The sequence below is a fragment of the Polaromonas sp. P4_F9 genome (assembly GCF_056401235.1).
In genome coordinates this window covers 1-54261 of the sequence record NZ_JBFUJT010000013.1, presented here as the reverse complement: position 1 = coordinate 54261, position 54261 = coordinate 1, and the positions used below count along the sequence as shown (strand labels likewise).

Sequence of the window (54261 nt, the reverse complement as noted above, 5' to 3'; positions counted from 1 at the left end):
CTTGCAAAACGGTGACCGCATCGACGTGATCACGCCGATAGCTGGAGGCTAGCTGTGGAACACCCCCGCCGTATGCTCACTTCGTGTAGCCTCCTACCCCCCTTGCAGGGGGCGACGCTTGCGGCCTGGCGGAGCCAGTTCCGCTGCGTCTGCTGGCATGGCGCCGCCTCTGTGGAACCACTGCTATGACCACATCCGCTGTATCTTCAATCGCGCACGGCCAACCTTGGGCTGTGGCTGGCACCACCCTGTCCAGCCGGTTCTTCCTCGGCACCTCGCATTACCCGTCGCCGCAGGTTCTGAGCGAGGCTGTGGCGGCCTCCGGCACCGAGGTGTTGACGGTCGGGCTGCGCCGGTTGCAACCCGAGAGCGGTGGCGGCAACAGCTTTTGGCAGCGTATCCAGGCGTTGGGCTGCCACATGCTGCCCAACACGGCAGGCTGCCACACGGCCGAGGAAGCCATCACGCTGGCGCAGATGGCGCGCGAGATTTTCGGCACCCCGTGGATCAAGCTGGAAGTCATAGGCGACGACTACACGCTGCAGCCCGACACGCAGGCCACCCTGCATGCGGCCAGCGTGCTGGCGCGCGAAGGCTTTGCGGTGTTTGCCTACACCACCGATGACCTGGTGATCGCCCAGCGCCTGCGCGACGCCGGCTGCGCGGCGGTGATGCCCTGGGCCGCACCGATTGGCACCGGCCGCGGGCCGCTGAACCCCTATGCGCTGGAAACGATGCGCCGCCGCCTGCCCGATGCGGTGCTGGTGGTGGACGCTGGGCTGGGCCGGCCTTCGCATGCCGCGCAGGTGATGGAACTGGGCTTTGACGCGGTGCTGCTCAACACCGCCGTGGCGCAGGCCGGTGACCCGGTGCGCATGGCGCGCGCCTTTGCCGATGGCGTGGCCGCCGGCCGCGCCGCGTATGAGTCAACGCCCATGCCCGAGCGCGCTGCGGCGCAGGCGTCCACCTCGACCGTAGGCGTGCCCTTTTGGCACGCGCCTTGATGCCGGTCGGTCTTGCTCCTTCCCCTGCTGGGGGAAGGTAGGGATGGGGGCTCTGTGCACCTGCCTCTTTTTCAAACAAAGCGGACCCGTCGGCTTTGTTTCTCAGGGAGCGTCCGTTTTCCATCTGGTGGGGAAAATCTTGCTGCGCAAGCCCCCATCCCAACCTTCCCCCAAAGGGTGAAGGAGAAAAACCATCAGACCGCTGATTGTGGGTAATACCAAACGATGACTACTTCTACCACTGCCTTTGCTCCCCTCACCGGCCCCATCGGCTTTTACCCCGTGGTACCCGATGCCGCCTGGGTGCAGCGACTGCTGGGCTGGGGTGTGCGCACCATCCAGCTGCGCATCAAGGCGGCGGACCACACACCAGCCGAGATCGAGCGCGAGGTTCGCGCGGCCATCGAAGCGGGCCGCGCCGTGTCGGGCGCGCAGGTCTTCATCAACGACCACTGGCAGCTGGCGCTCGCCGCCGGCGCCTATGGCGTGCACCTGGGCCAGGAAGACCTGAGCATGGCGGAGGCGGACCTCAATGCTTTGCGTAACGCGGGTGTACGCCTGGGCCTGAGCACGCACACGCCGGCCGAGCTGGCGCGTGCCCATGCGGTGCAGCCCTCCTACCTGGCGATTGGCCCGGTCTACCCGACCCTGCTCAAGGTCATGCCCTATGAACCGGTGGGCCTGGAGCGCCTGAAAGACTGGGCGCTGCGGGCCGCACCGTACCCCGTGGTGGCGATTGGCGGCATTTCGCTGGCACGCTTGCCCGGTGTGCTGGCCTGCGGGGTGGATGGCGTGGCGGTGGTCAGCGCCGTCACGCAGGCGGCTGACCCACAGCAGGCCACCCGGCAGGCACTCGCTTTTTTTGACGCGCCTGCTTGATGTGAATCAAGGTGCGCCCGCCTGAGCGGTGGGATGCTGGGCTTCACTGAGTTTGTCCTGGGAAAGACGATCATGGCCTACGCAACCCTGCGCATCATTCGCGACGAGCACGCTGCCTTGTCCGCCGTACTCAAATCCCTGTTGATGATGCTGGATCGCGGGCCCGGCGATGCGCCGGAAACGTTTTTCGACGTGCTGCGCGCCATGCTGTTTTACATCGATGAGTTCCCGGAGCGGCAGCACCATCCCAAGGAATCGGATTTGCTGTTTCCCAAGGTCGTGCGGGGTGCACCGGAGACGATGGAGGTGGTGGCGCGCCTGGAGCACGACCATATGAACGGTGAGCTGGCGGTGCGTGCGCTGCAGCACCAGTTGATCGCGTGGGAGCTGCTGGGCGAGGCGCGCAAGCCGGCGTTCGAGACAGCCGCGCGCGCGTATGTGGCGTTTTACCTGGAGCACATGAAGCTCGAAGAAACCGTGATCCTGCCTGCAGCCGAGAGAACGCTGAATGCCGCCGACTGGCACGAGCTGGACGCCGCCTTCGGCACCAACCGGGACCCGCTTGCCGGGTCCTGTCCGCATGACACGGCCTATGACCGCCTGTTCACCCGTATCGTCATGAAAGCCCCCGCACCCATCGGGTTGGGGCCTTCTTCCGTCAATGCCTGAAAACGCACGTCAGGCCGCCTCGCAAGGCTTGAAACTGGCTGCGGCTTAAGGTTTTAGCGCCAGTTCGGCGACTGCGCAGAACCAGCGCACGCCCAGGCCCAGCGCCGCATCGTTAAAGTCATAACGCGGGTGGTGCAGCGACACACTGCTTTCATCACCGCTGCCCTGGCCCAGCCAGAGGTAGGCGCCGGGGCGCTGCTGCAGCATGAAGCTGAAGTCTTCCGAGGTGAAGGCCGGGTGCGCCGCCACACTGGCTTGCAGGCCGGCGTCCGTGGCGGCCTGCAGCGCCAGACCGGCCTCAGGCGCGCTGTTGATCGTGGCCGGGTAATAACGGGTGTACGTGACCTCAATCTCGGTGCCGGTGGCCATCGCAACGCCCGCTGCGGTCTGCCGCAGCGCGGCCTCGATGCGGTCTTGCGTGGCGGCGTCGAAACTGCGCACCGTGCCGGTCAGGCCCACGCTGGGCGGCAGCACATTGTGCGACTGGCCGCCTTCAATGCGTGTGACCGACAGCACCGCCGACTGGCCCGGGTCTATACGCCGCGAGACGATGGTGTGCAGCTGCGTGACGAGCGAGCTTGCCGCAAGTATCGCGTCGGGTGTGTGCTGCGGCTGTGCCGCGTGGCCGCCTCGCCCGCACACCGTGATGTCAAACCGGTCGGCTGCCGCCATGATGGCGCCGGGCCGGGTCTGCGCGCTGCCCAGCGGCAGGTCCGGCCAGTTATGCAGCGCATAGACCGCATCACACGGGAAACGCTCAAACAGCCCGTCATTGATCATGGCGCGCGCGCCGCCATGGCCTTCTTCCGCGGGCTGGAAAATAAAATTCACCGTGCCCTCAAAACCGCGTGTGCGCACCAGCTGGCGCGCCGCGCCCAGCAGCATCGCGGTATGGCCGTCATGGCCGCAGCCGTGGTGAATACCGGGCCGCGTGCTGGTGTGCGCCACGCCGCTTTGTTCCGTGATAGGCAAGGCATCCATGTCGGCGCGTAAACCCACGCTGCGCCGTCCGCTGCCGGCGCGGAGCACGCCGACAACACCCGTGCCGCCGATGCCTTCGTACACCTCCAGCCCCAGGTCGCGCAGGGCCGAGGCGACGATGCCGGCTGTCCGATGTTCCTTGAACGCAAGCTCCGGATGCGCGTGCAAGTCATGCCGCAGCGCGACCAGATCGGGCACCAGGTCCGCAATCTCCTCTGTCATTGGAGGGCCTGGCATGCCGTCCGCGGCTGGCCGGCGGCCATGAAGTACTGCCCGGGCGTCATGCCGAACACGGTCTTGAAGTGCCGCGAGAGATGGCTTTGGTCATAGAAGCCCGCCTCGCTGGCCGCGCTGGCGACCGGCATCCCCTGCCGGATCAGGGCTTGTGCGCGTGCCAGGCGGAGCCGGCAAATGTAGCGATGCGGGGCAACACCCACCTGCTGGCGAAATACGGTGGCGAAGCGCCATATGCTGAGCCCGGCGAGATCGGCCAGCTCCGATAGCGTCAGCGCCTGGCTGAGGTTCTCGTTGATGTGCCGCTGCACACGCTGGATCGCTGCGGCCGAGCGGGCAGGCGCCGGGATGCGGGGAGGAGGGTTCATGCTGCAAGCGTAGGCCAGCCCCACCGGAGATGGCACCGGAAACGGGCGCCGGCGCAGCAGCAAATGTCGAATCGGGTCGGGCTGCGGCAAAAGCTGCGGCCCTAAGAACGTGTTCACGGTCTATTTGGGGCCGCGTTGGGGAGCAATCGGGATGAGTTGGCTGTCAACGCCCGCAGCATGGGCTTGTGCCCATGCAAGGGTGATGGCAGGCAAATCGCCCGATTTCTCCCCAACCCGAAGGGCAGCTGTCTTTTCGGGCAGTCTGGGGTGTTGCGACTCTTGCCAATAGCCAGCTATTGGCGGCGAGCCGCGCCTACCAGCCCCTCCCGAAAAGGCAGCTGCGCGGCCCCAAATAGACCGTGAACACGTTCTAAGCCCCGCTCAAACGTGCGGCTGCATCAGCTGCTCGATCGGGTAGTAGTTCTTGACGAACGGTGTTTTGATCACGATGTAGCTGAAGTATTTTTCGATGCCGATGTTGGCCTCCAGCAAGCCTTCGATGATCTCCTGGTAGTGGTTCACACCGCGTGTGACGAACTTCAGCAGGTAATCGTAGCCGCCGCTGACCAGGTGGCACTCCACGATCTCGTCGATCGGGCGGATGCTCATCTCGAACTTGACGAAGTCCTCGCGCCTGTGGTCCTGAAGCGTGACCTCGGTGAACACCAGCAGCGTGTCGCCCAGCTTCTCCAGCCGGATCTGCGCGCCATAGCCGGCGATATAGCCGGCTTGCTCCAGCCGCTTCACGCGCACCAGGCAGGGGCTGGGGGACAGGCCGACGGCATCGGCGATCTCGACGTTCGAGGCGCGCCCGTTTTTTTGCAGGTGGCACAGGATTCGCAGGTCGAGGCGGTCAAGCTTGGGGTTGCCAGTGGAGGTATTCATCGTTAACCCCTTTTAAGCAAGTTCCACGCCCAAGTCAATCAGGTTAAGCCAGGGCGCGCCGCACTTCGGGCTGGTCGAGCACGGTGTCCAGCGTGCGGTTCAGCCGCTCGAACATCTGCTCGAACTCCGAGGGCGTGAAGCACAAGGCCGGCGCGAAACCCAGGATGCTGTCGCCGAAAGCGCGGAAGATCAAGCCGTTCTCGTAAGCCGCTTTGGCAATGCGGTCGGGCAGTTGCAGCGCGGGGTCGAAGCTGGCCTTGGTGTATTTGTCGCTCACCAGCTCCAGCGCGCCCAGCAGCCCGCGCGAGCGCGCGTCGCCCACCAGCGGATGGCGCAGCATGGACCGCAACCCGGCCTCGAAGTGGGACGCGACGCGCTGGCCGTTGGCGAGAATGCCGCCCTCTTCGTAGAGCCGGATGACTTCCAGCGCCACGGCGGCGCTCACCGGGTGCGCGGAGTAGGTGGCGCCGTGGCCCACCAGGGCACCGGCCGGCGTGCCGTCGGCAATGCCGGCGTACACGCGCTCGGACATGAGGAGCGCGCCCATGGGCGCATAGCCGGAGGTCAGTCCCTTGGCGACCGTCATCAAGTCCGGCGACACGCCCTCGGCGTCGCAGGCGAACATCGGGCCGGTGCGGCCGAAGCCGGTGATCACCTCGTCGGCCACGAACAGGATGTCCAGCTCGCGGCAGGCTTCGTGCATGGCCTTGAGCCACCCCGCGGGCGGCACGATCACGCCGCCCGAGCCCTGGATCGGTTCGCAGAAGAAGGCCGCGACATTCTCCGCGCCAAGCGTGTTCACCTTCTCGCGCAACGCGGCTACCGAAGCCGCGATCACCGCTTGCGGATCACCACCCACGGGACTGCGGTAGGGGTAAGGCGAGGGAATGTAGTGTTGCTCGGGACGAGGCAGGTCGAATCCGCGATGGAAGGCGGGCAAGGCCGTCAGGCCGGCGCCGGTGGAGGATGAGCCGTGATAGCCGCGTTCCAGCGCGATGAAGTGTTTCTTGCGCGGCCGGCCCGTGGCGTTGTAGTACTGCACGATGAGGCGCACGGCTGCATCAATCGCCTCGGAGCCGCCCAGCGTCAGGTACACATGCCCCAGTCCGGGCGGCGCGATCTCCACGAGCTTGGCGGCCAGGCGGATGGCCGGTTCGCTGGCGTAGCTGAAATAACCCGTCGCGTAGGGCAGCTCGCGCATTTGGCGCGCGGCGGCTTCCACGACGCTTTCGTGGCCGTAGCCAATATTGACGCACCACAGGCCCGCGAAGGCATCGAGCAGTTCGCGGCCGTCGGCGTCGCGCAGCCAGGCGCCCTTGCCGGAGCGCAGCACCGTGGCGCCGCGCTGCTCATGGCCGCGCCAGTTGGCCACAGGGTGGATCAAATGCGCGCGGTCAAGCGCCACAAGCGAAGAATTAAGTGAAAGGGTTTTGGTGGACATCATGGGGACAAGCTTAGGCGCGAGTGCGCAGCGGGTGCTGCGGCTTGTCCCCCTTGCGCGCGCACGACCATGCTGTTGTTCGCGCGCGTACGGTAGAAGATTCTGCGGTTCCTGATGCCGGTGCGGGGGTGATGCAATCCGCGCCCCCCCCGGCCAAGCCCGGGATGGCGGGCTCAGTACCCGCGCGAGCGGTCCACCACGCCTTCGAGCGGCAGGCCGACCTCGTATCGCCGCAGGTTGTCCAGCAGCGCTTCGGCCGCGGTCCCGGCCTGGGTTGCGCTCGCAATGTGGGGCGTGAGCCAGATGCGCGGATGGTCCCAGAACGGGTGGCCCTGCGCAGGCGGCTCCGGCTCGCAGACATCCAGGACCGCGGCCGAGAGCCGATTGCTTTCCAGTGCGGCGAGCAGGTCCGCTTCCACCAGGTGGCCGCCGCGCGCGGCGTTGACCAGGCAGGCGCCTTCCGGCAGCGCGTCGAACACGCGCCGGCCGAGAATGCCGCGCGTTTCGGGCGTGAGCGGCAGCAGGCATACCAGGATGTCGGTGCGGGCCAGGAACTCGTCCAGCTCCGCCTCGCCGCTGTAGCAGCGCACGCCCGGCTCGTTGCGACGCGAGCGATTCCAGCCCGCGCAGTCAAAGCCGAGCAGCCGCAACTGCGCGAGCGCCGCGCGCCCCAGCATGCCCATGCCCATCACGCCCACGCGCCGCGTGGAGGCCGGCCGCACGGGGTGCTGCTGCCATTGGCTGAGGCCTTGCTGCCGCAGGTACAGCGGCATCTCCCGGTGCAGCGACAGCACGGCCCAGCTGACGTATTCGCACATGCAGGCGGTCAGGCCCGGCTCCACCATCCTGACCACGGTGAGCCCGGCCGGCAGCGCCGCGAAATCGAACTGGTCCACCCCGGCCCCCACCGAAAACAGGACCTCCAGGTTGGGAAAGGCCTCGGCGATGCGCGGCGGAGGCTCCCAGGCCGCGAGGAAGCGCACTTGCGCCGGATCCCCGATCTCGGGCCAGGTCCGGAACGGCAGCTGCGGCATCCTGCGCGCGAACTCCCCGGCCCACACGGCCCCGCGCTGCGCGGGGCCCTTGTACAAAAAAGTCATGTTAGTTTTCCATGCAATTCGGAATTACCGCGATCCGCGAATCGCGGCTGGCCGAAGCGAGGGCACGCGCGGAACCGGCCTTGCCGGGCCGCAGAGTGCGCCCCCTGAGGGGGGAGCAGGCTACACGAAGTGAGCCTGAACGGGGGTGGGCCATTCCTACCCCATGGCCTGGTTGACCAGCGCCCAGCCGCCGACGGCCGGGCCTCGCTCCAGCGGGCCGTTGCGCACCATGGTCGTGACCGTGTCCACCCGGGGCAGGCCCTGCGCTTCGAGCCATTCGGGCAAGCCGCTGGCGGCGTCCACATCGATGCGCAGGAACTTGCCGGCAAAGCGGCTGCACCAGTGCCCGACGAGCGCCTGCGCGCTCGCGAGATCCGGCGCCACCACGGGGCCGACGGCATAGCCGCGCCCAAAGCGCCGCACGATGGAGAAACCCACGGCTTCCCCGCCGCGTGCCAGCACAACCGTCTCGCCTTCGGCCAGCAACTGGTGCAACATGGCTTCGCGCGGCATGCCGGCAGAACGGGCATCCAAGGCGACGAGTGTCTTTGCGTCATTGCGACCCAGTGGGCGCAGCCGCTCGCCCGGCGCCAGTGCCACCAGTTGCGCCGGCGCGGCCAGGCCCTGGTGCTGCCGGATCTCGCCCGTGATCTCGAAGCCCATCCGTTCATACAGGCCGCGACCTTCGACCGTGGCGTGCAGCAACACGGTGCGGTCTTCCAGCCCCGCCATCACCGCGTGCATCAGGTGCTGGCCCACGCGCTGCCCCTGCATCCGCGGCGACACCATCACATGGCCCACCGTCGCGTGCTGCTTGCCCCAGGGCCAATGCAGCGCGGTGCCTACCAGTTGGCCGTCGCGCAGCGCCGCCACGCCCTGGCCATGTGCCAGGCTGAACCGCCAGTCCTCAATGCGGTGAGGCCATTGGAACTCGCGCGACAGCGCCTGCGCTGCCTCCAGGTCATCCGCTTTCAGCCGACGAAGCGTCACGCCGTCGGGCAGCGGGCGGCCCACCGCGGCCAGCGCGGCCTGTGGAGTAAAAACGTGGTCGGACATAGGGCTTCCCTTCAAAACGTCAATGGCGGTTTGGGGACGATGATGCCCGGCGCAACGGCCCCACGGCTTGTACGATCTTGGCGCCGGCCACGGCCGCGCGAAGAACGGCACAAAGCCCCTGGAGCCCGCGGTACTCCGGATGAATGCTGCGTTCGCGCCGCGCAGAACCGCAACAACTGCGGCGGATGCTGCCTAGGATTGCTCCTATTGAACCACCGCGACAACAGGAAGCTTACCGATGTCCGTCGACTGCCACCCACTATCCCTGCCTGCCGGCCGTTTCCCCTCCGCCGCCTGGCGGTGGAGGCCGGGCTGCGCCGCAGGCGTGCGCTGAGGGACTTCCCGGTCGCCTGAACCCTTTCTCCACTCCCCTACCAACGAGGCAAATCATGATCTTCAAACCCAAGTACATCACCTTCGACTGCTACGGCACCCTCATCTACTTCCGCATGCACGAGGTGGCGTACGCCATTGTGGGAGAGCAGCTGTCGCCCGAGCGCATGCAGCAGTTCATCAAGGATTTCAGCGCCTTGCGGCTGGATGAGGCGATGGGCGACTGGAAGCCCTACGACCAGGTGCTCAAGTCCGCGTGGGCGCGCGTCTGCAAGCGCCACGGGGTCACTTACCGCGAGGAGGACGGGCAGAAGTTTTACGACGCCGTGCCCACCTGGGGCCCGCACACCGACGTGCCGCATGCGCTCACGCGCGTGGGCAACAAGATCCCGCTGGTGATCCTGTCCAATGCCATGAACGAGCAGATCGACTCCAACGTCCGCAAGCTGGAAGCGCCCTTCCACAAGGTGTACACGGCGCAGGACGCCGGCGCCTACAAGCCGCGCCTGCAGGCCTTCGAGTACATGTTCGACCAGCTGGGCTGCTCACCGGACGACATCCTGCACGTGTCTTCCAGCCCGCGCTACGACCTGATGTCGGCCCATGACATGGGCATCAAGAACAAGGTGTTCGTCAACCGTGGCCACGAGCCCAAGCCCAACGAGTTCTATACCCACGTGGAGATTCGCGACATCAACGGGCTGCCGGCACTGGTCGGCCTGTAATCCGGCGCGCGCCTGACTTCCCGCTTTCATTCAATTGCAAAAGGACCCGATACAAATGAGCGAGCTCACTTTCTTCAAACTCGACGACCTCGGCCCTGGCCGTGAGAGCGGCCCCTTGCCCGAGCGCCTGATCGCCGGCGATCCGCGCTTCATGAACTGGGACGTGGAGCAATCGCCCGACGGCAAGGTGCGCACCGGCGTGTGGGAAATCACGCCCGGCACCATCCGATCGATCAAGGGCGGCGTCTGGGAGTTCTGCCACATCCTCTCCGGCGTGTCGGAGTTGATCGAAGACGGCAAGGAACCCATCCGCGTGCAGGCCGGCGACGCCTTCGTCATGAAGCCGGACTACGTCGGCAAGTGGCGCTGCATCGAGACCACGCGCAAGATCTGGATCATCTACGGCAGCGCATGAGCGCGGCCTCGCATCCCCCAGGCATCATGAAGCTCGAATCGTTCTGGACTGATAGCACGGCTGCGTTCGAAGGCCAGACCGATGCCTTGCCCGCCAAGGCCGACGTGGTGGTCGTCGGCGGCGGCTTCACTGGCCTGTCGGCGGCCCGTACGCTGGCCATGCGCGGTGCCCGCGTGGTGGTGCTGGAGGCTTCGGCCGTTGCGGCCGAAGCGTCCGGGCGCAACGGCGGCCATGTGAACAACGGCCTTGCTGTGGACTACGCTACCGTCGCGGCCCGCGTGGGCGTCGAGCGCGCGGCCGCCTGGTACCGCGCCTACGACAACGCGGTGGATACGGTCGAACGCATCGTGCGCGAGGAGGCGATCCCTTGCGACTTCCACCGCCGAGGCAAGCTCAAGCTGGCCTCGAAGCCCGCGCACTATGAGCAGCTGGCGCGCAGTTTTGAACGGCTGCGCCGCGAGGCCGACCCGCAGGTCGAGCTGGTGCCGCCGCAGCGCATCCACGAGGAGATCGGCTGCGACCGTTTCGCGGGCGGCCTGCTGTTCAAGAAGAGTGCCCAGATGCACATGGGCCAATTCGGCCGCGGATTGGCCGAGGCCGCGGCGCGGCGCGGCGCGCAGATCTACGACCACACGCAGGTGGAGCGGCTGCAGCGGCTGAACGGTCATGCGCACCGCGTGCACACCCAACGCGGCGCCATCGATGCGGACCAGGTGCTGCTGGCCACCGGCGCGACGCGCGTGGGTGCTTACTCCAGCTTCTCCTTCTGGCGGCGCCGCATCGTGCCGATCGGCAGCTTTATCATTGTGACCGAGCCGCTCGACCCCAGCGTCCTGCAAGCCCTGCTGCCGCAGCGCCGCACCTACACCACGACCGACACGCTGCACAACTACTTTCGCATCACGCCCGACCACCGGCTGGTGTTCGGCGGGCGTGCGCGCTTTGCGCTGTCCAGTCCACGCTCGGACGCCAAGAGCGGCCAGGTGCTGCGCGAGCAATTGGTGGCGATGTTCCCGCAGCTGCGCGATGTGCGCATAGCCTACTGCTGGGGCGGCACCGTCGACATGACGCAGGACCGCCTGCCGCATGCCGGCGAAACCGACGGCTTGTACTACTCCATGGGCTACAGCGGCCACGGCACCCAGATGTCGGTGCACATGGGCGAGTGCATGGCCCGGGTGATGGCCGGCGATGTGGCGGCCAACCCGTGGCGCGACAACCCCTGGCCCGCCATCCCGGGGCATTTCGGAACCCCCTGGTTCCTCCCCGCCGTGGGCCTGTACTACCAGATCAAGAACAAGTTCGCCTGACTTTTTTTTCCACCGAGGAGACACAAAAATGACAAAACAAGAGCAGATAAGCAGCCTGATAGGCCCCGAAGAGAGCCATCGCATCATGGGCGAACTGCAGCGCGGCGCCAGCCGGCGCGACGTGCTGGCCATGCTGGCGGCCGGCGGCATGCAGGCCGCGCTGGCGGGCAGCCTGGCCTCGACGGCGGCCGCGGCGCAGGCGGCGGCCCCGCGCAAGGGCGGGCGCATCAAGGTAGCCGGGGCGACCGCCGCGCTCAGCGACACGCTGGATCCGGCCAAGTGCTCCAACCACACCGACTACATCCGCAGCTGCATGTTCTACAACGGGCTGACCTCCCTAGACGGCAGCCTGACGCCCCGGCCTGCGCTGGCCGAGGAGTTCAGCACCAAGGACGCCAGAACCTGGGTGTTCAAGCTGCGTCAGGGCGTGACCTTTCACGACGGCAAGCCGTTCACCTCTGCCGACGTGGTGTTCTCCATCCTGCGTCACAAGGATCCGTCGACCGGCTCCAAGGCCAAGGTGCTGGCCGAGCAGATCGAAGAGGTGAAGGCCACCGGCCCGCACGAAGTGACCATCCGCCTGGTGGCACCCAACGCCGACCTGCCGGCCATTCTGGGTACCTGGCACTTCCATATCGTGCGCGACGGCGTCACCGACGTGAACGCGCACATGGCGGGCATCGGCACCGGCCCCTACAAGCTCAAGGATTTCAAGCCGGGTGTGCGCTCGGTGGCCGTGCGCAACGACAACTACTGGAAGCCCAACCGCCCCTACCTGGACGAGATTGAGTATGTGGGCATCGGCGACGAGGCGGCGCGCGTCAACGCGCTCCTGACCGGCGAGATCGACCTGACCATGGCCATCAACCCGCGCTCGGTGGACCGCATCAAGGGCAGCGCCAAGCACGCGATCTTTGAGACCAAGGCCGGCCTCTACACCGACCTGATCATGCGCCGAGACAGCGCACCCGGCAGCAACCCGGACTTCGTGCTGGCGATGAAGCACCTGTTCAACCGCGAGCAGATGGTCAAGTCCATCCTGCTGGGCTACGGCGAGATGGCCAACGACCAGCCCATCCACCCCAGCGACCGCTTCTACTTCAAGGGGCTCAAGCAGCGGCCCTACGACCCCGAAAAGGCCAAGTGGCACGTGCAGAAGGCCAACCTCGGCAGCGCAGCCATCCCGGTGGTGGTGTCGCCCGCCGCCACCAACTCCGCGGAGATGGCCCTGGTTATGCAGCACGCCGCACGCCAGATCGGGCTGAACCTGGATGTGCGCCGCATGCCGGCCGATGGCTACTGGTCGCAGCATTGGATGAAGCATCCGGTGGGCTTCGGCAACATCAATCCGCGGCCGTCGGCCGACGTGCTGCTCACGCAGTTCTTCAAGTCCGACGCGCCATGGAACGAAGCGGGCTGGAAGAACCCGAAATTCGACCAGCTGCTGCTGGCCGCGCGGGCGCAACCCGACACGGCCAAGCGCGCGAAGATGTACGCCGACATGCAGGTCATGATCCACGAGGACGGGGGCATCGGTGTTCCGTTCTTCATGTCCAGCATCGACGGCCATACGAAAAAGCTCAAAGGCCTGTCGCCCATTCCGCTGGGCGGGTTGATGGGCTACAACTTCGCCGAGAACGTCTGGCTCGACGCATGAATACCAGCTGCCGCAGCTGAGCTCGCCACGTTTCTTTTTGTCCCAAGGACCCCAATTCCATGCCCAACAATCTTCTCGTCACATTCAAGCTCGACCAACTTGGCGAGCCGCGCGAATACCGGCCGCCCGCCGATCGCGTCATCGAAGGCGACATCGTGTGCCGCAGCTGGGACGTCGACAGCGCCAAGGACGGCAAGGTCCGCGCCGGCGTGTTCGAGTCGACCCCGGGGGTCAACCGCTCCATCAAGGGCGACACGTGGGAGTTCTGCCTGATCCTGTCCGGGGTGGCCGAGATCACCGAGGACGGGCAGCCCCCGGTGACCTACAGGGCGGGCGATTGCTTCATCATGAAGCCCGGTTACACAGGCACCTGGCGCACGCTCGAAACCGTGCGCAAGGTCTGGGTCACGGCCTGAGGGTGCCAGCCCCCACGCTCACTGCGTTCGCTGCCCCCCGAGGGGGCGCAGCCCTCCTTGGGAGCGGCCCAGCGAAGGGCTGAGTCAGCGACCCGCCTTTCGCCGCCACGGCGGCGGCGAAAGGGCTTGGCGCAGCATGGCCAGAAAGGCCGTTGTGCGCGCGCTCCGTCCGAAGCGTGTCCCAAGCATGGCGATGACATCCGCGGCAGGAATTTCCCAGCCCGGAAGTACCCGCTTGAGCCGACGGGCCGCCAGGTCGCCGGCAATATTCCACTCCGACCGGATCGCGACACCTTGCCCTGCGAGCGCCCAGTCGCGCACCACCGCTCCGTCATTGCTGCACATGGTGGGGTGGATGCGGATTGTCTCCGGCTCCCGGGAAGGGTGCAGGAAGCGCCAGAGGGTGACGTCCTCATCGTTCTCCCTGACCACGAGGCAGCGATGCCGCATCAGGTCTGAAGGCGATTGAATCGGTGCGGCCTTGGCCAGATAGTCCGGGCTGGCGCAGAGGATGCGCCGGTTCGGCGCCAGCGTCGTCACGATCTGGTTGAGGGACCCCGGCGGACCGATGTGAATGATGACGTCGCTGGTCTCGACCGATTGCGCGCCCGGATGGTCGGAGAGGTCGAGGGTGACCGTCACGCCGGGATGGGTCCGTGCAAAAGCGTCGGCCACCGGTGCCACATGAACCCGGCCAAAGCCGTGAGGGGCGGCAATGCGCAGGTGCCCGCCGACTGCCTTCTTCCGATCGGCCAAGGCCTCGGAGAGGGCCTCCAGCGCATCGGCCACGATCATCCCGTGCGACGCAACGAGGGCGCCTTCATCGGTCAGGCTCATCTTGCGGCCGGACCGGTCGATCAGGCGGATTCCGATACGTGCTTCCAGCGCCTGCAAGCGCTGGGTGACGGCGGGCGGCGTGACGTCCAGCTTCCTGGCGCTTTCGGCAAGCGTCGCAGACTTGGCCAGCACGTTGAAAAAGTGAAGATCGTCCGAGCTGATCATAAAGGGCAGCCTTAACTGTGAGTGCAGACTTGATTAATTGTAATCTGCATCAAACCGGCGCAATATGCTTGCAACGTGATCTGAAGCACAACTGGAGACAACACATTGGGAACAGCAATATCCATGGAACAGGCGCAAGAGCAAGAGCAAGCGCAAAAGACGGCAAGCACGCTGGATGAACTGGCGACCCCTTGCCTCATCCTCGACGCTGACCGCATGGAGCGGAACATCGCACGCTTGAGAGCCCGGCTCGACGGCCTTGGCGTGTCCCTGCGTCCGCATCTCAAGACAGCCAAGTCGGTGGAGGTCGCAAGGCGCGTCATGAGCTCGCCGGCCGGTCCCGCCACTGTTTCGACGCTCAGGGAAGCTGAGCAGTTCGTGGCGGCCGGCGTGCGGGACATCATCTACGCCGTCGGCATCACGCCAGCTAAGCTGCCGCAGGTGCTTGGGTTGCGCGCCCAGGGCGCCGATGTTGCCGTGGTGCTGGATACCGTGGAGCAGGCACAGGCTGTTGCGCAGGCCTCACGCGAGGCGGGAACGCGCATTCCGGCCCTCATCGAGATCGACTGTGATGGCCACCGCTCGGGCGTGCTGCCTGGCGACAGGCAGCGCCTTGTCGATATCGGCCGTGCCCTGGCGGACGGTGCGGAACTGCGCGGCGTGATGACCCATGCCGGCGGGAGCTACGCCGCGCGCGGGGCCGAGGCTTTGCGACAGTGTGCGGAGGCCGAGCGGCGCAGCGTTGTCGACGCCGCCGCGATCCTGCGGGAAGCAGGGCTTGCTTGCCCCGTGCTCAGTGTGGGCTCCACCCCCACAGCGCATAGCGCAACAGACCTTACCGGCGTGACCGAAGTGCGGGCGGGCGTGTTCGTGTTCTTCGATCTCGTGATGGCCGGCGTGGGCGTCTGCCAGGTCGAGGACATCGCTGTCTCGGTGCTCGCAACGGTGATCGGGCACCAGCGCGAGAAGGGATGGATCCTCGTCGACGCGGGCTGGATGGCCATGTCGCAGGACCGAGGCACCTCCAGGCAGGCGGTCAACCAAGGCTACGGGCTGGTGTGCAATATCGCCGGCGCCCCTTATGCCGACTTGATTGTTGGCGATGCGAACCAGGAACACGGGATCATCACGGTGCGGCCAGGCTCGAACGGGATGTTGCCGGACCTCGCCATCGGCGATCGGGTGCGCATCCTGCCGAACCACGCTTGCGCCACGGGCGCCCAGCACCGGGGCTATCACGTCGTCCGCGGCACCTCCGGCAAGGTCGAGGCCGAGTGGCCGCGTTTCGGGGGTTGGCTGTGATTGATGACGTGGTCCTGGTGCCGTTCGCCAAAGCACACCTGGAAGGCGCCCTGAAGTTGTCGCAGGAGATGGCCTGGCCCTATCGGATCGAGGACTGGGATGTCGCGCTCCAGCTGGGCCAAGGGTTCGTGCTGCAGGACGCCGCCGGCGAGGTGATCGGGACCGCAGTCTGGTGGCCGTACGGCGAGGCCCATGCTTGCGCAGGGATGATCATCGTCGCGAAAGCCGCCCAAGGCCGCGGTTACGGTGCCCGGCTGATGGATGCGCTGCTGGCGGCGGCGCACCCGCGCACCATCACCTTGAACTCGACGGCCGAAGGCCTGGCGCTTTATGAGCGCCGTGGGTTTGTGCCCATCGGTGTCATCCAGCAGCATCAGGGGGTTCCCAAGGAGCGCCATGAGGCGCCGCCGCCCAGCCTCGTCAGGGCGATGGCTGCGCCGGATTTCGAGGCGGTCGCGCGTCTTGATGAGCAAGCTACGGGCTGGGCGAGACAAGCGATGCTGCGCCGGCTCGTCGAGCTCGGCGACGCTGATGTGCTTCTGCGTGACGGCGTGCCCCGCGGCTACGCCATTTGCCGCCTGTTCGGCCGCGGTAATGTCATCGGTCCTGTGGTCGCCGAAAGCCCGTCCGATGCGCGCGCCTTGATCGAGGCCGCGCTCGCGCGGCTCGGGAGCGCGTTCGTGCGGGTCGATACCTCCGCCGCCTTGCAACTCGGGGAGTGGCTCGAGCGCATCGGCCTGCGGCAGGTCGATAACGCCACCACCATGGTCCTCGGGACACAGCTTGCCTCCACCGGCCCGGCGTGCATGTTCGGGCTCGCCAGCCAGTCGTTCAATTAGACAACAATCATTCCAGAGGCGATATGAAGCTGACATCCTATTGGTTGGACACATCGGAGCCATTCAAGAGCGCCGACCCGGGGCCGGTGCAGGGCAGCTGCGACGTTGCGGTGATCGGTGGCGGCCTCACCGGTTCTGCCGTCGCCGTGCGGCGCGGGGGAGAAGCATCATGAAGCTCGCCTCGTACTGGCACGACACAGCTCCGCGCTTCGACGGGGCGGTGCAAGCTCCTCCGGGCGGTCGCGCGGACGTCGTCGTCGTGGGCGGCGGGTTCACCGGCCTTTCCGCCGCCCTGGCGTTGGCAAAGAAGGGCGCGCAAGTCGTGCTGCTGGAAGCCGACCGTGTCGGAAGCGCCGCCTCGGGCCGCAACGGCGGCATGTGCAACAACGGCTTCGCCCAGGACTATGCCGCCATGTGTGCGCGGCTCGGCACTGAACGGGCGAATTTGCTCTACCGCGCGTTCGATGCCGGCGTGGACACGGTCGAGCGGATCATCGGCGAGGAGGGAATCGATTGCGACTTCCGCCGTACCGGCAAGCTGAAACTCGCGGCGAAGCCCGAGCACTACGACAAGCTGGCGCGTTCGCAGGAACTGCTGGCGCGCGAGGTCGACCCGGACACCCACATGGTGTCGAAAGCCGCGCTGTCCGAGGAATTAGGGTCGGACGCCTATTACGGCGGGCTGGTGTTCAGCAAGAGCGCGGGCATGCACATGGGCAAGTTCGTCCAGGGGCTGGCGAGCGCGGCCGCGCGGAAAGGCGTGCACATCCATGAGAACGCGCCCCTCATGGCAATGCGCCGCACCCCGAATGGTCACGAGATCGAGACACCCGGCGCGCGCGTGCAGACACGCCAGGTCCTGCTTGCCACTGGCACATCGGCGGTGGGGCCTCTCGCCTGGTTCCGGCGGCGCATCGTTCCGGTGGGTGCCTACATCATCGTCACGGAGCAGCTGCCGCAGGACCTGCTCGATCGGATCCTGCCCCGGCGCCGGATGGCGACGAACACCCGCAATCTCGTGAACTTCTTCCGTGTCACGCCGGACAACAGGCTCCTCTTCGGCGGCCGCGCGCGGTTTGCCGCCCCCGGCCCGGAATCGGACCCAAAGAGCGGAGAGATCCTGCGCCGCGACATGGTCGCTACGTTCCCGTATTTGTCGAACGTGCGCATCGACTACTGCTGGGGCGGCCTGGTCGACATGACGCGCGATCGACTGCCGCGCGCCGGCGAGCGCAACGGTATCTATTACTCCATGGGCTACAGCGGGCACGGAACGCAGATGTCCACCTACATGGGCACCGTGATGGCGGACATCATCGACGGCGGCCAGGACCGCAATCCGTGGAAGGACTTCGACTGGCCCGCCATCCCTGGGCATTTCGGCAAGCCCTGGTTTCTTCCTGCCGTGGGTGCGTATTACCGGCTGATGGACGTTTTGCGATGAGCTTCAACGCGAACTACGCGTAGCCCGCCACTTTCGCAAGCTGGAGCGCGGGGTACATCCGGTCGATCGCGATCACGTCCGACCTCATCTCCTCCACAATCCACTCGCGTACTTCAACGACCGAAGACCGCCGCGGCCGGTTGGCGGCGTGCAGCAAGCGGCATGCGCGCTCCGTGACGACGGCCTCGAGCCTTCCCGGAACGAGCGCTCCGTTTGACAGCCAGTGCGCGGTGGAGTTGAGCCAGCCGAGCGCAATGCCTTGGCCGAGAAGCGCCGCCTGTATGACGATCGCATAGTCGGAGAAGTCGACGATTCGTTCCACCGGACGGCTCTTCTTCCCCTGGAAGCCCGCGAAGCGGCGATGCCAGTCGCGTTCGCCATCGGTCAGATTCATCAACGTGTCCCCACCCTTCGGTTCGGCGCGCGCTTGTTCCGCATAGCCCGGACTGCACACCGGGAGCAGGATCTCCGGCATCAAGAGCACACCATCTTCGTGGGCCTCATCGCGATGCGGAAAGCGAAGGCCGAGGTCCACATCTTTCACCGGTCCCCTGAGCGGACCTGAGGTGAGCTGGAAGCGCAGGTCGATCGAGGGGAAGGCCTTGCGCAGCTTGTGCATGCGGGGCATCAGCCAATGCGTGGTGAACGCGGTGGAGACGGACAGCGTGACGGTGTCCGTGCCACTCTTGCGGACCTCGATCTCATCGAGTGCCGCTTCGATCCCGTGGAAGCCCTCCGCGATCCGCTTGTAAAGGATGTCCCCGTTTTCGGTGAGGCTGACCTTGCCATGCGCGCGCTCGAACAGCCTCACACCGAGGTGCTCTTCCATGCGAGAGAGCATGCGGCTCACGGCCGGTTGCGTCACGTACAGCTCAAGGGCCGCCTTGCTGAAGTTGCCGCAGCGCGCGGCCGCTTCGAACGCGAAGAGCGCGTTGGCGCTCGGAAGTTTCCTGCGTAGGCTGTGCATAACCTGATGTTATGCCCATGCTGACAATTGCGCAATTGCCTGCACGGGCTGCAGTGCCTATCCTTCACCCATAGCTTCCATAACTTTACAGGCCGCAATATGACCTTCCGCCCCAAATACATCACCTTCGACTGCTACGGAACCCTCACGTACTACCCCATGCACCAGGCGGCGTACGACATCTACGAGGGCCAGCTGCCGCCGGAGCAAATGCGCGTGTTCATCAAGAACTTCAACGACTACCGCTTGGACGAGGCGATGGGCGACTGGAAGCCCTACCTGGACATCCTGCATTCGTCGCTGGAACGCGCCTGCAGGAAGCACAAGCTGGCCTTCCGCGATGAGCATGCGAAGCGGATCTACGACGCGGTGCCCACGTGGGGTCCGCACGCCGACGTGCCGCACGCGCTCACGCGCATCGCCAAGAAGATCCCGCTGGTGATCCTGTCCAACGCGATGAACGAGCAGATCGGCTCAAACGTGGAAAAACTCAAGGCGCCCTTCCATAAGGTCTACACCGCGCAGGATGCCGGCGCCTACAAGCCGCGCCTGGCCGCGTTCGAATACATGCTGGACCAACTCGGCTGCGCCCCGCAGGACATCCTGCACGTGTCGGCCAATCCGCGCTACGACATGTTCTCGGCGCAGGACCTCGGCATCGTGAACAAGGTGTTCGTCAACCGCGGGCATGAACCGAGGCCCAACGACGCAATCAGCTTCGCCGAGATCCGCGACATCAACGGGCTTCCGGCCCTCGTCGGACTCTGATCGACCCCGCGACATCACCAGGAGACAAACATGGAAGACAACAAGCAGCTGGGCGGCCTGATCGGCCCCGAAGAGAGCACGCGAATCCTTGGCGCATTGAAGCGGGGCGCGAACCGTCGCGACGTGCTGGCCATGTTGACTGCCGCTGGAATGCAGGCAGCCCTGGCCGGCAGCATCGCGAGCGTCGCCGCCACGGCGCATGCGCAGACACCGCGCAAGGGCGGCCGCATCAAGGTGGCGGGGTCAACCGCCGCGGTGAGCGACACACTCGATCCCGCCAAGCAGTCCAACGGCACCGACTACGTCCGCGGCTTCATGTTCTACAACGGCCTGACCTACCTGGACGGCAGACTGTCGCCGCAGCCGCAGCTGGCCGAGGAGTTCACGACAAAGGACGCCAAGACCTGGGTCTTCAAGCTGCGCCGCGGCGTGACTTTCCACGACGGGAAGCTGCTGACGCCGCAGGACGTGATCTTCTCGCTGATGCGCCACAAGAACCCCGCGACGGGTTCGCGCGCGAAGCCGCTGGCTGACCAGATCGAAGAGGTCACCGCGACGGGTCCGAACGAAGTGACCATCCGCCTCGCCGCACCCAATGCGGACCTGCCGGTGATCCTGGGCACCTACCACTTCCACATCGTCAAGGACGGCACGACCGACTTCAACGCCGGCATCGGGACCGGGCCCTACAAGGTCAAGGAATTCAAGCCCGGTGTGCGCGCGGTCGGTGTGCGCAACGACGGCTACTGGAAGCCCAACCGGCCTTACCTCGACGAGATCGAACACGTAGGCATCGGGGAGGAGAGCGCGCGTGTCAATGGCCTGCTGGCCGGCGAGCTCGATCTCGTGCTCTCGGTCGACCCGCGCTCGGTGAGCCGCGTCTCCGGAAGCGGCCAGCACGCTGTCTTCGAAACCAAGGCGGGCCCCTACACGGACCTGGTCATGCGCCGCGACAGCACGCCGGGCAACAACCCCGATTTCGTGCTGGGCATGAAGCACCTGTTCAACCGGGAACAGATGATCAAGTCGATCATGCTCGGCCACGGCGTGCTGGGCAACGACCAGCCGGTCCACCCCAGCATGCGCTTCTACTTCAACGGGCTGAAGCAGCGCCCCTACGATCCGGAGAAGGCGAAGTGGCATTTCCAGCGTGCCAACGTCGGGTCCGCGGCCATCCCGATGGTCGTGTCCCCGGTCGCAGGCGGATCCATCGAGATCGCGACGATTCTGCAGCACGAGGCGCGCAAATTCGGTGTCAACTTTGACGTACGCCGCATGCCGGCGGATGGCTACTGGGCCCAGCACTGGATGAAGCACCCCGTGGGATTCGGCATGATCCAGCCCCGCCCCTCCGTGGACGTGATGCTGTCGCTCTTCTTCAAGGGCGACGCCCCCCAGAACGAGTCCGCCTGGAAAAATGACAAGTTCGACCAGCTCCTGCTGGCCGCGCGCGCGGAGACCGATGAGGCCAGGCGCAGCCAGATGTACGCCGACCTGCAAACCATGGTCCATGAGGAATCCGGCATCGGGATCCCGTTCTTCACGTCAAGCCTCGACGGCCACAACAGGAAGCTGCGCGGGCTCTCGCCGATTCCGTTGGGCAACTTGATGGGTTTCAGCTTCGCCGAACACGTGTGGCTCGACGCGTGAACGCCGCAGTCACCCGCGTCGTGGTCATCGGCACCGGCATCGTCGGGCTCAATGTCGGGCTGCGGCTGTTGCGGGAAGGCATGCAGGTCGAGTTCATCGATCCGCGCCCGCCAGGCAGCGGTGCGTCTTACGGAAATGCCGGCGTCATCGCCGTCGAAGCCGCGGTCCCCACAGGCATGCCGTCGATGCTGACCAGTGCCCCGGGCTTCCTGTTTCGGCAGCAAGGACCTATCGTAGTGAAGCCTGCGTACTTCCTGAAGGCTCTCCCTTGGCTGGTCCGGTTTCTGTCCGCTTGCCGGCCGCACCGCGTGGACCAGATCTCGGCGACGCTTCACTCGATGACGAGGTTCGCCCTAAAGGAGTACGAGCGGCTGTTTGCCGACCTGGGGCTGGATGACGACATCCGGCGCACGGGCGCACTCATGCTGTACTACACGCCAGCCTCGTTCCAAGGCGCCCAAGCCGCCATCCAGCTGCGAAGGAGGCGAGGCGCCAACATCGAGATCCTGGGCGAGAAAGAGGTGCGGGACCTGGAGCCGGCCTCGGGCCAGGTCCACAGGGGCATTTACTTCCCGGACTATGCCTCCCTGGACAGCCCCCAGCTCCTTTGCCAGCGCCTCGCGGACCGGGCCTCAGCGCTGGGCGCGGTTTTCCATGAAGCCGAAGCCCGCAGCATCGGCGTCGCCGGCGGCCGGGCCGCCTCCATTCACTTCAGTGACGGGCGCGACCTGCAACTCGATGGCGCCGCGGTCATCATCGCTGCAGGCGCGCACTCGAAAGGCCTGGCAGCGGATGTGGGATGCGATATCCCGCTCGATACGGAGCGCGGCTATCACGTCGAGATAGCGAACCCCAACATCACGCTGGGGCGGCCTGTTTTGGTTTCGGACGGCGCCTTTTTCGCATCGACGATGCAGGGCCGACTCCGGCTGGCCGGAACCGTCGAAATCGCGGGGCTCAGGAGAGAGCCGGATTGGCGTCGTGCAGACGCGATGGTGGAAAGGGCGCGGATCGCCTTCCCCGGCTTGCGGGCGACCGAATGGACCCGATGGATGGGGTTTCGTCCGTCGATGCCGAATTCACTCCCGGTGATCGGCGCCTCCCCGCTCGTCTCGAATGCCTATGTCGCCTGTGGACATGGGCATCTGGGCATGACGTTGGGCGCGGTCACGGGGACGCTGATCGCGGACGCGATCCTGGGTCGCGATCCGAAGCTCAACCAAAGCTCCTTCGCGCCTCGCAGGCTGCGCTCTTTCAATCCGTGCTGACTATCTTCCGATGGCATCGAGAAACTGATACCAGCCTGCGACCATGCGGATTCCTGGCGCGCGCAAGGGGTAGAAAGGCACCGTCTTGAGATGCCTCGCGTCGAGAAGGGAAACGTCGGGGGACTCGCCCGCAACGAAGGCGGCGGCCTGCTGGCCCAACAAGCTCGCCATCGCGATGCCGGAGCCGTTGAAGCCAAGGCAGACGCATGTGCGTTTGTCGATTCTCCCCACATGCGGAAGCTTGTCCAGCGTCATCCCAACGAACCCGGACCAGTTGAATTCGATATCGACCGCTTCGAGTTCCGGAAACGTCTTGGTCATCGCACGCTGAAGGGCGTCGTACGCCGATGTGCCGCCGCTGCCGCCAAATGCGCCGCGCCCACCGAAGATGAGGCGACCGTCGCGCTTCCTGAACCACTTCATCATGCGCCGCGTTTCCGAGTAGCTGCGGCGCTCGACAAGCAGCTTCGAGGCGAGAGACTCCGGAAGGCGGCTGGTCGCGATCACTGCACTTCGGAAAGGAATGATGGCGGTCTTGACCCGCTTGGTGGAAGGACGAAGGTCAGAGTACGCATCTGTTGCAATCAGGATCTGCTTTGCATGCACGGCGCCCGTCGGCGTCTTGACCAGTACTCCGCCCGCTTGGTCTTCGATGCTTTCGACCGGGCTGTCCTCGAACAGACGGACCTTGCGGGCCGCAAGACCCGCTGCCAGGCCGCGTGCGTAGTTGAGCGGATGAATTGTCCCCGCATGGTGATTGAGCACGCCGCCGAAGTAGGTCCGCGACCCTATTTCATGCTCGACTTCGGCGCGGGACAGGACCGTGAGCGCCCGCTCGCCCAGCTGGTTTTGCAGCCAATCCGCCTCGGCGACGAGCGCCCTTTGCGCCTCTTCCGTATGGGCGCAGCGCAGGTTTCCCGTCATCTCGAGCTGCGCGTGCTGGATTCCCAGCTCTTCGATGAGTTGCCGGACCGCATCGACGGCGTCATGGGAGAGTCGATGCAGGTAGCGCGCCGTTTCCAATCCGTGCAATTTGGCGACGGCCGGGAACGACACTCGAAATTTTCCCGCGACGACGCCTCCGTTACGGCCGCTGCCGCCCCAGCCGACACGATGGGCCTCGAGCACGACGGCGTCGATCCCTCTTTTCTGCAGCGCATGGGCCGCTGAAAGCCCGGAGTAGCCCGCTCCAACAATGACGACCTCGGCACGCAGGTCGCCGTCAAGGCGGGACAGCTCCAAGGGGAGCTCAGCGGTCCTAGACCACAGCGAGGCCTCCGCTGGAAATTTCAACGACGGTTTCATCGGCGGGTCTGTGACCCGGCGGCCGCGCGTTCAGCGTCGACCGCGTCGGCCAGGTCTTTCAGGGAGGCGAAGTGGAAATGCGGCTCGGTGACTTTGGCCGGGGTCGGCGTACCGCCGAATCCATTTTGCCCCTTTCGGCGCTCGATCCAAGTCACCGAATAGCCCAGTTCGCGCGCGATCCCGATGTCGTGATACTGGCTTTGCGCAACGTGCAGGATGTCCTGGAACTTGTAGCCTTGGGCCGCCTGGCGCCCCCGGTTGTAGGCGAAGAATTGCGGATTGGGCTTGGCGACGCCGGTGTCGTCATAAGTGACCGTGTCGTCGAATGGATCACCGAGCGTGTGCGCATAGCACGACAAGGCCACCCGGTCCGCATTGGTCATGGCCACCAATCTGAAGTGGGCGCGCAGGCGCTTGAGCGCCGCGGCAGAATCCGCAAACGCCGGCCAACGCAAGACATCGGCTTGAAAAGCCTGCGCGGAGTTATCGTCGGTGGGCAGCCCGAGTGCCTTGGCCACGTGCAAATAGACGTTCGGCATGACCTGGCTCGAGCGGCCGGGGTGCAGATCGCGACCTTGCTTGTACGGCTCGAAGATATCCTCGTCGCTCAGGCCTTTGGCAGCGCTTCCGCCGAGCCGCCGGACGGAGTCGAGAACTCCCTTTTCGAAGTCGATCAGGGTACCGACGACGTCGAACGTCAAAACTTTGAATTGGTTGAAAGACATGATTTCCTTCTGGGTGGTGTTGATGAAAAGGTGGAACCGCTGACGACCGCACGTCGGCGGTCAATGTTATGGAGTCGATGCGATCAGATCACGCTGTGCCTCTATTGATGAAGCTAGCATAGGGCTCGTTTTGCGCGGAAGCAATTGCGCAATTGTCAGGCGAGGCATAACATCAGGTAATGCACAGCCTACGCAGAAAACTCCCGAGCGCGAACGCGCTGTTCGCCTTCGAAGCTGCCGCGCGCTGCGGCAACTTCAGCAAGGCGGCCCTGGAGCTGTACGTCACGCAGCCGGCCGTGAGCCGCATGCTCTCCCGCATGGAAGAGCATCTGGGAGTCAAGCTCTTCGATCGGTCGCATGCGAAGGTCACGCTCACCCAGAGCGGGGATATCCTCTTCAAGCGGATCTCCGAGGGGTTCCGAGGGATCGAGACCGCGCTGGACGAGATCGAGGCACTCAAGACCGGGAGCGAAACCGTCACGCTGTCGGTGTCGACCGCGTTCACCACCCACTGGGTGATGCCCCGCATGCACAAGCTGCGCAAGGCGTTTCCATCCATCGACCTGCGCTTTCAGCTTACCTCAGGGCCGATGAGGGGGCCAGTGAACGATGTTGACCTCGGCCTGCGTTTTCCCCATCGCGACGAAGCCGATGAGCACGCGGTCCTGCTGATGCCGGAGATCCTTTTGCCGGTTTGCAGTCCGGGCTACGCCGAGCAGGCGCGCTCGGAGGCGCAAGACGGCGATACGCTGATGAATCTCAGCGACGGCGAGCGCGACTGGCATCGTCGCTTCGCCAGCTTCGAGAGGCACGGCCGCCGTGCAGCGCGGACCGTCGATTTTTCCGACTATGCGATCGTGATCCAGGCGGCGCTGCTCGGTCAGGGCATCGCGCTCGGCTGGCTCAACTCCACTGCCTATTGGCTGCGTACCGGAGCCCTCGTCCCAGGCGAGCAGGAGGCTGTCGTGACGGAACGCGAGTGCCGCCTGCTGCATCCCGCCGGCAGGCCGATACGTTCCGCCGTCGTGCAAGTTCGCGAATGGATCGTGGAGGAAATGGCGTCCGATATCGCCGCCATCGACCAGATGTACCCCGCGCTTCAACTTGCGAAGCTGGCGGAGATCAAACAGCCGCGGTGACCAGAATCTCCACCAACAAGTCGGGGTGTGCCAGCTTGGACTCGCCGGTGGCGCGAGCGGGGCCGGCGCCTTGGGGCACCCACGCGTCCCACACTTCGTTCATGCCCGCGAAATCGCGTTCGATGTCCTTCAACCAGATCTGCACCGACAGCATGCGCGTCTTGTCGATGCCCGCCTTGGCGAGGTGGCCGTCGATCTTCTCGAGCACCTGGCGGGTCTGGCCCTGGATGTCCAGCTTGCCGTCCTGCGCGGTAACGCCCGTCATATAGGCGACGCCGTTGTGCACCACCAGGCGGCTGAGGCGGTGTGTGGGTTCGATTCGGGTGATGTCAGTCATGGGTGCGATTTCCAGGTATTGAAGAGAAAATGAAATCAAAGCGCGGCCAGCTCTTCGAGCGTGATCGGCTTGATGGGAGGACGGATGCGGTAGTGGCCGACCTCGGCCGGAGAGACACCGCGCGCCTGCGCGATGACCTCGGTGACCGTGAGGCCGCAAAGGCGGCCCTGGCAGGGGCCCATGCCGCAGCGTGAGAAGGCTTTGGTTTGGCTCGGCCCCGTGCAGCCGAGCGCGACCATCCGGCGCAGCTCGCCGGCCGAGACTTCCTCGCAGCGGCAGGCGATGACGTCGTCGGCCGGCACGCGGTGCTGGAGCTTGGGACGGTAAAGCGTATCGAGGAAAGGCCGGATGTGCAGCTGCCGACGCAGTGCCGACCGCAGAATCTTGGCCTGGCGGTCGCGCTCGCGTTCCGGCAAGCGCCCCGCGCTGTGCGCCGCAGCCAGTGCGGCGAGCTGTCCTTGCAAGGCCGCTGCGGCGCCGCCGGAAATGCCACGACCGTCGCCGGCGATCAGGAAGCCGTCCAGCGCGAGGCGGCCCCAGGCATCGGCCGCCGGCACCCAGCACAGCTGCTGGTCGTCCCAACGGTGCGCGAGCCGCAGCGACGCTGTGATCTGGTTGTTCGGCACCACGCCCTGGTGCAGCAGCACGAGGTCGGTCTGGACGCGGTGCAACGTGGTCCCGATACGAAAACTCAGGGCCGTGGCCCGTTCGCCGCCTTCCACCGCGAGATCGGTTGCGCCGCGATAGAAGGGGATGCCGGCGCCCTTGATGCTGCGGATCAGGCCGAGGCCTTTCTTTATGTCGCGCCATCCCGCGAGGGCGCCACCGACGTGGCGCAGAGCCCGCAGGTAGTCGCCGCGCTGCGTGGTGTCGACGATGGCGATTATGCGAACACCGGCCCGCAAGTACTGCCAGGCCAGCAGGTAAAGCAACGGTCCGCAGCCTGCCAGGACGACGGGCTGCGACGGCGCGAGTCCGGCGCTCTTGAGAAGAATCTGTGCCGCGCCGGCGGTCATCACGCCGGGCAGTGTCCAGCCCGGGATCGGAAATGGCCGCTCCATCGCACCGGTGCACAGGATGACCTGGCCGGCCGTGATGGACTGGGATCGCCCATCCTTCAAGTAGTGAATGACGCGATCGCGGGTGACTTGCCAGACGGCTGCGCCGCCTACGTGCCGCGCCGTCGAGCGAGCGAAGCGTTCGACCAGCGCTCGGCCGGCGGCATAGTCGTTGCCGAGCACCTGCAGCCGATCGGCCTCGGCGCGCTCAACGTCACGGTAGATTTGTCCGCCGGGATGCGCCTGCTCGTCGAGCAGCGCGACCGACAGCCCCAGTTCGGCCGCGGTGGCGGCCGCCGCAAGACCCGCCGGGCCCGCGCCGACCACGGCGACGTCCACCACAGCATCGTCCGCGTCAAGCTGCATGGCGGGCGCCTTCTTGTGAGCGGATTTTCATGCCCGGTTGCACCGTCACGAGGCAAGCCTGGCGATTGGCCACGCCGTCGATTTCCAGCAGGCATTCGAAGCAGACGCCCATCATGCAGTAGGGTGCACGTGGCGCACCCGACACGGGTGTGGAGCGGAAGCGCGACACGCCGGCCGCCAGCAAGGCGGCAGCCACCGAGCCTTGGCCCTGCACCTTCAGGGGGCGACCGTCGAACTCGACGTCTATGAAGGGCTCGGTGACGGCCGAGATCGGGCGAAAAAGCGGTTCAGTGGGCATGGTGGTGATCCAATACCTGTGTTGGAGGGGCGGCGGCGATGGGAAAGCGATCGCCCCGGAACGCGTCAAGCTCCTCGGGCGCGGCTGCGCCGTTGATCCACGGAGCGATGCGAAAGGCGTGGGCCGCGGCCAGGGTCACGCCGCTGTGGCAGGTGACGACGTACGCGCCCGGGCAGGACTTCGATTCCTGGTAGATCGGATATCCGTCGGGCGTCATCACCCGCAACGCGCCCCATACCCGAACCACGTTGAGCTGGCCGATCACGGGAAAACTGGCGACAGCGCGGCGCGCGAGCTCGGCCAGCGTGCTGTTGGTCGTGCTGTCGTCAAAGCCCGCGTCTTCCATGGACTCCCCGATCTGGATGCCGCCCTCGTCTGTCTGACGGATATGGCCCGTGGGATAGTCGAGGATCTTTTCGCATCGCTCGGTGATGATCAATTGCCCGCGATTCGGCCGCACCGGCGCATGCAGGCCCACTTGCCCGGCCAGACCTGCATTGCCCAACCCCGCCGCCAGCACCAGCTTGGGCGCGCGAAACTGCTGGCCGCCGCTGTGCACCGTGAACAGGCCGTCTGCGTGCGTGATGCGCTGCACGCCGTGGCCCGTCTTGAGCGTCACGCCTCGCTGGGTGCACGCGGTATGCAAGGCGCGCAGCAGCTTGAGTGGATTGACGTGACCGTCCATAGTCGAGAAGCTGGCGCCGATCACCGTCGGTCCGACATGGGGCAATCGCCGCAGCAGGGCCGCGCGGTCCAGGATCTCGTATGGGTAGTCGCCGCCTGCTTCATCGCGCACGGCGGCAAGCCGCTCGCGCCGCGCCTCGAGTTCAGCCTCGGAAAAGCACAGGGTGAAAGCGCCCATCTGCCTGGCCTGGACATCGATGCCGGTTTGCTCCTGGAGTTGGGCTGCCAGCGCGGGCCACTGCCGGGCGGACTCCCGGGTCCAGCGGGCATATTGGGGAAAGCCGCGGCCCTTGCCGTGGACCCAGATCAGGCCGAAATTCCCGCGCGACGCGCGAAACGCATCGTCGCCTTCATCCAATACCGTGATGTTCTTGCCGGGCTGCGCCAGCCCGTAGGCCACTGCGGTGCCGACCAGGCCGCCGCCAATCACGATCACATCGCTAGCAAACATGTATTCCAATCATCGGGACATCCTGCAACACTCCATGGCCGGGGGAGCCATGTCGCGGCCAACCAAGGCGCGCGCAAAGAGATAGTCGTTGCGCACCCGGTCGCTCAACTGGTTCATGTCGACATGGCCCGCGGGATTGCATGGAAACGCGTAGCACTGCCCATCGACAAGGGACTGGAAGCGCAGCTCGTATTGCGGCATTGTCTGGTCGCTCATTTCAGGTCTCCTGCACGCCCTGCGTGTGTTCATGCAATCAAGGTGGGTTCATGCAAACAAGATTACGCCGCCTTCGCAGTACATGGCGTCGCATACGCGCGCAGGAGCAGCAGCAAATACCGGATGCGGCCTGGACGCGGCCAAAACTGCGGTGTGAACCCCGCCACCGTGCGGTACCGCCGCTGCAGCATTCCATTGTTTTGTTGCCCGCCGGGCAGCAAGTCGTGCCGAACGACAAATCCGTCCAATCGTCGGCAGCGCGCCGAGGATAACTTCGCGCACTAACTCAACCACCGAAAGGGCGAGATCCATGGAACACAACACGCAGTTGGGCGAACTGATCGGGCCGAAAGAAAGCCAGCGCATCCTGGGTGCATTGCATCGCGGCGCGAGCCGCCGCGATGTCCTTGCGTTGATGATGGCGGGCGGCATGCAGGCGGCACTCGCCGGCAGCATCGCGAGCGTCGCGGCCACGGCGCATGCGCAGACGCCGCGCCGCGGCGGCCGCATCAAGGTGGCCGGCGCGACGGCGGCCGTCAGCGACACGCTGGATCCGGCCCGGGGTTCCAACCACACCGACTACATCCGCGCTTGCATGTTCTACAACGGGCTCACCTCGCTGGATGGCAGCCTGACGCCGCAGCCCGCGCTGGCCGAGGAGTTCACAAGCACCGATGGGAAGGTTTGGGTCTTCAAGCTGCGCAAAGGCGTGACGTTCCACGACGGCAAGGCGCTCACGCCCGCCGACGTGGTGTTTTCGATCATGCGTCACAAGAATCCGGCGAGCGGCTCCAAGGCCAAGTCGCTGGCCGACCAGGTCGAGGATGTGAAGGCCACCGGGCCGAGCGAAGTCACCGTCACGCTCACGGGACCCAATGCCGATCTGCCCGTGATCCTGGGCACCTTCCACTTCCTGATCGTCAAGGACGGCACCACCGATTTCAATGCCGGAATCGGCACGGGGCCTTACAAGGTCAAGGAGTTCAAGCCCGGCGTCAGGTCGGTGGGCGTGCGCAATGAAAATTACTGGAGGCCGAATCGCCCGTACCTCGACGAGATCGAGTATGTGGGCATCGGCGACGAAACGGCGCGGGTCAACGCGTTGCTGACCGGCGAGCTGGACCTGATCGGCTCGGTCAACTCGCGCTCGGTCGATCGGGTCAAGGCTTCCAGCAAGCATGCGATCTTCGAGAGCAGGGCCGGCACGTACACGGACCTGGTCATGCGGCGCGACAGCAGCCCCGGCAGCAACCCGGACTTCGTGTTGGCCATGAAGTACCTGTTCAATCGCGAGCAGATGCTCAAGTCCATCGTGCAGGGTTATGGGGTGGTGGCCAACGACCAGCCGATCGACCCGACCAACCGCTTCTACTTCAAAGGGCTCAAGCAGCGTCCGTACGACGCCGACAAAGCCAAGTGGCACGTGCAGAAGGCCAACCTGGGCAGCACCCCCATTCCGCTGGTGGTCTCGCCCGCCGCAACCAACTCGGTGGAAATGGGGCTGGTCCTGCAGCACGCGGCCAAGCAGGCCGGCCTGAACCTGGACGTGCGCCGCATGCCCTCCGACGGCTACTGGTCGCAGCACTGGATGAAGCACCCGGTGGGCTTCGGCAATATCCTTCCGCGCCCCAGCGCCGATGTGCTCCTGACGCAGTTCTTCAAGTCGGATGCACCCTGGAACGAAGCGGGCTGGAAGAACGAAAAGTTCGACCAGCTGCTGGTGGCCGCGCGCGGCGAAACCGATCTGGCAAAACGTACGCAGATGTACGCCGACATGCAGGTCATGATCTACGAGCAGGGCGGTATCGGCATCCCGTTCTTCATGTCCAACCTCGATGGGCACAGCAAGAAGCTCAAGGGCCTGTCGCCAGTCCCGCTCGGGGGAATGATGGGCTACGCCTTCGCCGAACACGTCTGGTTGGACGCATGACCACTACCCCTGCCAAGTTTCAAGTGAAATCATCGCGCAATGCGCAGGAGCAATCATGACCGTGGCCCTAATGCTGCACCGTGCCGACGGCGCACCCATTGCAACCTCTTTTCGCCGGGCGGCGTTCGGCAAGGACGACCCCTTTGCGCGAAATCGCGAAATAGCGTGGGAAGGACCCCAATCCATGATCGCGGGCCGAACCAGCTTCATCGGTGAGCTGGCAGTCGCAAGCTTTCCCCACATCGAAACCATCGTCGTGGCGGAAGGCGATCTGACCCTGACAGCGGACGGGGCGGCGCCGCTGGTGCTCGGTCCCCAAGCGGGTGCCATCATCGGGCGCGGTACGGCGCTTCGCATCCTGGCCGGATCGCGCGTGCGGTTTTCGTTTTGCGCGGCCGCTTGCGACAAGCCGACGAAGCGCGGCCTCTTCCCTCTGCGCGCCGACGCCGACTTCAAGCCGTCGGCAACGCTGCCGGCCGAAGTGCTCCTGGGCCCGCCCCCGCAATGCCGCAGCGACAATGTCTTCACCGACGACGCTGCGGAGTATCGCGCGGGAACCTGGGACTCGACGCCATATCACCGGATTGTTCGCCCGCATCGCGTGAACGAGTTCATGCATCTGTTGGCCGGCAGCGTGCGATTCGCAGCCCCGGATGGCAGCGTGCTGTCGGCGGGCGCTGGCGATGCGCTTTTCGTGCCCCAAGGCGCATCGGTCGGATGGGAAAGCAGCGATCGCGTCGCGAAGTTCTACGTGATTCAAAGCGCATGATCCGTTCAGTCGCCTTCATTCACACGGTTGCCATGCTGGTCGAGCGGTTTCGGCCGCGCTTCCAGAAAGAGTTGCCGAACACGCGCTGCTTCCACATGCTGGACGAGAGCGTCCTGCAGGACCTGCTGCGTGATGGGCCTTCGCCGGGAATCACGCGGCGCGTGGTCGGGCTGGCCACCCTCGCGGCCGACGCGGGCGCCGACCTGATCGTCTTTACCTGCTCGTCCACTTCACCTGCCGTCGACATCGCGCGCCATATGGTGCCGGTGCCCATTGTGAAGATCGACGACGCCATGTATGGCCATGCCGCCAAGTCGGACGGCCGGGTCGGCGTGGTGTGCACAACGAAATCCACACTGGAACCCAGCCGTGGCTTGCTCGCCGAACACTCCGCAGCGTCCGGGACGCAGGTTCACGCCGAACCGCTATGGGTAGAGGGCGCCTTCGCCGCGCTGGCGGCCGGCCAGCGCGAGGCGCACGACGCCCTGGTGATGCAGGCTGCGCTCGCGCTCGCGCCGCGGGTCGACCGGCTGGTGCTGGCCCAAGCCTCGCTGGCGCACCTGTGCAGCGAACTGGAGACGCGAACCGGCAAGCCGGTGCTCGCCAGCCCGGAGTGGATGGTGGCGGATGTCGTGGGCCGCGTCACGGCGTCAGCTTGAGCATGGCGGTGCGCTGAAGCCGGCGCAGCACAACTTTTCAAGTTCCATGACAGTCGCAGTGACCCCGGCGCAAACACAAGATGCTGCCGAGCATCGAAAATGCATCATTTTGTGCTTTCCGTCCCTCGACTATCAGGCTCATTCGCTGCTCGAGAGTCGCGACACTCAACTCCGGCATGACACGAATCAACGAAGTGCCAATCGGCAGGCGACGGGCGTCTGCCATCACAAAATAAGGAACAACCACCATGTGGATCAAGAGGACTCTCGTTACGATTGCCATGCTCGGCGCGGCTGCGGCCGCGCAGGCACAGACCGTCCTGAAGGTCGGCTCCACTCCGACCGGCGTGCCCTTCACCTTCCTCGACGCGAAGACCAACACCATCCAGGGCATGATGGTCGACGTCATCGAGGAGATCGGCAAGGACGCCGGCTTCAAGGTCGAGATCCAGCCGATGCCGTTTTCCACGCTGATCGCGGCGCTGACCTCGGGCAAGATCGACGTCATCTCGGCCGCGATGACCGGCTCACCCGAGCGCGCCAAGGTCGTTGACTTCAGCAAGAACGTCTACTCGTATGGCGAAGGACTTGTCGTGCCGGCCACGGACGCCACGGGCTATGCCGCCGTCGCGGACCTCAAGGGCAAGAAGATCGGCGGCCAGATTGGTACCCGCTATCTCGAATTCCTCAAGGCGCAGAGCGGAGCCGCCTAGGTCAACGCCTACGATTCGCTGGGCGACATCCTGCGCGACGTCTCCAATGGCCGCCTGGAAGCCGGCGTGGGCGACTACCCGATCCTCGCCTACAACCTTTCGCAGGGCAACTTCCCGCAGGTGCGGCTCGTCAAATCCTACAAGCCGGGAATGATCGGGCCGATCAACATCGCGGTGAAGCAGGGCAACAAGGAACTCATGGCCAGGATCGACAAGAGCCTGGAAACCATGCAGAAGGACGGCCGGCTCGACGCGATCCTGAAGAAGTGGGGCCTCTGAGCCCCGCCCCGGAGTCATGTCCCAAGTCCTGAACCAGGCATCGGCGTTCCTGCCGATCCTGATGCAGGGCGTCTACCTCACCGTGCTGGTGACGCTAGGCGCCTTCGCACTTGCAACCGTGCTGGGCCTGGTCCTGGCATTCATGCGGGTGGGCGGCATCCCCCAGCTCGCCTGGACGGCGCGCACGGTGATCGTCGTCGTGCGCGGCATCCCCGGTATGGTCACGCTGTTCTACATCTATTTCGTTGGTCCGGAATTCGGGCTCTCGCTCACGGCGGTGCAGGCGGCGATCCTCGGTCTCGGCATCGCCTATTCCCCCTATATGGCCGAGATGTTCCGCTCCGGCATCGAGGCGATCGATCGCGGCCAGACGGAGGCGGCCCTGTCCATAGGCATGGGCTGGGGCCTGCTGATGCGGCGCGTGATCCTGCCGCAGGCGGTGCGGGTAGCCTTGCCGCCCTATGGCAGCACGATGGTCATGCTGCTGAAGGACTCCTCCCTCGCCTCGACGATCACCGTCGCCGAGTTGTCGCTGCAGGGCAAGCTCCTCGCTTCCTCCACCTTCCAGAACACCACGGTGTTCACGATGGTCGCGTTGATGTATCTCGCCATGAGCTTGCCCCTCACGGCGTTCAACGGCTGGCTCGAACGGCGGATGAGGCAATCCCAATGAGCATCATCGAACTGCGCAACATCCGCAAGTCGTTCGGCTCGCATGAGGTGATCCACGACGTCTCGTTCTCGGTCGAGAAGGGCGAGGTGGTGTGCATCATCGGGCCGTCCGGCTCGGGCAAGTCCACGCTGCTGCGCTGCATCAACGGGCTGGAGACCTACCAGGGCGGCGAGATCATCGTCCATGGCGAGCGGGTCGAGAGCGCCTCCCGCCGGATCCGCCAGGTCCGCACCCGCGTCGCCATGGTGTTCCAGCGCTTCAACCTGTTCCCGCATCGCACTGCGCTGGAGAACGTCGCCGAAGGCCCGATCCATGTGAAGAAGGAGCCGCGCGAGCAAGTTCTCGCCCACTCGCGCGAACTCCTGGAACGCGTCGGCCTTGGTGCCAAGATCGACGCCTATCCGGCGCAGCTCTCTGGCGGCCAGCAACAGCGCGTCGCCATAGCCCGCGCACTGAGCATGAACCCGGACGCGATCCTGTTCGATGAGCCGACTTCGGCGCTCGATCCGGAACTCGTCGGAGAAGTCCTCACCGTCATGCGTGCGCTCGCCGACGAAGGCATGACCATGGTCGTCGTCACCCATGAGATGGGATTCGCGCGTGAGGTGGCGGATCGCGTCCTCTTTCTCGACGGCGGCGTGCTGGTCGAGCAGGGGCCGCCCGCGGAACTGCTCGGTCGCCCGCAGAACCCGCGCACCCGCGACTTCCTGAAGCGCCTGCTCACGACCGAATGAAGAACAGCTCTTATTGGCATGAAACAGCGCCTCCGTTCGAGGCGGCGGCCAGCCCCGGCGAACTCGGTGGGCGCGCCGACGTCGCCGTCATCGGGGCGGGCTTCACCGGCCTCTCGGCCGCGCTCACGCTCGCCCGGCAGGGCGCCAAGGTCGTGGTGCTCGAAGCCGGCCAGGTGGTGGCGGAGGCGTCGGGCCGCAATGGCGGCCACTGCAATACCGGGATGCCTTTTGATTTCGGCGCGGCGGCAGGACGCATTGGCCATCAGCAAGCGCGAGCGCTCTACCAGCTCTACGGCCGCGGTGTGGACTGTGTCGAGCAGATCGTGACTCGCGAGCAGATCGACTGCGACTTCCGCCGCAACGGGAAGATCAAGCTCGCTGCACGGCCTCACCACTTCGAGAAACTGCAAGCTGCGCACCGGCAGTTGCATGGCGATATCGATCCGGACATCTACCTGGTCGGACCGGAATCGATTCGCGGCGAAGTTGGATCCGACCAGTTCCACGGCGGGCTGGTGTGGCCACGAAGCGCGCAGATGCACATGGGCCGCTTCGGCGTGGGCATGGCCCATGCGGCGGCGAGCCAGGGAGCGCGCATCCACGTGCACACGCCCGTAACCGCCGTGGAACGTGCATCGGGTGGCAGGTTTCGTTTGCAAACGCCACACGGTCGGGTCGAGGCGGACCAGGTGCTCGTTGCCGCGGGAACCTGCCAGCACGGCCCGTTCGCCTGGTTCCGGCGCCGCATCATTCCCGTGGGCAGTTTCCTCATCGCGACTGAGCCTCTGTCGCCGGAACTGGCGGCCTCGGTGATGCCGGGCAACCGCAATGCAACCACGACCTTGAACGTCGGCAATTACTTCCGCATGACGCCGGATCGACGATTGCTGTTCGGGGGCCGCGCCCGCTTTGCGTTGTCCAGCCCCGACTCGGACGCGAAAAGCGGCGCGATCCTGCAGCGCACGTTGCACAAGGTGTTCCCCCAATTGCACGAGGTGCGCATCGATTATTGCTGGGGCGGCGTGCTCGACATGACGATTGACCGCCTGCCGCGTGCGGGCAGCGCCGGCGGACTGCATTACGCAATGGGTTACAGCGGAAGCGGCACGCAGCTGGCAACGTTGATGGGCGATGCCATGGCGCAGACCATTGCAGGCAAACCGGCCGCCAACCCGCTGCGTGACCTGCGCTGGCGTTTCGTGCCGGGCCATTTCGGGCCGCCGTGGTTTCTGCCCTTCGTGGGCGCGTATTACCGGGCTCTCGACTTCTTTGATTAGACGTGGTTTCCCTGCGCCGCGATGAGATTGAGCGGATACCTGCGCTTGCCGGATGACTGGCGCAAAACGATCCGGCTCGTGAACTTCTCGATCCCGATCTCGTCTTGCAGCAGGCGCTCCATCAGCTCCTGAAAATGGGCGACACTCGGCGCCACGATTTTCAACAGATAGTCGTAACCGCCACTGACGTTGTACCACTCCACGATTTCGCGGTGTCGATCAGCGGCCGCTTCGAACTTGCGGAAGTCGGGAGGCCGATGGCTGCTGATCGTCACCTCGGAAAAAACGCTCACGCAATTGCCCAGCTTCTCCAGTGCGATGTCAGCGCCAAAGCCGCGAATCACGCCGAGTGTCTGCAGCCGCTTTGTGCGTACGAGGCACGGGCTCTGGCTCAGGCCGACGGCATCGGCCAACTCGACATTCGAGCAGCGCCCCTCGCGCTCGAGGTGCGCGAGGATCTTGAGGTCGAACCGGTCGAGGGACACTGCTGGGGGCATGCTCGGATGGTAGCGCCGGATGTCGATCCAAGCTAGTGTGTGCCGGCCGTGCGCGCTTCGGCCAGAGATTCGTCGAGCGCCTGGATGACGAGGGCGGCCTGGTCCGCCGACAGCACCAGGGGCGGGCGGATCTTGAGCACGTTGTGCCCCATCGCGCAGGCGCTGATCAGCACGCCCTTGTCACGCATCCGGTTGACCACCTGGCTCGTCAGGCTGCGGTCCGGCGCGCGCGACGCCCGGTCGGAGACGAGTTCGACCCCGACAAACAGGCCTGCCCCGCGCACGTCACCAATGGCTTCGTGCCGGGCTGCAAGGGCGGCGATGCCGTCGTGCAGGATCTTCCCCACCTTGGCGGCATGCTGCACCAGCCCGTCTCGTTCTATCGTGTCCAGTACCGCCAGCGCCGCCGCGCAGGAGACGGTATTGCCCGCGAAGGTGTTGAAGTAACGCGAGTGCTTCCCGAATTCCGCCAGGACGTCGGCGGTCGCCAACAGTCCCGCAATCGGTTGGCCGTTGCCCATCGGTTTGCCCATCGTGACGATGTCGGGCACGACGCCATGACGCTGGAAACCCCAAAGGTGTTCGCCGGTCCGGCCGAAGCCGGGTTGGACTTCGTCGGCAATGAACAGGCCGCCGGCCCGCTTGATCGCGTCGACCGCGCCCTTCAGGAAGCCTTGCGGTCCGGGGAGGATGCCGTCGCTGGTGAACAGCGAATCGACAATCAGCGCGGCCGGCTTGATGCCATGGCGCCGCAGGTCGGCGATAGCCGCCTCGACGTCGCGGGTGAAGCGTTCGGACAGGTCGGCGCCCCCGGCGTGATACAGGCGCGGAGCCGGCACCAGGCGCACATGCGCGCCGAGATCGACGGTCACGCCCAGCGACGGCGAGAATTGCGACACGGCGTCGGTGATGCCGTGATACGCGGTGTCGGTCACGATCATGCCGGTGCCACCGGTGCGGACCTTCGCGATGCGATAGGCGAGGTCGTTGGCCTCGCTGCCCGTGCAGGTCAGCATCAGGTGGGCCAGATCGGTCCCCGGCACGCTCGCGAGCAGGCGTTCGGCCAGTTCGAGAATCGTGTCGTGCAGATAGCGCGTGTTGGTGGCCAGCGTCTGCACCTGCCGGCAGATCGCCTCGGTCACCGCCGGATGGCAATGCCCTAGCGAGGTGACGTTGTTGTAGGCGTCGAGATAGCGGCGCCCCTCGGGGTCGATCAGCCAGGCGCCTTCGCCCCGCACGATGTGCAGCGGCCGTTCATACATCAGGCGGTAGGCCGGGCCGAGCAGGGCGTCGCGGCGCGCGATCATTTGCGCGGTAGCCGGGCCCACGTCGGCGCGGCCGGGGATATAGGCATTGACCATGTTGAGGTCGGTGGTGCTTTTCATAGAGTGGCTCCTGTTTGTACGTGTACGCCGGCCAGCAGCCGGTCGCGTGCTGTGTCGCGGGAAAGATCGGCCATCTGGGACAAGCCTTCCCACGCCGCGGGGTTGTGTCGCATGATGTAGGCGCGGTTCTCGGGATAGCGCGCGGCGCGCCATTCCGAGATCAGCGCCGTGATGAGGTGGCGCGTGGCCAGGAGATCGGCAACGACCTCCTGTTCGGCGCCGGTCAGCGGCAGCACCGCGTGATAGGCGGCCACGAACTGGGCCGGTCCCTCGAAAGGATCAGCGTTGCCGGCCATGTGGAAGGCGGCGGCCGTCGCCACCTCGCCGACGAGCGGTGCGTGCACCATGTCGCCGAAGTCGATGATGCCCACGATGCGCGCGGGGTCGTCGGGGGCGACCAGCACGTTGTAGAGGTGGTAGTCGTTGTGGATCACCTGGGACCGCAGCGATGACAGGCGCGGCAGCACGTGCGTCGTGAAGCGCGTCATGAAGGCCTGGGCCAGCGCGCGGTGCTTGCCGTCCACGAGGCTGTCGAGCTGTGCGCCCAGCCGATGCGCCGTGGCGACGTTCCACAGCAGGTCATGCGCCGCGCCCGGATGCGCGAAGCCGTGCAGCGCGCGGTTCAAGCCGGCGAGCCCGGCTCCCATGGCGCGCCGCTGCGCGGCGGTGCGCACGGTCTCGCGGATCTGGATGCCGTCCAGGTAGCTCAGCATGCGCACGCGTGTCTGAACGCCCCCGTTGAGCACGACCGTGTCGTGTGTGTGTCCTTCCAGTGTCCGCACGACGCGCGGCACCGGCTGGTCCGGTGACATGCGGGCGATGTGGTCGAGCGCCGCGATCTGGAAGTCGACGACCGCGGGTGACTCGGACGGATTGCTGATCTTGAGGACGTAGCGACAGCCATCGGCCGCCTCCACCAGGCAGTTCTGGTCGCGCTCGCCCGCCAATGGCCGGGTGGAGCCCTCGATGCCGTAGATGCGGCGGACCAGGGCCTCCACTGCCGCCGGCGCGAGGGCGGGCACGGTGGTGCTCAGTTCGGTCATAGGCCGAGCAGGCCGGGAAGCTGGCGGACGTCGGTCAAACGGCTGACACCGTAGGCGTCGGAAGTCGGCTCATGCCCGCGGTCGATGAAGGCCTTCGCCATGAAACCCAGGTCGGAGGCCGTCATCAGGTCGTAGCGGAAGCTCGACGAGACGTGCATCATCTGGTCAGGCGCGCATCCGAGCTGGTCGAACATGTACTCGAAGGTCTGAAAGCGCGGTTTATACGCGTGCGCTTCCTCGGCGGTGTAGACCGCGTGGAACTTCGCCTTGAGATGGGCGACGCTCGCCGGGATCAGGTCGACCATCGAGTTCGAGAGGATCACCAGCGGCACGTGCGGCGCAATCGCCTCCAGAACCTCGACGACGTTCGGGTGTGGTTGCCAGGTGGGAATGGCATCGTACAGCGCCACGGCGTCCGACGGCCTGTAGTCGATGCCGTGCACCTTGCATGCCCGCCGGATCGAATTCTCCACAACCTCGAAGAAGGGCTTCCACTCGCCCAGGACCTCGTCGAGGCGGTAGGCTCGAAAGCTGTCCAGGAAAGCCGGCATCCGGCCGGCCGGAACGCGGTCTTTGAACAAGCTGTTTGCGGTCGGGCCCATCTCGAAGTTGATGAGCGTGCCGTAGCAGTCGAAGCTGATGAATTTGGGTTTGAATGTCATAGAAGGATCCACGCTGTTGGGGTGGATATGAGTCTATGAATTCCCCGCCTTTCGAAATGCCGCATTCACATGCGGTGCAAGTGGATTCCGTTTCAATCCGGGGGCTTGCCAGAACTTTGCTTGGCCCCGGCTTTCGGGCGCCGTGCCGGCGCTGCGTTCGCTGCGGGGCTCAGGCGGCTGAATTGCGCCAGCAGCCACTGTGCGAGTTCAAACTCCACACCTTGCAGTTCACTCGACCCCAGCCATATCAACCCATATTGACTGCCGTCAGGGTCAAAGCCAGCGGGTGCCGCCAGGCTTCCCCGTTCCACATCGTCAACGGCGAGTACGAGCGGACTGAGGGCTACACCCAGGCCCGCAGCCGCGGCTTCGACAATCAGGGAGTGATGGTCGTAGTACCGGATCTCCGTGGGTCGATGCGCTGACGGATGGGTCTTCAGCCATTGCGCCCACGCGTCAGGCCGGGTCTTCGACCCGAGAGCGAGATAGTCGCCGTGTTCGAACCTCGGCACCAATTCCGGCCTCATGACAGGCCCAACCTTTTCGGGAAAAAGGGTCCGGACGTTCCACGTTTCGGGCACAGCGAAGTCTAGCCGTCGAATCGCGAGGTCGACCTGATTCTTGCGAAAGTCCACAAGCCCTCCACCCACGGAGAGGTGCAGGGCAATGTCCGGATGCGCCGCTTGAAAACTCCCCAGCCGTGGAATGAGCCAACGCGCTGCAACTGAAGGCTCGCAAGAGAGCACCAGGGCGGTCTTCCCGGCACGGGTGGCGCGCAGGCTTTGCACGGTGGCGCCCAGCTCGCCGAAAAACCTGCCGAGGGTGAGGTTGAGTGTCTCGCCGGCCGGCGTGAGCCGCAGGCCTCGCCCGTTCTTTTCAAACAAGCTGACCCCGATGTCATTCGCGAGTTTGGTGATGCGGCGGCTGACGGCGCCGTGCGTGAGCGCAAGCGAGTCTGCCGCAAGCCGGACCGAGCCCAGCCGCGCTGTGGCTTCGAATGCTCGCAGGTCATCGAGCGAGGGAATGTCTGAACGATCCATTGGTGACAATATATCACCGGTATCCCTCAGAAACTATCGCTTTTCATAGCTTGATGAGGTTTTGATAATTGATGCATGCGCACCAATCACCACCCCAGCATAGCGATCCTAGCCGACGACCTGACCAGCGCGGCAGATGGCGCGGCACCTTTCGTTGCCCGCGGCCTGACGGCGGCTATCGGAAGGGGCCAGCTTCCGCGCCAGGCGGCAGCGGTGGTCGCAGTCGACAGCGGTTCGCGGTCCGCGACTTCGTCGCAAGCATTCGAGCGGGTCGCTCGATTGACCGGCCAGCTTGCCAGCCGCGCAGTGCTCTACAAAACGGTGGACTCCACGCTGCGCGGCCACATCGCGCAGGAGCTTGAAGCATGCTTTGCGGCGAGCGGCCGCAAATCCATGGTGTTTGCACCGGCCTTCCCCCAAGCCGGGCGTACGACGGTGGGCGGCATCCAGCTCGTTGACGGCATACCGGTCTCGGAGAGTTCGTATGGCCATGACCCCGTGCATCCCGCGCGGCATTCCGCGCTGGCCGACCTGGTCCCGAAGCGCATCAGGAATGTCACGCTGCTCGATGCGCTAACGCAGGAAGAACTCGATTCGCAGATTGCTTCCATCGAGGAGCCGGAGTCGGTCCTCTGGGTTGGCTCTCCCGGGATGGCTGCGGCGCTGTCGCGGCGTTTTGCGCCGGCGAAGACCCCGGCGCCATCGATCGATGGCATCAGCAGCGATGTTCTGGTCGTCATCGGGAGCGCGAACCTGCGCAGTCACATACAGGCCGACCAACTCCAGGAGACCGGCGGCGTCATGCTGCTGCGCGGACCCAGGACGCGCGAGCGGGACCCGGCCGCGGTGCTGCGCCGTATTGCGCAAGACGCGGCGGGGCAGCTTCAAGACCCACGCTTCGGCGCGCTGGTCGCCACCGGCGGCGACACGATGGAAGCCGTCCTGGACCTTCTCAATGTCCGTGAGTTCGAGATTCTGCAAGAACTCGATCCTGGATTCCCGCTGGGTCGCGCCAGGCTTGGCGATGGGCGCTCGCTCCTGCTCGCCATGAAGGCCGGTGGCTTTGGCGGCGATGACGCCCTGGAGCGCGCCGTCGCGCGGATACGTGGAGCAACCCAAACCTTATGAACGGATTCACTGTGAAGAATATTTCCCCCCCGCTTGCCCTGACCATGGGCGACGCATCCGGCATTGGGCCGGAGATCGTGGCGAAGCTACTTGCGAAGGGCGGCGAACGCGTCGTCGTTTTCGGCAGCCATGTCGTCATGCAGGACGCCGTGCGCCGGCTCGGGCTGAACATCGAGGTGCGGCGCATCAAAGCGCCCGATGCGGCCCAGTTCCAGCCGCGGGTCATTGAAGTCATCGAGACCACCCGGATTACCGAGCCGCCGCCCATCGGGCAGATCAGCGCGATCTCCGGGCAGGCCGCTTTCGATGCCATCGTTGCAGCCATCGCGGCGGCGAAGTCCGGAGAAGTGAGCGGCGTCGTCACGGCGCCGATCAACAAGGAGGCGATGGCCAGCGCGGGAATCCGCTACCCCGGCCATACGGAAATTCTGGCCGACTACGGCGGCGCCGAGCGCGTGGCGATGATGCTCGCGAACGACGACATCCGCACGGTGCTTGTCACGATCCACACGTCGCTGCGCAAAGCGATCGAACAAGGCGATTTCGACGCTCAGGTATCGGCCATCCGGCTTGCCCACGAGGGCGGGAAGGCTCTCGGCTTCGCGGCCCCGCGTGTCGCCGTGGCGGGTCTTAACCCGCACGCAGGTGAAGGCGGCCTCTTCGGGGACGAGGAGATCAGGATCATCCGGCCCGCAATCGACGCGGCCCGAGCCGAGGGCATCGATGCCACCGGCCCCTATCCGGGCGATACGGTCTTCATGCAGGCGCGCCAGGGCCGGTTCGACGTTGTCGTGGCCCAGTACCACGATCAGGGGCTGATCCCTGTGAAGTACCTCGGGCTGGAAAAAGGCGTGAACATCACGCTGGGCCTGCCCTTCGTCCGCACCAGCCCGGATCACGGCACGGCATTCGACATCGCGGGCAAGGGTGTCGCAGACCACGCAAGCCTGGAAACGGCGCTTGCCTACGCAAAGCGCCTCGTCGCCGCGCAAACCAAAACGAACTAATTCAAAAGGAAGCACCATCATGGGTCTACGTTTCATCTTCATGCTTACGCGCAACGACCGCACGGTTCCGGACGCGTCGCAGCAACTTCAGACTGCGCTCAGCCTCGGCGTGCGGCACATGGGGTTCAAGGACATCGGCTTGCCAATCGAGCAACTGAAGGGCCTCAATGCGGCCATCAAGGCGGGCGGGGCAACCTCCTATCTGGAAGTTGTGTCGCTGGACCGCGAAAGCGAAATTGTGTCGGCAAAGGCGGCCGCCGAAATCGGCGTTGACGTTCTTCTGGGTGGCACGCGCGTCGACGACGTGCTGCCGATCCTGAAGGGCACCAGCATCCAATACTTCCCGTTCCCCGGCCGGATTACCGGCCACCCGAGCGTGCTGGAAGGCAGCATCGAGGAAATTGTCGAAAGTGCCAAGGCGATCACAGCGAAAGATGGCGTGCATGGCCTGGACTTGTTGGCATACCGCTCGGCGGAAAACGTGCCCGACTTGATGAAGGCCGTTTGCGCGGCAGTCTCCAAACCTGTCTTCATGGCGGGTTCGATCGATACCCCTGAACGAATTGCCGTCGTCCAGAATGCCGGCGCAGCGGGTTTTACGATCGGGACCGCGGCTTTGGACGGCAAATACCCGGCCAACGGGAAGGACGTGCCAAGCCAGCTCACCGCCATCATTCGCGACGTCGCGGCCCTGAACAAACACCTTTCGCCGATTCGCAAGAAGAACCTGTCAACTGCGCCTGCCGGCGAAGCCGAGGGCCAGGTCAACAACCTGCAATTCAGGGTTGCCAGGTTCGAGGGAAGCTCTCCCTGGTCATTTCGGCAGCACGACGATGAACTGTTCTTTGTTCATCGGGGACGCCTGCTTATGAGGTTTCGCGACCGTGAAGAGATTGTCGAGACGGGAGAGTTCATCGTCGTACCGCATGGCGTTGAGCACTGTGCGGTGGCTTTGGACGGGGAGGCGTCTGAAGTGTTGCTGGCAAGTACGGCTGCGGGGCCAGTGCCAGGCAGATGTTGCGCTTGAGCGCGTGCGGAGTCATGCATCCAGCCAGACGTGTTCGGCGAACGTATAGCCCATCATTCCGCCGAGCGGGATCGGCGTCAGCCCCTTGAGCTTCTTGCTGTGGCCGTCGATGTTCGACATGAAGAACGGGATGCCGATGCCGCTTCCCTCGTGGATCATCACCTGCATGTCGGCGTACATCTGCGCGCGCTTTGCAGTGTCGGGCTCGCCGCGCGCGGCGACGAGCAGCTGGTCGAACTGCTCGCTCTTCCACGCCGATTCGTTCCACGGCGCATCGGACTTGAAGAAGGACGTGAGGAGGACGTCGGCGCTGGGGCGCGGGTTCACCGCGCCGAATCCCACCGGGTGCTTCATCCAGTGCTGCGACCAGTAGCCGTCCGCCGGCATGCGGCGCACGTCGAGGTTCATGCCGATCTGCTTGGCCGCGTACTGCAGCACCAGGCCGATCTCGACCGAGCTGGTCGCGGCAGGCGACACCACCAGGGGCACCACCGTGCTGCCGATGCCTGATTTCTGGAAGTGGAACTTCGCCATGTCGGGGTCGTACGCCCGCTGCTTGAGGCCCTTGAAGTAGAAGCGGTTGCTGGGGTCGATGGGTTGGTCGTTGGCCACCACCCCGCGGCCGATCATGATCGACTTGAGCATCTGCTCACGGTTGAACAGGTACTTGAGCGCCTTCACGAAGTCCGGGTTGTTGCCGGGCGAGCTGTCCAGGCGAACCACCATGTCCGTGTAGGTGCCGGCCTTCGTCTCGAAGATCGCATGTTTGTCGGTGGCGGTGATGCGATCAATCGAGCGCGGGTTCACCGATCCGACCAGGTCCAATTCACCTGACAGCAGTGCATTGATGCGCGCCGATTCATCGCCGATTCCCACGTATTCGATCTCGTCGACGTACGGCCGGTTCGGTTTCCAGTAGTTGTCGTTGCGGATGGCTACAGAGCGCACGCCGGGCTTGAATTCCTTGACCTTGTAGGGCCCCGTGCCGATGCCGGCGTTGAAATCGCTTGTGCCGTCCTTGACGATGTGGAAGTGATACGTGCCCAGGACCACCGGCAGGTCCGCGTTCGGCGTTGCGAGGCGGATCGTCACTTCATTCGGACCGGTGGCGGTCACCTCGTCAATGGGGTCGGCCAGCACCTTGGCCTTCGAGGCCGTCGCGGGGTTCTTGTGGCGCATGATCGAGAAGATCACGTCTTGCGGCGTCAGCGGCTTGCCGTCGTGGAAGGTCACGCCCTTGCGCAGCTTGAAGACCCAGGTTTTCGCGTCCTTGGTCGTGAACTCCTCGGCCAGGGACGGCTGCGGCGTCAGGCTGCCGTCCAGGTACGTGAGCCCGTTGTAGAACATGAACCCGCGGATGTAGTCGGTGTGGTTCGACTGTTTCGCCGGGTCGAGCGTGTCGTTCACAGCGGCGGTGGCGCCCGCCACCTTGATGCGCCCGCCCTTCTTCGGCGTTTCGGCGGCGTGCGCGTTGCTCGCCGCCGTTGCAATGCCGACCGCAAGCGCGGCCTGCATGCCGCCGGCCATCAGCATCGTGAGGACGTCGCGCCGGCTCGCCCCACGCTTCAACGCGTCGTGGATGCGCGTGCTGTCTGCGGGTCCGATCAATAGGTCGAGCTCTTTGCGTTCGTTCATGTCATGTCTCCGGTAGGGTTGGAGGGTGGGAGGGATCAGTAAGGCGCGAGTATCTTGTTCCTAGACGGTGATCTGGGCTTCCTTCACCATGACTTTCCAGCGATCGATTTCCTGCTGCATGAACACGTTCACGCGCGCAAGCGACATGTCGGGCATCAAAGGGGTTCCCTGTTCTTCGAACTGCTTGGCCAGGGCGGCATTCTTGCGGCCTGCCGCGAGTCCTTCGTGCAGGCGGGTGACGATCTCCATGGGTGTGCCCGCAGGCGCCCAGAGACCGCTCCAGGTCGTGGTGTCGAACTCCTGCTTCAGGATTTCCGCCAACGTCGGAACCTCGGGCGCGACCGCGAGGCGCTTGCTGCCGGTCGCGCCCAAAGCGCGCAGCCGGCCGGATCGGACAAGCGGGCCGACGACGGACCAGGAATCGACCGCGAAAGTGATCCGGCCTGCCATCACCTCGGACATCACGCCTTGCGATCCCTGCTTGAACGGCACGTGCAGGAGGTTGGGCACGCCGAGGCGGTTGGCCAGCAGCTTGCAGGTGAGGTGACTATTCGCACCCACGCCGTTCGAGCCGTAGCTGATGCGATCGGGAGTCGCCCTGGTGCGGGTGGCGAGGTCCTGGAATGTGCGGATGTCGCTGTCCCCACTGACCACCAGGAAGGTGGGTACGGTAGTCGTCACCGCAACGGGCAGGAAATCGCGCGTGGGCTGGTAGGAAAGGTCCGGGTAGATCAAGGGCGCGATGGCCCACGTGGTGGCCGTGCTGTAGAGAAGCGTGTACCCATCGGGTGTGGAGCGTGCGACCGCTGTGGCCCCGATGTTGCCGCCGGCGCCCGCCCGATTGTCGACGATGACCGACGCGCCGCCCAGCTGCTTGCCGATCACTTCGCCCCATGTTCTTGCGGCGATGTCCGTGCTGCTGCCCGGGCCGAACGGAACGATCAGCTTGATGGGGTGACTGGGGTAACGATCTTGCGCCATCGCAAGTCGGGGCCTGAGGACACCGCTTGCGAGCAGGGGCAGGCTGGACAGGGCACTCAAGAATTTTCTACGGGTGGCATGCATGGTCTGTTGTCCTTCGTGGATGGCTCGGGGGCATGTGCGCCCATTCAACCGCAGAACTTGCGCATGGCACGCAGCCAGCTGCCGCCGAGCAGGGCCTTCACATCGTCCTCCGAATAGCCGCGGTCGAACAGGCCTTGGGTCAGGTTCGGAAGCTTGCGCACCGACTCGACGCCGATCGGATACGACTGGCGGCCGAAAGCGGACAGCGGCCCGAAGATATCGGGACGGCGGGTACGCCAGGTCACGACGCTCGGCGGGGCCACCACGGTTCCGGCTTCCTGGAAGGCCTCGACATAGTCCATCCCGATGCCGACGTGGTTTACGCCCACCAGCTTGACGAAGTGGTCCAGATGGTTGAGCAGGTCGTCGAGGGTTGGCGTCTCGTCGGCCAGCGACTGCGGCAGGCCGCAAACGCCGATCATTCCGCCCTTGGCCGCCATCGCCTTGACGGTGGCGTCCGTCGTGTTGCGACCATTGCTGCGCAGTTCGTCGCTGTTCGAGTGGGTGCAAACGGGTGCCCGTGCCAGCGCCGCCGCTTCGGCCCGGGTGCGGTGGCCGCAGTGCGACAAGTCGAGCATCAGCGGCAGGGTATTGACCAGGGAGATCAGTTCCTCGCCCAGATAAGTGAGGCCCGCGTCGCGCTTCTCGCCGCAGCCGTCGCCGAGCGCGTTGGCCGTGGTGTAGGCCAGGCCCAGGAAGCGCAGGCCCATCCGGGTCATGGCTTCAATGCGCCAGAACTGGTCCTGGTCCTCGATCATGCTGGCACCTTGGGTGCCGATCACGATGCCGAGTTTGCCTTTCTGCTTGGCGACGAGAACGTCGTCGGCCGTCTTGCACAGCATCAGCAGCGGACTCTTGTCGATCTTGGCCAGGTGGCGCTCGAAGTTCTGCAGCGTCTTGTCCCAGTTCTCCTCCAACGCGAAGGTCACGTTGGCGGCATTGACCCCCCCCTCGATCGCGCGTCGGGTGAACTTCTCATCGAGCACATAGGCGATCGCCAACCCGTCGAATACGAGGTTGCTCTCATGGAAACGGCGTGCCCTGTCGTCGGCGACAAGGGATTCTGCGGGGTGGACGGTCACTGACATCGGTAAAGCTCCAGGAAGTATCTTGGGAAATGCGTCAGGCAATTGCCTGCGCAGCGGTGGAGGCGGGCGCCCATGAGGACACCGGCTGGACGGCAAAGCGTCGAATATGGAAAGGCTCGATCGGCGTGCTGGTGGCGCCCGTGGCTATCAGTTCAGCCATCACGTCGCCGACCCCGGGGCCGAGCTGGAAGCCGTGGCCGCAGAAGCCGAAGGCGTAGTACAGGCCGCTGACCCGGCCGCTGGGGCCCATGACTGGCAGATCGTCGCGCATGTAGCCCTCGATGCCGCTCCAGGTGCGCAGCACCTGCAGCTTGCCAAGCGCCGGCGCAAGGCGACGCAGCTCGCGCAACTGGAGCAGGGTGTTCTCCGGCAGCACGTAGGCTCGCTTCAGGTCCGGGTACGCGGGGCCCCGCAGGCCACCGCCGAATACGATATTCCCGCGCTTGACCTGGCGGAAGTAAACCACCTCATGGTGTACCTTGGTCGACACGCCCACCACCGGGATGATTCCGTAGGGCACCGGCTCGGTCACGCCCATAGTGGGTCCCTGTGGCGTCATCGGCACGGGCTCGCCAAAGGCGGCGGACAGCTTGTCGCCCCAGGCGCCCGCGCAAATCAGGGCGCACGGCGCGCGGAAGGTCCGGCCGTCGGCTGTCTGCACGCGGAAGTCCTCGCCGTCCTTGTCGACAGCAATTACTTCGCAGTTCTCTATCACCTGCGCCCCCGCGCGCGCTGCCGCTCGACCGAAAGCCGGAGCCGCCAGCCGTGGATTTGCGTGGCCGTCGTTCGGCGAATAGGAGCCGCAGATGACCTCGGGGCCAAAAAAGGGGAAGCGGCGGCGGAACTCGCTTCCGCCGACAATTTCAAGGTCCAGGCCCCAGCCGCGCGCGTCGCTGGCATATTTCTCGACCACCTCCGCCTGCGCCTCGTCGTACACGCCACGCACATGGCCTGTCACCAGGAACTCGGCGTCGTCGCCGAGCAGTTCCTTCATCTGGCCCCACACTGCCCGCGAGCGATGTGCCAGTGGCAGTTGCGGCAGGTAGCGGCCCTGGCGCCGCACGTTGCCGAAGTTGACGCCGCTGGCCTGCTGGCCGACCAGGCCGCGTTCCAGCAGGATTACCGAGCGGCCGCGCTTGCGCAGGAAGAATGCGCTGGCCGCGCCCATCAGGCCGCCGCCGACGATGATGACGTCGGCCTTCAGGTTTTCAGGCATTGACGCCTCCCGGGTTCTCGAGCGCCGCCATCGGCAACGGCTTGACGGGTGCCTGGCCGCGCAGGCGGCCGACCCTCTCGATCGGAATGCCGGCGGCGTGCGCCACCACCTCGGCCGCCGCGTGGCCGCAGAAGCGGCCCTGGCAGCGGCCCATGCCGACCCGGCTGAAGGCCTTGGCGCGGTTCATTTCGCTGCCGCCCATCTCGTTGACCACGCGCCGCAGTTCTCCGGCCGTGATCGTTTCGCAGCGGCAGACGACTGCCGAATCGGGCAGAGCGGCCGCCTGGGCATGGGGCCAGGGGAAGGCCTTGATCAGGCCGCGGCGGAAGCGGTCCATCTTGTCCAGCGTGCGCCGCAGTGCCGGCATCGGGTCCGGCGATGTCGGCCGTCCCAGATCGGACATCACGGCGAGCGCCGCCAGGCGACCCGCCGCTTCTGCGCCATCGGCGCCGAGAATGCGCGCTCCGTCGCCGGCGAGGTAGACACCTGCAGTCGTGCTGCGTCCATCGCTGTCGATCTTCGGAAACCACTGGCGCGACTCGCTGTCGAACCGGAATTCGCAGCGCGCCAGATCGGCCAGCTGGCTTTCCGCGCGCAGGTGGTAGCCCAGGGCAATGGCGTCGCAGTCGAAGTGCAGTTCGCTGCCGTCGCCCTTGCGCACCGTCACCCCCTGGACACCCGTTGCTGCTGCACCGGTGATGCGCAGCGGCGTGACACCGCTGTGCATGGCGACACCGGCCTTGCGCAGGACGCGGTTCAGCGCCATTCCCTTGAGCAGCAGGCCGGGCCTGGCCGCCAGGGCGGGCAAGGCTCGCAGCCGCTCGGAAAACGGCGATGTGTCGAGCACGGCAAGCACCGTGGCACCGGCCTGGACATACTGCGAGGCGACCAGGTACAGCAGCGGCCCGGTCCCCATGAAGACGACCCGCCGGCCGATGGCGCAGGCCTGCGACTTCAGCGCGATCTGGGATGCACCCAGGCTGTAGCATCCGGCGAGGTTCCAGCCCTCGACCGGCATCAACCGGTCGGTGGCGCCGCTGCACACAACCAATGCGTCGAATGGCAGCGTGGAGGTCTGGTTGCCGTCATGCAGCACGTGCAGCTTGTTCGCCGTCACGTTCCAGGCCAGCGTTTCGGGCCGGTAATCCACCTTGGGCCGGATGGCCTCGAAACTGCGATGCAGGTCTTCGGCCTTCTTCGCCTCGCTGCCGTACAGCTTGGCATATGGACGTTTGAAGCCCTCGGGTTGGCGCCGGTAGATCTGGCCTCCATCGCGCCGGCCTTCGTCGACAACGGTCGGAATCAGGCCTGCCTCGACCAGGGCCTCGGCGCAGCGCACGCCGGCGGGGCCGGTACCGACGACGATCACGCGCGGTTGGGCCATGTCACCTCCAGCGGTTCGGTGCAGACGCGCAATCCTTCGCGCACCACGGTTGTGCAGGCGCGCAGGCGCTCGCCGCTTTCGGTCCAGACCCAGCAGTCTTGGCAGGCGCCCATCAGGCAAAAACCGGAACGCACGCCATCGCCAAACTCGGAATGCCGCAGGTGAGCAATGTTGCCGAGCAGGGCGACGAGCAAGGTGTCGCCCTCGAGGGCGGCGATCGGCTTGCCGTCGGCGATCAGTTGCACCGAGGGGCGAGCCGTTTCAGCCAGCCGGATGAAGCGGCCGGCCGTCATTTGCTTGTTCCGCCGCAGCGGCAATTGGATGGATTCATGCTGTCGATTCTGGACAGGACGGCCCGCTCGCGCCAATATCAAGTGTTTGGAAATACCAAACCTTTGGTTATACTGTGGCGCATGAACGCCCGCCAGCTCGAAGTATTTCGCGCCGTCATGCGCAACCGCTCTCTCACCGCCGCCGCCGAGGCGCTTCATGTTTCGCAACCGGCGGTCAGCAAGTTGCTGCGGCACTTCGAAACACAGATCGGGTACTCGCTGTTCGAGCGCCTCGGTGGCCGGCTGGTACCGACTGCGGAGGCACAGCTGCTGTACCACGACGCGGACCGGATCTTTCGCGAGATCGAAGTCCTTAAGGGCCTGTCGGACCGCATCCGCGACAAGCAGCTCGGTTTGCTCCGCGTGGGCGCGAGTGCGCCGGCGACTTTCGCCTTGCTCCCGTACGCCACGGAGCGCTTCCGCCAGCGCAATCCCGGGCTGCGCGTCGTGCTGCAGACGCTTTCTGCCGAGGCCATCGACGAACACATCCTGCTGGGCGACATCGATCTCGGCGTGAGCATGCGCTGGTCTGCCGAGGCGCAGTTGCGGTGCGAGTCCCTGGGCAAAGCCGGGATCGTGGCGCTGATGCGGCCGGATTCGCCGCTGGCCGGTCTTGAGGTTGTGACGCCGGCTGATCTGCTCGGACACGCTCTGATCAGCTACGGCGCGCAAACGCCCATGGGCAAGTTGGTTGAGCAGGCATTCCGCGAGGCGGATGTGCCGCCACAGGTGCAGATCGAAGTATCCATGTCGATCGCTGCCTTCTCGCTGGTGCAGCACGGCCTGGGAATTGCGTTGGTGGACGGGCTGGTCCCATGGCGCAACTTCGGCGACTTGGTGGTACGCCCGTTCCGCCCGGAAGTCGTGATGGAGATCGTCCTGTCGCGCAGTGGGCTGCGGCCGCAGACCCGGCACGGTCGTGAATACGCGCGCGACCTGCGCGCCGCCGTCGCGGCGTTGTCGAGCCGGGCTTGACCGAAGCGGTATCGGACCGCGACTTTATGCAGTTAAATACATGTTTCGCCGTTATTAATACAAGGCTGACATGAATTACCGCCAGATCGAGTGCTTCCGCGCCGTCATGCACACAGGCTCGATGACGCTTGCCGCCGCGCAGCTACACACGTCGCAGCCGAACGTAAGCCGGGCCATCGCGCTGCTGCAGCGCGAGACGCAACTGAATCTGTTCGAACGTGTCGGGCAGCGTGTGGTCCCCACGCCTGAAGCGCAAGCGCTGCTGAAGGAAGTGGACCGCGTTTACGTGGGGCTGCAGTCCATCGGTGCGGCGGCGGACCGCATCCGCACGCTGGGAGTCGAAGGCTTGCGAATCGCCGTATCACCCGGCATCAGCATCAGCCCGGTGCCGCGCATCCTGCAAGTCTTTCGCGGACTGCGCCCGCGCGTGCCAGTCGTGGTCCACACGGCCGACTCCGCGACGATCTGCAAGTGGGTGTCGTCCGGCTATTACGAGCTCGGCCTGGTCGGCTACGTTGCGCTGCCGCAGGAGGTCGACACCGAGCTCGTGTATTCGGAGCGCGCCGTGTGCATCGTGCCGCGGGGGCACCGGCTGGGGCGCAAGCGCAAGGTCGGTCCTTCGGATTTGGCCGGCGAGTCGTTCATATCGTTTGCGTCCCCGGACGTGATGCGCGCGGCCATCGACCGTGTCTTCGATCCCGAGGTGCGCAGGCTGGAGATCGAAACTTCGCTGGCGACGGCGGCCTGCGCGATGGTGGCGCGGGGCCTGGGCGTCAGCATCGTGGATCCGGCGATGCTGAGCGAGCTTGCGCTCACGGGCGTGCATGCGCTGGAGTTCGAGCCGGCAATCCACTTCAACTGCCACGTGGTGCGTGCCCGCCAGCAGCCGGCGCAGGCGCTCGTCGCGGACTTCCTCGAGGCCGTGCGCATCGCGGTGGGCGGCCCCGAAAACATCGCTCGCAAGAAGGTCAGCCGATCGCCTGGGTGACCAGGGCCCAGCCGCCCTGGGCAGGCCCCCGCCCCGGCACGCGGCCACGGACCATGATGGTCCCGCCGCCGGCGCGCGGCAGCCCCAGGCTCTCCAGCCATGGCGACAAACCGCTCATGGCGTAAACGTCGACGCGCACGAACCCCTCGGTGTGACGGCAGCAATCGGAGATCAACACGCGTGCGGCATCGAAATCCGGCGCCGCCACCGGCCCGACGAGATGCCCGTGGCCAAAGCGGCGAAGCACAGCGAAGCCGGCGGCTTGGCCGCCGCGGTCGAGAACAACCGTCCTTTCCTGGGCGAACAAGCGGCAAAGCAGCTCGCCGCGCGGCATGCCCGCGCCACGGGCGTCCATCGCGATCAGAGATTCGACATCGGCATCTGCCAGCGGCCGCAGGCGGTCGCCTTCACGCCCCGCCAGCGCCGGCAAGGCCGCAAGCACGCCCTGGTGCTGGTCGAGTTCGCCTGTGGGGACAAATCCCAGGCGCTCATACAGGCCGCGGCCTGCCACGGTCGCGTGCAGCAGCACGTCTCGTGGGGACAGGTGATCGAGCAAGGTCTCCATCATGCGATTGCCGATGCGCTGGCCCTGCAGTTCGGGCGCGACGATCACCAGGCCGATGGTGGCGTAGTTCCCAAATTGCCAGGACAGTGCGGTGCCCAATACCTTCCCGTCGCGTTCGGCGACCACGCCTTGCCCTAGCGACAACGCAAACTGCCAGTCCTCGATCCGATGCGGCCAATTGAAGGTGCTGGATAAGGCGTGCGCGGCCGGCAGGTCACCTGGCTCGAACGGGCGCAGGCGGGCGGCATCGGCTGTGGCTGTGGCTGTGGCTGTGGCTGTGGCTTCGGGGTGCTTGACTGGGATGGTGGTGGGGGCGGATGTCATGCGGTCGAGTATCGGTATGCAGGCCCATGCAGTCCAATAAAAATTCCAGAGCTATTCATTCAGATTTGATATGCCGGCCCCACAGACTGCAGACCCGCGGTAGGTGCTGCCCGCATCCTTTTGGCCTACCAGGTCAGTACATATCAATCTTGTATGAATATAGTCAAAACTTATATTTGACCGCATGAAGCGGCGTTCCGATACTCCGGGACATCAAGTCATTCCGATGACTCCAACCAACCCGACGCCCCTAACCATGACCACACAATTGCCCGCGCCTTTGGCCCCAGTGCATGTGGGCTTGATCGTCGAACGCCTCAAAGCCGCCGGCCGTCTGGATCGCCTTTTCATAGACGGTGAGTGGGTCCTGCCCTCAGGGCAATCCCGAGCCAGCGTCATCGACCCGTCGACCGAGGAGCCCGTCGCGCAGATCGCGTTGGGAACCGCGGAGGACGTCGCAACAGCTGTGGCTGCGGCCCGCTCCGCCTTCGCGAGCTGGTCCACCAGTTCCGCCGAAAGCCGGGCCTCGCTGCTCGGCCGCATCCATGCCTTGATCCTCGAACGGGCCGAACTG

At 65.4% G+C, this 54261-nt stretch carries 58 protein-coding genes (1 of these 58 only partly in view); 31 read left to right on the top strand and 27 right to left on the bottom strand.

What is annotated here, in order from left to right:
- The 4 genes from thiS to AC1DUB_RS13180 form a co-directional block, all read left to right on the top strand.
- Positions 1-52 carry the 3' portion of a sulfur carrier protein ThiS gene (gene thiS / locus AC1DUB_RS13195; protein WP_477722051.1) on the top strand. 167 nt of this gene lie to the left of the window's left edge, so only the last 52 of its 219 coding nucleotides appear in the window; its start codon lies off the left edge, out of view; it ends in the stop codon at positions 50-52.
- 133 nt (positions 53-185) lie between these two features.
- Entirely contained in the window at positions 186-1004 is an 819-nt protein-coding gene (locus AC1DUB_RS13190; RefSeq protein ID WP_477729868.1) for a thiazole synthase, read from the top strand.
- Between the two features lie 225 nt (positions 1005-1229).
- Entirely contained in the window at positions 1230-1883 is a 654-nt protein-coding gene (gene thiE / locus AC1DUB_RS13185; protein ID WP_477729867.1) for a thiamine phosphate synthase, read from the top strand.
- A gap of 72 nt (positions 1884-1955) precedes the next feature.
- Complete coding sequence (locus AC1DUB_RS13180) at positions 1956-2552, top strand: hemerythrin domain-containing protein (RefSeq protein ID WP_477729866.1); 597 nt, start codon at positions 1956-1958, stop codon at positions 2550-2552.
- A gap of 45 nt (positions 2553-2597) precedes the next feature.
- On the opposite strand, the gene AC1DUB_RS13175 is transcribed toward AC1DUB_RS13180, so the two are convergent.
- The 6 genes from AC1DUB_RS13175 to AC1DUB_RS13150 all read right to left on the bottom strand — a co-directional run bounded on the left by AC1DUB_RS13175 (position 2598) and on the right by AC1DUB_RS13150 (position 8617).
- A complete protein-coding gene (locus AC1DUB_RS13175) occupies positions 2598-3755 on the bottom strand; it encodes a M20 aminoacylase family protein (RefSeq protein ID WP_477729865.1) in 1158 nt (385 codons plus the stop codon).
- Positions 3752-4252, bottom strand: coding sequence for a helix-turn-helix domain-containing protein (locus AC1DUB_RS13170; RefSeq protein WP_477729864.1), 501 nt, complete (start codon positions 4250-4252; stop codon positions 3752-3754). Before AC1DUB_RS13170 ends, AC1DUB_RS13175 begins: the two co-directional genes overlap by 4 nt.
- Before the next feature lie 264 nt (positions 4253-4516).
- Positions 4517-5020, bottom strand: coding sequence for an Lrp/AsnC family transcriptional regulator (locus AC1DUB_RS13165; protein ID WP_477719266.1), 504 nt, complete (start codon positions 5018-5020; stop codon positions 4517-4519).
- 43 nt (positions 5021-5063) lie between these two features.
- Positions 5064-6464 (bottom strand): aminotransferase class III-fold pyridoxal phosphate-dependent enzyme, encoded by a 1401-nt coding sequence (locus tag AC1DUB_RS13160; RefSeq protein ID WP_477729863.1) that lies wholly within the window; start codon positions 6462-6464, stop codon positions 5064-5066.
- Between the two features lie 170 nt (positions 6465-6634).
- Positions 6635-7561: a 2-hydroxyacid dehydrogenase gene (locus tag AC1DUB_RS13155; RefSeq protein WP_477729862.1), complete on the bottom strand. Its 927-nt coding sequence runs from the start codon at positions 7559-7561 to the stop codon at positions 6635-6637.
- A 156-nt stretch (positions 7562-7717) separates the two neighbouring features.
- The gene (locus AC1DUB_RS13150) at positions 7718-8617 is read right to left on the bottom strand and encodes a GNAT family N-acetyltransferase (protein WP_477729861.1); all 900 of its coding nucleotides are present in this window, start codon (positions 8615-8617) and stop codon (positions 7718-7720) included.
- A 389-nt stretch (positions 8618-9006) separates the two neighbouring features.
- Between AC1DUB_RS13150 and AC1DUB_RS13145 the strand changes: the two genes are divergently transcribed.
- From AC1DUB_RS13145 to AC1DUB_RS13125, 5 genes are read left to right on the top strand one after another with little or no spacing between them, the layout of a single operon-like run.
- Positions 9007-9675, top strand: a complete 669-nt coding sequence (locus AC1DUB_RS13145) for a haloacid dehalogenase type II (protein ID WP_477719270.1) — start codon at positions 9007-9009, stop codon at positions 9673-9675.
- A gap of 55 nt (positions 9676-9730) precedes the next feature.
- Positions 9731-10090 (top strand): cupin domain-containing protein, encoded by a 360-nt coding sequence (locus AC1DUB_RS13140; protein ID WP_477719271.1) that lies wholly within the window; start codon positions 9731-9733, stop codon positions 10088-10090.
- Between the two features lie 26 nt (positions 10091-10116).
- Positions 10117-11400, top strand: coding sequence for an NAD(P)/FAD-dependent oxidoreductase (locus AC1DUB_RS13135; protein ID WP_477719272.1), 1284 nt, complete (start codon positions 10117-10119; stop codon positions 11398-11400).
- Between the two features lie 28 nt (positions 11401-11428).
- Positions 11429-13057, top strand: a complete 1629-nt coding sequence (locus AC1DUB_RS13130) for an ABC transporter substrate-binding protein (protein ID WP_477719273.1) — start codon at positions 11429-11431, stop codon at positions 13055-13057.
- 59 nt (positions 13058-13116) lie between these two features.
- A complete protein-coding gene (locus AC1DUB_RS13125) occupies positions 13117-13473 on the top strand; it encodes a cupin domain-containing protein (RefSeq protein ID WP_477681889.1) in 357 nt (118 codons plus the stop codon).
- A gap of 84 nt (positions 13474-13557) precedes the next feature.
- On the opposite strand, the gene AC1DUB_RS13120 is transcribed toward AC1DUB_RS13125, so the two are convergent.
- Positions 13558-14475, bottom strand: a complete 918-nt coding sequence (locus AC1DUB_RS13120) for a LysR family transcriptional regulator (RefSeq protein ID WP_477729860.1) — start codon at positions 14473-14475, stop codon at positions 13558-13560.
- 123 nt (positions 14476-14598) lie between these two features.
- On the opposite strand from AC1DUB_RS13120, the gene AC1DUB_RS13115 reads away from it, so the two are divergent.
- The 4 genes from AC1DUB_RS13115 to AC1DUB_RS13100 are packed head-to-tail and all read left to right on the top strand — an operon-like array spanning position 14599 to position 18060.
- A complete protein-coding gene (locus tag AC1DUB_RS13115) occupies positions 14599-15777 on the top strand; it encodes a DSD1 family PLP-dependent enzyme (RefSeq protein WP_477729859.1) in 1179 nt (392 codons plus the stop codon).
- Complete coding sequence (locus AC1DUB_RS13110) at positions 15774-16616, top strand: GNAT family N-acetyltransferase (protein WP_477729858.1); 843 nt, start codon at positions 15774-15776, stop codon at positions 16614-16616. The genes AC1DUB_RS13115 and AC1DUB_RS13110 overlap by 4 nt, the downstream gene beginning before the upstream one ends.
- 23 nt (positions 16617-16639) lie before the next feature.
- Positions 16640-16789, top strand: a complete 150-nt coding sequence (locus tag AC1DUB_RS13105; RefSeq protein WP_477729857.1) for a hypothetical protein — start codon at positions 16640-16642, stop codon at positions 16787-16789.
- Positions 16786-18060: an NAD(P)/FAD-dependent oxidoreductase gene (locus tag AC1DUB_RS13100; protein WP_477729856.1), complete on the top strand. Its 1275-nt coding sequence runs from the start codon at positions 16786-16788 to the stop codon at positions 18058-18060. The genes AC1DUB_RS13105 and AC1DUB_RS13100 overlap by 4 nt, the downstream gene beginning before the upstream one ends.
- A 13-nt stretch (positions 18061-18073) precedes the next feature.
- On the opposite strand, the gene AC1DUB_RS13095 is transcribed toward AC1DUB_RS13100, so the two are convergent.
- Positions 18074-19027, bottom strand: a complete 954-nt coding sequence (locus tag AC1DUB_RS13095) for a LysR family transcriptional regulator (RefSeq protein ID WP_477729855.1) — start codon at positions 19025-19027, stop codon at positions 18074-18076.
- 99 nt (positions 19028-19126) lie between these two features.
- On the opposite strand from AC1DUB_RS13095, the gene AC1DUB_RS13090 reads away from it, so the two are divergent.
- From AC1DUB_RS13090 to AC1DUB_RS13080, 3 genes are read left to right on the top strand one after another with little or no spacing between them, the layout of a single operon-like run.
- A complete protein-coding gene (locus tag AC1DUB_RS13090; protein WP_477729854.1) occupies positions 19127-19795 on the top strand; it encodes a haloacid dehalogenase type II in 669 nt (222 codons plus the stop codon).
- 30 nt (positions 19796-19825) lie between these two features.
- Positions 19826-21445, top strand: coding sequence for an ABC transporter substrate-binding protein (locus AC1DUB_RS13085; RefSeq protein ID WP_477729853.1), 1620 nt, complete (start codon positions 19826-19828; stop codon positions 21443-21445).
- Positions 21442-22713, top strand: coding sequence for an NAD(P)/FAD-dependent oxidoreductase (locus AC1DUB_RS13080; RefSeq protein ID WP_477729852.1), 1272 nt, complete (start codon positions 21442-21444; stop codon positions 22711-22713). Before AC1DUB_RS13085 ends, AC1DUB_RS13080 begins: the two co-directional genes overlap by 4 nt.
- Here the strand turns inward: AC1DUB_RS13080 and AC1DUB_RS13075 are convergent, their stop codons facing one another.
- On the bottom strand, positions 22714-24018 hold the full coding sequence (locus tag AC1DUB_RS13075; protein WP_477729851.1) for an NAD(P)/FAD-dependent oxidoreductase: 1305 nt from the start codon (positions 24016-24018) through the stop codon (positions 22714-22716).
- Entirely contained in the window at positions 24015-24743 is a 729-nt protein-coding gene (locus tag AC1DUB_RS13070) for an HAD-IA family hydrolase (RefSeq protein WP_477729850.1), read from the bottom strand. Before AC1DUB_RS13070 ends, AC1DUB_RS13075 begins: the two co-directional genes overlap by 4 nt.
- A gap of 179 nt (positions 24744-24922) precedes the next feature.
- On the opposite strand from AC1DUB_RS13070, the gene AC1DUB_RS13065 reads away from it, so the two are divergent.
- Entirely contained in the window at positions 24923-25882 is a 960-nt protein-coding gene (locus AC1DUB_RS13065) for a LysR substrate-binding domain-containing protein (protein ID WP_477729849.1), read from the top strand.
- Here the strand turns inward: AC1DUB_RS13065 and AC1DUB_RS13060 are convergent.
- The 5 genes from AC1DUB_RS13060 to AC1DUB_RS13040 are packed head-to-tail and all read right to left on the bottom strand — an operon-like array spanning position 25866 to position 29292.
- Positions 25866-26219 (bottom strand): RidA family protein, encoded by a 354-nt coding sequence (locus tag AC1DUB_RS13060; protein ID WP_477729848.1) that lies wholly within the window; start codon positions 26217-26219, stop codon positions 25866-25868. The two genes, AC1DUB_RS13065 and AC1DUB_RS13060, sit on opposite strands and share 17 nt — an antisense overlap.
- A gap of 35 nt (positions 26220-26254) precedes the next feature.
- Positions 26255-27643 carry an FAD-dependent oxidoreductase gene (locus AC1DUB_RS13055; protein ID WP_477729847.1) on the bottom strand — a complete coding sequence of 463 codons (1389 nt, stop codon included), beginning with the start codon at positions 27641-27643 and terminating at the stop codon, positions 26255-26257.
- Complete coding sequence (locus AC1DUB_RS13050; RefSeq protein ID WP_477729846.1) at positions 27633-27941, bottom strand: (2Fe-2S)-binding protein; 309 nt, start codon at positions 27939-27941, stop codon at positions 27633-27635. The genes AC1DUB_RS13055 and AC1DUB_RS13050 overlap by 11 nt, the downstream gene beginning before the upstream one ends.
- On the bottom strand, positions 27931-29076 hold the full coding sequence (locus tag AC1DUB_RS13045) for an NAD(P)/FAD-dependent oxidoreductase (RefSeq protein ID WP_477729845.1): 1146 nt from the start codon (positions 29074-29076) through the stop codon (positions 27931-27933). The genes AC1DUB_RS13050 and AC1DUB_RS13045 overlap by 11 nt, the downstream gene beginning before the upstream one ends.
- A 9-nt stretch (positions 29077-29085) precedes the next feature.
- The gene (locus tag AC1DUB_RS13040; RefSeq protein ID WP_477719282.1) at positions 29086-29292 is read right to left on the bottom strand and encodes a hypothetical protein; all 207 of its coding nucleotides are present in this window, start codon (positions 29290-29292) and stop codon (positions 29086-29088) included.
- A 310-nt stretch (positions 29293-29602) separates the two neighbouring features.
- Between AC1DUB_RS13040 and AC1DUB_RS13035 the strand changes: the two genes are divergently transcribed.
- The 8 genes from AC1DUB_RS13035 to AC1DUB_RS13000 all read left to right on the top strand — a co-directional run bounded on the left by AC1DUB_RS13035 (position 29603) and on the right by AC1DUB_RS13000 (position 36326).
- The gene (locus tag AC1DUB_RS13035) at positions 29603-31222 is read left to right on the top strand and encodes an ABC transporter substrate-binding protein (RefSeq protein WP_477729844.1); all 1620 of its coding nucleotides are present in this window, start codon (positions 29603-29605) and stop codon (positions 31220-31222) included.
- Positions 31223-31277: 55 nt separating this feature from the next.
- The gene (locus AC1DUB_RS13030) at positions 31278-31991 is read left to right on the top strand and encodes a cupin domain-containing protein (RefSeq protein ID WP_477729843.1); all 714 of its coding nucleotides are present in this window, start codon (positions 31278-31280) and stop codon (positions 31989-31991) included.
- Positions 31988-32650 carry an aspartate/glutamate racemase family protein gene (locus tag AC1DUB_RS13025; protein WP_477729842.1) on the top strand — a complete coding sequence of 221 codons (663 nt, stop codon included), beginning with the start codon at positions 31988-31990 and terminating at the stop codon, positions 32648-32650. The genes AC1DUB_RS13030 and AC1DUB_RS13025 overlap by 4 nt, the downstream gene beginning before the upstream one ends.
- 248 nt (positions 32651-32898) lie before the next feature.
- Positions 32899-33363 (top strand): ABC transporter substrate-binding protein, encoded by a 465-nt coding sequence (locus AC1DUB_RS13020; protein WP_477729841.1) that lies wholly within the window; start codon positions 32899-32901, stop codon positions 33361-33363.
- Between the two features lie 66 nt (positions 33364-33429).
- Positions 33430-33642 carry a substrate-binding periplasmic protein gene (locus AC1DUB_RS13015; protein WP_477729840.1) on the top strand — a complete coding sequence of 71 codons (213 nt, stop codon included), beginning with the start codon at positions 33430-33432 and terminating at the stop codon, positions 33640-33642.
- A 16-nt stretch (positions 33643-33658) separates the two neighbouring features.
- Positions 33659-34315 carry an amino acid ABC transporter permease gene (locus AC1DUB_RS13010; protein WP_477729839.1) on the top strand — a complete coding sequence of 219 codons (657 nt, stop codon included), beginning with the start codon at positions 33659-33661 and terminating at the stop codon, positions 34313-34315.
- Positions 34316-34317: 2 nt separating this feature from the next.
- Entirely contained in the window at positions 34318-35049 is a 732-nt protein-coding gene (locus AC1DUB_RS13005) for an amino acid ABC transporter ATP-binding protein (protein ID WP_477729932.1), read from the top strand.
- Positions 35046-36326 carry an NAD(P)/FAD-dependent oxidoreductase gene (locus tag AC1DUB_RS13000; RefSeq protein ID WP_477729838.1) on the top strand — a complete coding sequence of 427 codons (1281 nt, stop codon included), beginning with the start codon at positions 35046-35048 and terminating at the stop codon, positions 36324-36326. Before AC1DUB_RS13005 ends, AC1DUB_RS13000 begins: the two co-directional genes overlap by 4 nt.
- Here AC1DUB_RS13000 and AC1DUB_RS12995 read toward each other — a convergent pair.
- The 5 genes from AC1DUB_RS12995 to AC1DUB_RS12975 all read right to left on the bottom strand — a co-directional run bounded on the left by AC1DUB_RS12995 (position 36323) and on the right by AC1DUB_RS12975 (position 40953).
- Positions 36323-36823 carry an Lrp/AsnC family transcriptional regulator gene (locus AC1DUB_RS12995; RefSeq protein ID WP_477729837.1) on the bottom strand — a complete coding sequence of 167 codons (501 nt, stop codon included), beginning with the start codon at positions 36821-36823 and terminating at the stop codon, positions 36323-36325. The two genes, AC1DUB_RS13000 and AC1DUB_RS12995, sit on opposite strands and share 4 nt — an antisense overlap.
- A gap of 32 nt (positions 36824-36855) precedes the next feature.
- On the bottom strand, positions 36856-38208 hold the full coding sequence (locus AC1DUB_RS12990; RefSeq protein ID WP_477729836.1) for an aspartate aminotransferase family protein: 1353 nt from the start codon (positions 38206-38208) through the stop codon (positions 36856-36858).
- Entirely contained in the window at positions 38205-39251 is a 1047-nt protein-coding gene (locus tag AC1DUB_RS12985; RefSeq protein WP_477729835.1) for a phosphotransferase, read from the bottom strand. The genes AC1DUB_RS12990 and AC1DUB_RS12985 overlap by 4 nt, the downstream gene beginning before the upstream one ends.
- Positions 39248-39913, bottom strand: a complete 666-nt coding sequence (locus tag AC1DUB_RS12980) for a haloacid dehalogenase type II (RefSeq protein WP_477729834.1) — start codon at positions 39911-39913, stop codon at positions 39248-39250. The genes AC1DUB_RS12985 and AC1DUB_RS12980 overlap by 4 nt, the downstream gene beginning before the upstream one ends.
- A gap of 92 nt (positions 39914-40005) precedes the next feature.
- Entirely contained in the window at positions 40006-40953 is a 948-nt protein-coding gene (locus AC1DUB_RS12975; RefSeq protein ID WP_477729833.1) for a LysR family transcriptional regulator, read from the bottom strand.
- A 75-nt stretch (positions 40954-41028) separates the two neighbouring features.
- Between AC1DUB_RS12975 and AC1DUB_RS12970 the strand changes: the two genes are divergently transcribed.
- Genes AC1DUB_RS12970 through AC1DUB_RS12960 form a run of 3 tightly spaced genes read left to right on the top strand, consistent with a single transcriptional unit; the run spans position 41029 to position 44115 of the window.
- Positions 41029-42081, top strand: a complete 1053-nt coding sequence (locus tag AC1DUB_RS12970; protein WP_477729832.1) for a four-carbon acid sugar kinase family protein — start codon at positions 41029-41031, stop codon at positions 42079-42081.
- On the top strand, positions 42078-43088 hold the full coding sequence (gene pdxA / locus AC1DUB_RS12965; protein ID WP_477729831.1) for a 4-hydroxythreonine-4-phosphate dehydrogenase PdxA: 1011 nt from the start codon (positions 42078-42080) through the stop codon (positions 43086-43088). The genes AC1DUB_RS12970 and pdxA overlap by 4 nt, the downstream gene beginning before the upstream one ends.
- A 19-nt stretch (positions 43089-43107) precedes the next feature.
- The gene (locus AC1DUB_RS12960; protein ID WP_477729830.1) at positions 43108-44115 is read left to right on the top strand and encodes a cupin domain-containing protein; all 1008 of its coding nucleotides are present in this window, start codon (positions 43108-43110) and stop codon (positions 44113-44115) included.
- A gap of 12 nt (positions 44116-44127) precedes the next feature.
- Here the strand turns inward: AC1DUB_RS12960 and AC1DUB_RS12955 are convergent, their stop codons facing one another.
- Genes AC1DUB_RS12955 through AC1DUB_RS12930 form a run of 6 tightly spaced genes read right to left on the bottom strand, consistent with a single transcriptional unit; the run spans position 44128 to position 50796 of the window.
- Positions 44128-45750: an ABC transporter substrate-binding protein gene (locus AC1DUB_RS12955; protein WP_477729829.1), complete on the bottom strand. Its 1623-nt coding sequence runs from the start codon at positions 45748-45750 to the stop codon at positions 44128-44130.
- A gap of 60 nt (positions 45751-45810) precedes the next feature.
- Positions 45811-46815, bottom strand: a complete 1005-nt coding sequence (locus AC1DUB_RS12950) for a Bug family tripartite tricarboxylate transporter substrate binding protein (protein ID WP_477722032.1) — start codon at positions 46813-46815, stop codon at positions 45811-45813.
- Between the two features lie 44 nt (positions 46816-46859).
- Complete coding sequence (locus AC1DUB_RS12945) at positions 46860-47903, bottom strand: membrane dipeptidase (RefSeq protein WP_477722031.1); 1044 nt, start codon at positions 47901-47903, stop codon at positions 46860-46862.
- A 34-nt stretch (positions 47904-47937) separates the two neighbouring features.
- Positions 47938-49119: an NAD(P)/FAD-dependent oxidoreductase gene (locus tag AC1DUB_RS12940; protein WP_477722030.1), complete on the bottom strand. Its 1182-nt coding sequence runs from the start codon at positions 49117-49119 to the stop codon at positions 47938-47940.
- The gene (locus tag AC1DUB_RS12935) at positions 49112-50503 is read right to left on the bottom strand and encodes an FAD/NAD(P)-dependent oxidoreductase (protein ID WP_477722029.1); all 1392 of its coding nucleotides are present in this window, start codon (positions 50501-50503) and stop codon (positions 49112-49114) included. The genes AC1DUB_RS12940 and AC1DUB_RS12935 overlap by 8 nt, the downstream gene beginning before the upstream one ends.
- Entirely contained in the window at positions 50485-50796 is a 312-nt protein-coding gene (locus AC1DUB_RS12930) for a (2Fe-2S)-binding protein (protein WP_477722028.1), read from the bottom strand. Before AC1DUB_RS12930 ends, AC1DUB_RS12935 begins: the two co-directional genes overlap by 19 nt.
- Positions 50797-50832: 36 nt before the next feature.
- Between AC1DUB_RS12930 and AC1DUB_RS12925 the strand changes: the two genes are divergently transcribed.
- Together AC1DUB_RS12925 and AC1DUB_RS12920 are read left to right on the top strand one after the other, a co-directional pair.
- Positions 50833-51810, top strand: a complete 978-nt coding sequence (locus AC1DUB_RS12925; protein WP_477729828.1) for a LysR family transcriptional regulator — start codon at positions 50833-50835, stop codon at positions 51808-51810.
- A gap of 70 nt (positions 51811-51880) precedes the next feature.
- Entirely contained in the window at positions 51881-52798 is a 918-nt protein-coding gene (locus tag AC1DUB_RS12920; RefSeq protein ID WP_477729827.1) for a LysR substrate-binding domain-containing protein, read from the top strand.
- Here AC1DUB_RS12920 and AC1DUB_RS12915 read toward each other — a convergent pair.
- Positions 52779-53687 (bottom strand): GNAT family N-acetyltransferase, encoded by a 909-nt coding sequence (locus tag AC1DUB_RS12915; protein ID WP_477729826.1) that lies wholly within the window; start codon positions 53685-53687, stop codon positions 52779-52781. The genes AC1DUB_RS12920 and AC1DUB_RS12915 overlap by 20 nt on opposite strands.
- Positions 53688-53943: 256 nt before the next feature.
- On the opposite strand from AC1DUB_RS12915, the gene AC1DUB_RS12910 reads away from it, so the two are divergent.
- On the top strand, positions 53944-54261 hold a 318-nt coding region (locus tag AC1DUB_RS12910; protein ID WP_477729825.1), incomplete at its 3' end, for an aldehyde dehydrogenase family protein.

Bases quoted from the DNA above. Each gene is read 5' to 3' on its own strand.
- AC1DUB_RS13190 (WP_477729868.1), top strand. From the start codon at position 186: ATGACCACATCCGCTGTATCTTCAATCGCGCACGGCCAACCTTGGGCT.
- thiE (WP_477729867.1), top strand. From the start codon at position 1,230: ATGACTACTTCTACCACTGCCTTTGCTCCCCTCACCGGCCCCATCGGC.
- AC1DUB_RS13180 (WP_477729866.1), top strand. From the start codon at position 1,956: ATGGCCTACGCAACCCTGCGCATCATTCGCGACGAGCACGCTGCCTTG.
- AC1DUB_RS13175 (WP_477729865.1), bottom strand. From the start codon at position 3,755: ATGACAGAGGAGATTGCGGACCTGGTGCCCGATCTGGTCGCGCTGCGG.
- AC1DUB_RS13165 (WP_477719266.1), bottom strand. From the start codon at position 5,020: ATGAATACCTCCACTGGCAACCCCAAGCTTGACCGCCTCGACCTGCGA.
- AC1DUB_RS13160 (WP_477729863.1), bottom strand. From the start codon at position 6,464: ATGATGTCCACCAAAACCCTTTCACTTAATTCTTCGCTTGTGGCGCTT.
- AC1DUB_RS13155 (WP_477729862.1), bottom strand. From the start codon at position 7,561: ATGACTTTTTTGTACAAGGGCCCCGCGCAGCGCGGGGCCGTGTGGGCC.
- AC1DUB_RS13150 (WP_477729861.1), bottom strand. From the start codon at position 8,617: ATGTCCGACCACGTTTTTACTCCACAGGCCGCGCTGGCCGCGGTGGGC.
- AC1DUB_RS13145 (WP_477719270.1), top strand. From the start codon at position 9,007: ATGATCTTCAAACCCAAGTACATCACCTTCGACTGCTACGGCACCCTC.
- AC1DUB_RS13140 (WP_477719271.1), top strand. From the start codon at position 9,731: ATGAGCGAGCTCACTTTCTTCAAACTCGACGACCTCGGCCCTGGCCGT.
- AC1DUB_RS13135 (WP_477719272.1), top strand. From the start codon at position 10,117: ATGAAGCTCGAATCGTTCTGGACTGATAGCACGGCTGCGTTCGAAGGC.
- AC1DUB_RS13130 (WP_477719273.1), top strand. From the start codon at position 11,429: ATGACAAAACAAGAGCAGATAAGCAGCCTGATAGGCCCCGAAGAGAGC.
- AC1DUB_RS13125 (WP_477681889.1), top strand. From the start codon at position 13,117: ATGCCCAACAATCTTCTCGTCACATTCAAGCTCGACCAACTTGGCGAG.
- AC1DUB_RS13120 (WP_477729860.1), bottom strand. From the start codon at position 14,475: ATGATCAGCTCGGACGATCTTCACTTTTTCAACGTGCTGGCCAAGTCT.
- AC1DUB_RS13115 (WP_477729859.1), top strand. From the start codon at position 14,599: ATGGAACAGGCGCAAGAGCAAGAGCAAGCGCAAAAGACGGCAAGCACG.
- AC1DUB_RS13105 (WP_477729857.1), top strand. From the start codon at position 16,640: ATGAAGCTGACATCCTATTGGTTGGACACATCGGAGCCATTCAAGAGC.
- AC1DUB_RS13100 (WP_477729856.1), top strand. From the start codon at position 16,786: ATGAAGCTCGCCTCGTACTGGCACGACACAGCTCCGCGCTTCGACGGG.
- AC1DUB_RS13095 (WP_477729855.1), bottom strand. From the start codon at position 19,027: ATGCACAGCCTACGCAGGAAACTTCCGAGCGCCAACGCGCTCTTCGCG.
- AC1DUB_RS13090 (WP_477729854.1), top strand. From the start codon at position 19,127: ATGACCTTCCGCCCCAAATACATCACCTTCGACTGCTACGGAACCCTC.
- AC1DUB_RS13085 (WP_477729853.1), top strand. From the start codon at position 19,826: ATGGAAGACAACAAGCAGCTGGGCGGCCTGATCGGCCCCGAAGAGAGC.
- AC1DUB_RS13075 (WP_477729851.1), bottom strand. From the start codon at position 24,018: ATGAAACCGTCGTTGAAATTTCCAGCGGAGGCCTCGCTGTGGTCTAGG.
- AC1DUB_RS13070 (WP_477729850.1), bottom strand. From the start codon at position 24,743: ATGTCTTTCAACCAATTCAAAGTTTTGACGTTCGACGTCGTCGGTACC.
- AC1DUB_RS13065 (WP_477729849.1), top strand. From the start codon at position 24,923: ATGCACAGCCTACGCAGAAAACTCCCGAGCGCGAACGCGCTGTTCGCC.
- AC1DUB_RS13060 (WP_477729848.1), bottom strand. From the start codon at position 26,219: ATGACTGACATCACCCGAATCGAACCCACACACCGCCTCAGCCGCCTG.
- AC1DUB_RS13055 (WP_477729847.1), bottom strand. From the start codon at position 27,643: ATGCAGCTTGACGCGGACGATGCTGTGGTGGACGTCGCCGTGGTCGGC.
- AC1DUB_RS13050 (WP_477729846.1), bottom strand. From the start codon at position 27,941: ATGCCCACTGAACCGCTTTTTCGCCCGATCTCGGCCGTCACCGAGCCC.
- AC1DUB_RS13045 (WP_477729845.1), bottom strand. From the start codon at position 29,076: ATGTTTGCTAGCGATGTGATCGTGATTGGCGGCGGCCTGGTCGGCACC.
- AC1DUB_RS13040 (WP_477719282.1), bottom strand. From the start codon at position 29,292: ATGAGCGACCAGACAATGCCGCAATACGAGCTGCGCTTCCAGTCCCTT.
- AC1DUB_RS13035 (WP_477729844.1), top strand. From the start codon at position 29,603: ATGGAACACAACACGCAGTTGGGCGAACTGATCGGGCCGAAAGAAAGC.
- AC1DUB_RS13030 (WP_477729843.1), top strand. From the start codon at position 31,278: ATGACCGTGGCCCTAATGCTGCACCGTGCCGACGGCGCACCCATTGCA.
- AC1DUB_RS13025 (WP_477729842.1), top strand. From the start codon at position 31,988: ATGATCCGTTCAGTCGCCTTCATTCACACGGTTGCCATGCTGGTCGAG.
- AC1DUB_RS13020 (WP_477729841.1), top strand. From the start codon at position 32,899: ATGTGGATCAAGAGGACTCTCGTTACGATTGCCATGCTCGGCGCGGCT.
- AC1DUB_RS13010 (WP_477729839.1), top strand. From the start codon at position 33,659: ATGTCCCAAGTCCTGAACCAGGCATCGGCGTTCCTGCCGATCCTGATG.
- AC1DUB_RS13000 (WP_477729838.1), top strand. From the start codon at position 35,046: ATGAAGAACAGCTCTTATTGGCATGAAACAGCGCCTCCGTTCGAGGCG.
- AC1DUB_RS12995 (WP_477729837.1), bottom strand. From the start codon at position 36,823: ATGCCCCCAGCAGTGTCCCTCGACCGGTTCGACCTCAAGATCCTCGCG.
- AC1DUB_RS12990 (WP_477729836.1), bottom strand. From the start codon at position 38,208: ATGAAAAGCACCACCGACCTCAACATGGTCAATGCCTATATCCCCGGC.
- AC1DUB_RS12985 (WP_477729835.1), bottom strand. From the start codon at position 39,251: ATGACCGAACTGAGCACCACCGTGCCCGCCCTCGCGCCGGCGGCAGTG.
- AC1DUB_RS12980 (WP_477729834.1), bottom strand. From the start codon at position 39,913: ATGACATTCAAACCCAAATTCATCAGCTTCGACTGCTACGGCACGCTC.
- AC1DUB_RS12975 (WP_477729833.1), bottom strand. From the start codon at position 40,953: ATGGATCGTTCAGACATTCCCTCGCTCGATGACCTGCGAGCATTCGAA.
- AC1DUB_RS12970 (WP_477729832.1), top strand. From the start codon at position 41,029: ATGCGCACCAATCACCACCCCAGCATAGCGATCCTAGCCGACGACCTG.
- pdxA (WP_477729831.1), top strand. From the start codon at position 42,078: ATGAACGGATTCACTGTGAAGAATATTTCCCCCCCGCTTGCCCTGACC.
- AC1DUB_RS12960 (WP_477729830.1), top strand. From the start codon at position 43,108: ATGGGTCTACGTTTCATCTTCATGCTTACGCGCAACGACCGCACGGTT.
- AC1DUB_RS12955 (WP_477729829.1), bottom strand. From the start codon at position 45,750: ATGAACGAACGCAAAGAGCTCGACCTATTGATCGGACCCGCAGACAGC.
- AC1DUB_RS12950 (WP_477722032.1), bottom strand. From the start codon at position 46,815: ATGCATGCCACCCGTAGAAAATTCTTGAGTGCCCTGTCCAGCCTGCCC.
- AC1DUB_RS12945 (WP_477722031.1), bottom strand. From the start codon at position 47,903: ATGTCAGTGACCGTCCACCCCGCAGAATCCCTTGTCGCCGACGACAGG.
- AC1DUB_RS12940 (WP_477722030.1), bottom strand. From the start codon at position 49,119: ATGCCTGAAAACCTGAAGGCCGACGTCATCATCGTCGGCGGCGGCCTG.
- AC1DUB_RS12935 (WP_477722029.1), bottom strand. From the start codon at position 50,503: ATGGCCCAACCGCGCGTGATCGTCGTCGGTACCGGCCCCGCCGGCGTG.
- AC1DUB_RS12930 (WP_477722028.1), bottom strand. From the start codon at position 50,796: ATGACGGCCGGCCGCTTCATCCGGCTGGCTGAAACGGCTCGCCCCTCG.
- AC1DUB_RS12925 (WP_477729828.1), top strand. From the start codon at position 50,833: ATGCTGTCGATTCTGGACAGGACGGCCCGCTCGCGCCAATATCAAGTG.
- AC1DUB_RS12920 (WP_477729827.1), top strand. From the start codon at position 51,881: ATGAATTACCGCCAGATCGAGTGCTTCCGCGCCGTCATGCACACAGGC.
- AC1DUB_RS12915 (WP_477729826.1), bottom strand. From the start codon at position 53,687: ATGACATCCGCCCCCACCACCATCCCAGTCAAGCACCCCGAAGCCACA.